Source organism: Rhizobium favelukesii, assembly GCF_000577275.2.
Lineage (GTDB): Bacteria > Pseudomonadota > Alphaproteobacteria > Rhizobiales > Rhizobiaceae > Rhizobium > Rhizobium favelukesii.
Window position 1 is genome coordinate 1,688,165 of the sequence record NZ_HG916852.1, and the last position, 52,023, is coordinate 1,740,187.

A 52,023-nucleotide genomic window follows, 5' to 3' on the forward strand; every position below is an offset into this window, starting at 1 on the left:
CAAATCATGGCCCACGAGCAGACCGTTGATTTGCCGACACCGTGACCAGCGCGGACGCTAAGACGCCGCTCGCCTGCTGCGAGGGCGCGCAGAAAATCTTCCTGCCACGGGAGCGGGTCAGCACCGAGAACGTTCCGCACGAAATCGACCGGCTTATCTTTGTAAGCGTCAATGAAAGCGGCGTAGGCGGCTTTAAACTCCTCAGCCTTTGGAGCCTCGGGCGCGGTAGTCGCGCTGTCAGGCTTGGGCTCGGTGCTGTCTAAATTTTCTATATTTTTTTCGGACAGCGGTCCCTCGGCAGACGGTTCCCCGGAGGGGGTAGGGTTCTCGCTTGGGAACTCATCAAGCTGACTTGTGATTTGCACAAGTGCATCTTGTTTTTTTTGAGCAGACGCTTGTTCACGACGCAAGCGCTCTTCCTCGATTGCGCGTATCTTTGTCAGTTCATCGGTGAGCCTGGCTGTCTCTTTAAAGACTACGCGCTCCTGCTCGCCGAGCTTGGTAGCCGCACGCTTCAATTCCAAGCGGCGTGCTTTTTCCTCGGGCGTGAGCGTCCTGCGCTTGACCGGGCGGCGGGGGGCCTTTTGGGATTTTTCTGCCATAGCGGTAGAGCCTGCTAATATATAGATGTGCTCCCGTGCGGGGGCACGGGCGGGGGGGTCGCGGGCGCGTCGCTGACAGGGCTGACAACGGCGCTTGTCAGCGCTTCAAGGCTGGTTTCGGGCTGTGATTTAACTAACTCTTTAGGCGATGACGCTAGATTATCCAATGGTTCCAATGGGTTATGATCTATCGTTGGTCCAGCCTGTACCGTAAGTGCCCGCAAAGCCTCTAGCTGTGAGGCTGCATTGCTGACTGTCAGATTTATGTTGGTGGTTTGAGCGGCGGGCCTGCCAAGCGTGTTAGCCATAATGAGCTCAATCGCACGCAATCGGGTTTCGGGCTTGTCAGCCGTCTTAGCTATGACAGCCAATTCGCGAACGCCTTCAACAAGCGAGTTCTCTAAGACTTCCCTTGCTCTTGCGATTGACATTGTGCGTTTGGCGCCGCGTGTCACATTCATAGCTTGCTGTTAATCCTCACAAAACTTAGCTGATTGGCAAACTATCAAATCGCTTGAGAAAAAAACAATGCTATCTGTTGACAAGCTGACAATGCCTTGTGTAAAAGACAATTACAGGCGCCGGTTAAGAGCGCTTCGCCCGTCTTAGAAGGAACTAATCACATGACTTCACACGTAAGGCTTTCGGCAGAACAACGCACTGCGTTGCGCCGCGCTATTACCTCACATGCCAATTGGGAAGCGTACCGCCGCGAGAACAACGGCATGACAAGCGCGGACCTGACAAGCACCAAATGCTTAGAGATTGCCGCGCGTTTCGGGATCAACGTCATGGATGTGATTTCGTCCGTTGAAACGCAAATCGACGCTCCTAAAGACATTGCTGACATTCAAGAGGATAAGCCCGTGATTGCTGAAAAGACCGCACCTGTTGCCGCTGGCGACGCTAAGACCGCCGCCGCGCTTGCCGCCCTGCAATCGCTCTTGTCACCATCTGTTGACATGGCGACGGTCGAAAAGATTGTAACGGAAAAGGTTGCGGCCGCTCTTGAAGGCACGGCGCTCTTGCGTATCGAGCTCAAGCGCGCTGACAACACGGAATATAAGAGCGATGGCACGCAACACCCGCTCTTTGGTGACTTGCTGACAACGCTTTCCGTTCGTCAGGCGAACGGTTCTTATAACAACGTCTGGATTGCAGGCCCGACGGGAAGCGGCAAGACGCACGCAGCGAAGGAATGCGCTAAGGCGTTCGGCGTTCCTTTCTACTTCAACGGCGCGCTTGGAATGTCGCATGAGCTAGTTGGTTTTGTTGATGCGGCTGGCAACTATCACACAACGCCTTTCCGTCAGGCTTATGAGAACGGCGGCGTTTACCTCTTTGATGAGGTAGATGCATCTGACAACGCCGCATTGCTGGCATTGAACGCCGCGCTTGCGAATGGCGAGTGCTCTTTCCCTGACAATCCGTTGCCAGTCGCACGGCATACAGATTTCCGTTGCATCGGCGCCGCTAACACATTCGGGCAGGGCGCAACGGCGGAATTTATCGGCCGCGCTAAGATCGATGCGGCTTTCCTCTCCCGCTTCGCTGTCAAGTTTCATTGGACATATGACGTGGCGCTTGAACAAGCCATTTCGGGCAATGTCGAGTTTACCAAGCGCGTACAGGCGGCACGGGCAAGGGCGCAAGCCGCTGGTGTCAAGATTGTGATTGATCCGCGTCATAGCATGGCAGGCGCCGCGTTGATTTCCGCTGGCATGTCGAGCGATCGCGCGGCGGCGCTGACTTATCTTGCGGGCTTGAATAGCGAGCAAACGCGCATTGTGGAGGGCCGCTAACATGGCCCGCCGTAACGTTGTCAATTCACTCAAAAAGGGCGCAACGCGCCCTGACACGGGCGTTTGCTTTGATAGCTTTGGCGAGTTTGTCGAGCATTGCGCAAAGTTTCCGGTTTCCAGCCGGATAAACGATGGCCGCAACTATGACAGTTGGACGGATAACCTTTCGTACAACGGCGCCGTGGAAATGGCCCGCACTGGCGACTTGTCGCGCGTTGCCGCAAGCGAAAAGCTCATGAGCAAGCTTGAAAACTTGCTCGAATTTGACACGGCGCAAATGCAGACTGTTGACGCTATGACCGGCGGCATTCCGAACGTCGCCGCTTATCTTGCCGGTTCCCCCATGAACATGAGGCGCCGCCAACGTGTCATGTCGCCAGCGGCGCCCTTGAACGTAATCGTTGACTTGACTTCCAGCGCGGGCATTTCGTCAGGAGCGCTTGCGCGGCGTGGCGCGACGTTGCTTGCATTCGTGCGGATTATGTCAGCGCAACGCCCGGTCAATCTTTACGTTGCCGTTGCACACTCTCCGCATAGCGCACAAGAGCACGAATGCGTTGGCGTTGCGGTCCGCGTTGACACGTCGCCTTTGGATTTGGCCCGCGCTTCATATGCTCTTAGCGGCGCCGCTTTCCCACGGCAAATGATGTATTCCGCCGCTATCCATGAAACCAAATGCCGCAACACTGATAGCTTGCCGTTTGCCTATGGCGATATCAATTTCTATCGCGCCAACCTGCACGCCTTTTGGTCGCGTTTCGTGTCAGTCGATACCGAAGAAACGGCAGTGATTGGCCCGCTCTATCTCACAGATGACTTTGCGGACCCTGAAAAATGGTTGCGGGAAATGGTCGGCAAATACGCCCAAAAGGCAGACTAAAACAGAAAGGGCGCCGAAAGGCGCCTTTCCTCTATTTGACTCATAGAGACTCACAGGGCGCCGTTGACAGCTTCCGGCTATGTCGGGCTATCCGAGCCCCTGAAAACGCGCCCTTGACTCGCTCTGGCGGTTTCTGGAGTCCTAACCCTTCGACAAGGCGCCATATAGCGCAATCAATGCAGCTTCCGCGCGGTTATGATCCTTTTCTTTGGGCCAATGCTTGTCCGACCGAAAGAGTTTCGTTGCACGGGCCTTTGCCGCGCTCTTGTCAGCAGGAACAAGCAACGCCCGTTTCCACGCGCTAGGGTGAGTTGCCTTGTAATCTTTCCAACCATGCGCCGTTAGCACGGTATCGAGCACGGCGGCAGTCCAGCCAAGGCTAAAAGCTGTTGTGCTTGTTATGCCCGGCGCGCCTGTCAGGCGTTCAACCACTACCCTGTCAATGCCAAGGCCCGGCGCCAGCAAATCGGCAAAGAGCGCGTCAAGCTTTTCAACGTCCAGCCGCTTCGTGTCACGGCGTGACATGTGGATAGTCCTGACAGGCAAATCACCTAGCTGGACCACCTCGGGCGGGACGCCCTTATTATCAGCGCAACAATCAACCACCGCCCACGCACCCGTGACACCGGGATCAATGCCCAAAACCCTCATCGGGAAACCTCCTATAAAGACCGAAACAATTGGTCGATTAGTTTGTGAATTACACAAGTGGTTTCCTGCATAGCACGCGGCTGTCAGCCAAGCACGGCGCTAGGGCGGAATGTGTGTCAGGGAGAAGGGCTAATAGCCTTGTCAGGTAGCGTGAGGTTGCGGCGCTTTTTCGGGGTCGCTACTCGATAACCCATTGAAGAGACAAGCGTTATTTGACAAAAGTAGCAAGTAGCGTGTCTGAGCAGCTAATCTTTTCTCTATATAAGGCTATATACTCTATATCTTCTTTAATAAACTATTCACTAAGAAAGATGCTACCGCTACTACCTTAATGATTATAGAGGAAATTCAATTCGTTGACAGGTAGCGATGTCAGGTAGCGGTAGCGCTGACCGCGAGCCCTCAGTGCAAAAAAGTGGCTGGCTCTTCGTTTTGTCTCTTGTGTTTGACGCTACCAACTTGTATTTTGAACAAATCGAAACACAAGCCCGGACGGGGAATTATGAGCGCTTATTTCGTAGCAGCAGAAACGATCGCGGACGCGGCCTATGCCATCAAGCACGACGTGCCGGGCGGGCTCAAACCTTACGACGCACTGAGCCCGGTATCATTAGGCCAGGTACTTTGGCAGTTGAACGCGCTCGCCGTGTATGAGGCGAACAACGAAGACTTGGGCGCGCTCATGGGCACGATCGCGACCTATAAGCAGGAAAGCAGACCGGACCCATCGCCGGACGAATGGCAGCGCTACAAATCGTTGCAGTGCCTGATCTACCAGTGCGCCGAAGGCACCGTGCCCGACACCGACCTCTATAAAGCGATGGAAGACGCGGAAACGCGGATTGCCGTGCGCCTGACAGGAGTCAGTGACCCGCAGACGGCCAAAAACGCCGCCAACTCACATAGCTACTACGACAACGCGAGTTGGGGCAGGGGATAAAAACTCTGCGTTGTCTCTTGTGAATGTCGCAAGCCTATTGTATATTAAACGCAAGCGCACGCCCTGACAGAGTTGTCAAGCGCTGACAGAAAGGAACGAAACAATGAACAACCATCACATGAACCGTCTTGGACCTGCACGCGGCTTCCTGATTGGCAGCGCTCTCGCTGGCGCCTTTTGGCTCTGCTTCCTCTTCGCCGTCGCCTACATGATGTCGGGGAATTGATATGGCCGAAACAATCGCTCTCGTATGGCACCGGCTATGGGCGCAAGCGCCTGCCGAACGCCGTGCCGTGGCGCCTTGGAAACTGACAGGGCTCGACGGCTCGCCCGTTTACGGCCGCGTGCAAAAGCAAGACGGCTCTTGGCAAGGGCAGGTAATCGTTAACTCGATCCCTGCCGACTGGCGCAAGAGTCACAAGGGCACGAGTTTTCCGAGCGAGTGGCACAGCAAGCGCGACGATGCGTTTGCATCCGTCGAGAAGTTTCTAGGCGCCCACGCTCGTAGCATTTTCGGGGTGGACGACCTGACAATCCTGACCTGGGATGACAGCGACCCCGATGACAAGCCGCCCGAGCCTGTCAGGCTCCTCCGCGAGCCGACACGTGCGCGTGACATCATCATGGACGAAGTGTTTGACACGCCGCTCATGGACAAACTGAAGACCGAAGCACAGCGGGAAATTTCGCGGCACCATCATCAATTGATGGAGCGGATCGCGAGCGACGTGCTCAAGCCATACCAGAAGGACTTTGCGGAATGGGCGAAAAAGCCGCCGCTGTCTTCTGGCGATCTCGACAAGCTCAAAAAATATTGGGGGTGAAAAAAAGACAAAAAAATTTGAAATAGGACTTGTGTTTAAAACAAGTCTGTATATTGTGGAAGACGCAAACAGTTGACGAAAGATCAACTAGGCAACAACGAACTACCCGTTCAATAGAAGGAACCAGACTATGGAAACCAACACAAACAACGTCATCATCATCGAGCCGCAGCTTGGTCAGATCATCACCGCTGATATCCCGACCGATACGGCAGATAGCAGCTTTGCAGGCTTTGCAGGCGCTCGCGGCGAGTTCCTGAAGGGCAACTGCACCGTGTTCACGCTCCCAAGTGGCGACCGCATCATTGCCGGACCACGTGGCGTAGGCAAGCTCGACAGCAACGGTGACGAGTTCTTGGCCGCTGCCACGCAGCAAGGGGCGTTTGCGCTTTTGTCAACTCCGGTTGATCCGACCAACCCGCAGGTAGAGGAAGGCTTCACCGCGCAAGACGGCATGTTCTTGGCCGAAGTGCTCGGCCCTGCAATCCTCGTTGGCCCGAAGCCTGTTGATGGCCCTGACGACTTCACGCCGACCACGCTGCCGCTCGAAGAAATGCGCAAGCGCATCGCCTTCCAGCGCAATGGCCTGTTGGGCCACGGTCTCGGTGGATTGCTCGCCGCGCTCCTCGCCTCCGCTCCTGACAAGGCCGAAGCTGACAGCGCACAGACCGGCGAATGGGATGAAAGCGTGTTCGATCCCGAACTGGCTGAGTACCGCAAGACCCTGACCGCCGCAGAACTGTCAGAGTGCGGATGCCCAGGCTGCGAGCGGGAGCTTGAAGAGCGTGCGGTCAAGGCTGCTGGCGGCTCTGTCGCCCGCAACTAACAGGCTCCGGCCCGTCGGGGGCTTCGGCCCCTGACATCCCCAAAACAGGAATGACTGACATGACAACAATCCGCGTCATAGGCACCAATCACGAGCGGAAACTTAGAGCAGGGCAGGCACGCAAGCGCCGTGACAACCACTATCTCCTGTCGGTGGCCGTGCTCCTGTCAGCCTATTTCTACGTCTTGTATCTTGTGCTTTTCGCATAATGCTTGCCGAAAACACAACAAATCCGAAAGATCGTCAAATGACCGAACAGAAGAAACTCTCGTTTGCGGAAATGCGCGGCAAGATCAACGCCGACGCCAACAACTCGCACCTGTCAAACCTCGCCTATGCGCTTGACGCTGTCAGCCAGCAGCGCCGCGAGCTCGACAAGATCGAGAAGGAAATCACTGACATGGCCGCAGCGGTCGAAGCTGGTGATTTCCCCGACGGCACTGTGCTGCGCGAGCTCTACGACCGCGCCCACGGCCACACCCCCAAAAAGCGCTTCTAGGATCGAACGACCATGAACGTTGAAATCATTCTTGCAGGCGTAGCCGCTTCAGCCGTGCTCGCTGCCTATTTCGCTGACAAGAAGCACCGCAAGGCCAAGGCTGCGGCCAAGCTCGCAACCAAGTCAACGGTTAAGCCCCCGCGTTGGGTTGACAGCGGCCCCATCCATGCGCCGCGCCCTGCCGCCGCTCCGATCGCGTCCGGCTATGTGCCTTCCGCCCCTTCGGCCTCGGCCGTGGCGACGAGCACCCAAATGAACGATGACAACATGCTGACTCAGATGCTTGTCACGGCGATCGTCATTGACAGCATGACGCCGGACACCCCGGCGGCTAGCTCCAGCCATGACAGCGGCTCCTCCTGGTCGTCATCTGACAGTGGCTCGAGCTCATATGACAGCGGCTCGTCAAGCTCCTCTTACGATAGCGGCTCAAGCTCGTCTTATGACAGCGGTGGCGGCGGAGGCTGGTAATCCCATGATGTTCGCAATCATCAACAATCTGCCCGAGCTCGTGCTTGGGATCGCATGGACCGGCCTCGTGTTCCGGTCTGGCATGACCTTCGCCCGCTGGCGGGCCAAGTAATCCCGAACTGACAGCCGGGAAACGCTGTCAGAAACCAAAACCCAACCCGTTTAAAAGGAAATACGACATGTTTGGACTCAAGACACTCAAGAAGGCAATCGGCGCTGGCGCAAAGGAAGTCGCGGCTGAATACGGCGAGAACAAGGATTTCCTTGAAGCCGTGCTCGCTGCCTCCGCGCTGGTTGCCGCCGCTGACGGGGACATTGAAGAGGCCGAGCGCCGCAAGGTGATTTCGGTTGTCACGAACCACGCGCAGCTTGCCAAGCTCTACCCGCAGAACGTGATCGAGAGCACGGCCGAAACCATGTTCAAGCGTGCGAAGGACGCCAGCGGACGCCAGTCGCTTGCCCGCGAGCTCGATGACGTGAAGACCCGCCCGAACGGCTCGCAGATGGCGGAAGACGTGTATCTGATCGCGCTGGATATCGCCAACTCTGACGGCCAGCTTGAAGACGAGGAACAGGTTGTCCTCAGCAAGATCGCATCGCGCCTCAATATCGATGTCAGCAAGTTCGACTTCTAATCACTGACAACCGTCAGGGGCTCTTTGGTGAGCGCTGGATAAGTGCGCTGCCACGCCGAAACCTACCTTGGCAGAGGTTCCCAATCGGCCCGCATGTACGGGTGCAGGTAGGGCCAGCACTCTCCTAAGAGCCCCTGACACCCTGACAGCATGACAGAAAGAAAAAAGTGACCCAACCCGTTTTAGCCAGGAACCGCAAACATGACGCTTTCACCTTGGAAGTGGCGCAAGCCGACACTCCGCATCCCAACCTTTAACGAATTGTGCCGCCGCTCGCACAAGGGCTTCCACACAGCCTACTTCGCAGCGGCAGCAGTCGAGGGGCATGGGCTTTACGCCCTGACAGCCGGCTCGCTCCTCGCCCTCGCCATTCTTGATTTCTTCCTGCACTTCGAATGATGGAGGGACCGGCGATGCATCATTTATTTTTGAGCCTCCACCGGCACCGCAAGTTCCAACTCATCATCACAAGTGGAACGGTCGTCGCAGCCATAGTGAGCTTTCTTGCACCTGACCGTGCTGAGCTCGTCATAGCCGCTTCGACCCTGACAAACCTGATCTGGATTTGGGAATAACCCGAGCCAAATTAGTAATAATTTATAGTGGGGTGTGTGCTTAATATATCACACACCCCGAAGTGATCACGTCCTGATCACGAAATCGCGATCGGTTAAATGTGGCAATTTTGTGCCGCCGGCAATATGTAAAGGAAAGTGAATAATTGTTCTTGACACAAGCTCTTGATACTGACACAAGCTATTGCCTAATAACCCAGAACAAAGGCACCCCAAGTGAACAAGACTCCCGCATCATTCGATGACCTGCAAGAGCAAGCCCGAGAACTTGGGTTTGACGAAGTGACGTTGATCCTGTCACAATCGAAAGCCTCCAACAAATTTGTCGTGCGATCCAATATCAACCGCCACGCGCGCATGGCACGGGTCATTGAAGCCGTTGAGCATAGCATCATCGAGAAGATGATTAGGAATTTGGGTGCCGATGCGCCGTTTGCGCGTTACCTGCACCGCCGCCACGCGAAGGGCAAATGTCCCCCCTCAGGAGGGGAGAACATCGGTTGACATGATGCCAATGATTTCTTGCGCGGCTTTTACTGAGAAGTCTTTTCTCATCTCTAGCCGCGTAACACCCGGACGCGGGGACGACATGTTCATAGTTCCCAAGGGGATAGCAGGTGTTTCACCGCCGGGTACAGTAGGTTCTACCTCCACCCCGTGCAGTCCCAAGCCCTTAGCGAGTTCTTCCACGGTGATCCCAAGCATCCGCGCAAGAGAGAGGGCTTTGGAAAGCTGCAAGTCCTGCAATTCCTCGCCAGCGATAAATCGGGAGACTGTCGCTTGCTGTGACGCCCAGGCCACCGCAACGTCTTTCTGGCGATAGCCTCGACGCTGCAAACCTTCTCTAACCCATTCGTTCTTGGCTCGGGACATTGCTGATTAACTCCTCATTCATCATGTTTGGGGTTGTGTCCTATAAACAAGACGTTACACATCAATTGAGGCTGACGCAAGATGCAACCCAACGAAATCATTCGCGTTATACAGGAAAAAGCAAGCCTTTATGGCGACCATGAACTTGCGTTTATAGCGCAAGAGCTTGACATGCACACAATATTGCAGACCGTTAACAATCCAGCGCCGGGGCGTATCCCCGGTTTAGTGTCCGTGTACGACGCCGCCAAGCATCTTTCACTGTCAACTGACTATATCTGGAAGCTCATATATTCGGGCGATCTTAAGTCCCTGAAGATCGGCAAGCGCCGCCTCATAAAGACTACTGAGCTTCACGCCTTCGTTAAACGGCGCAGCGAGGAGGGGACCAGTGGTCACTAGGTCAACCCTCCGCACCATCCGGCAGATTGCCGATGCAGCCGGCGCACAAGACTTCGAGATCGTGCGGGAAAATAAGCACGTCATAGTTGACTATTTATTCCCTACACGGACGCCCCCACGAGTGCGGATCACAATGGCCGCAACCCTTTCCGACAACCAACGGGGTTTACGCAACCAGATTGCGGACCTGAAACGTGCAACGAGGAGTAATTAAATGACACAGCAGCATGTAGGCCACCGCGCGAATGATGAAATCGCGCAGCTAAAGGATGACATCACTTTCCTGACAGCCCGCGCCGAAGTTGCCGAGGAAGATGCGCTCGACGCGTGGCACACGCTTGTCAAGGTCCACGCCGAGTTTGCCAAGCGCGGCGGTGACACGCTCTTCAAGGAAAACCGCACTGAGTATCTGGCGAAGCTGGCAGCAGCCGGCCAGCGCATCGCGGCATTGAGCGGCAAATGAGCCCGAACCTTCCTGAGATTTTCAAAGCCATCATCGCCCACGACAACATGAACCCCGCCAATGAAAACGTGGTCCGCATGTCGAACTTCACGGCGTGGCGGAAGCGCAAGCGGGAATTGGTGGACGCAGCCGCCGGCTACGCGAAGCGCCAGAGGAGCGGGAAATGAAAGACAGTTTTTGGGTTTATGGCGGTGTCCCTCCGTTCTCTCGGTTTTCCCTTGGCTGGCATCAGGCCGAAGTCGAAGCCGGCCGGAAGCATGCGACCGTGCGACTGAAGACGAAACGCAAGGTTGTCAAGCTAAAGCTCCCGCAATGGGACGAGCTTGTAACAAAGGGCGGTGTTAAGCATGTCTAGTGTCTTGCGTTTACCACAACTTCCGTTGTGGAAACATCAAGCGGATGAGGTGCCGCTCATGCTGACAGCCCCTTCGCGGTTGCTGGCATGGGAGCCAGGCACGGGCAAAACCCGCGCTGTGCTTGAGGCGTTCTCCCGCTTGTCACCTCGTCAACGCCGTATGCCTGTCATCGTGCCAGCCAACGTCCGCACGCAGTGGGCGTCGGTCGCGACTGAATACGGCTTCGACGTACAGGAGATCACCAAGACCAATCAGGAAGCCAGCCGTGACAGCGAGATCGTGGTTGTCAGCTACGAGGGCGGTATCATCGCGCCGATCGTCTGGAAGAGCATCATGCGCTACGAGTGGGACGCGCTTACGCTGGACGAACTGCACGTTGCGAAGAACCCAAGCGCCAAGCGCACGAAGGCAATCTTCGGCGCCCGTAAGAACACACCGGCCGCTCTCATCAAACGGGCTGAGCATATTTGGGGTCTGTCAGGCACGCCCATGACGAAAGACCCGAGCGACCTTTGGGTGGCTGTCAGCCGGCTCTTCCCCTCAATCCTCGAAGAGGAGGGCATCAAAAACCGGCAAGAATGGATCGCCCGCTGGTGCGAAGGCTATGACACGCCCTACGGCTTCAAGATAACGGGAGCGCGCGACCCTGAACGCCTCCATGAACTCCTGACACCTTTCATGAGTCGTGTCAGGAAACGGGATGTTCTGCCAGACTACCAAGAACCGATCTATGACAGGTTCCGCCTGCCACCACGTAAGATCGAGATCACCGACGCGGTTGACTCGGAGCTTCGCGAGTTCTTGCAGGCTCTCGAAAACCTGTCAAACCCCGACGACAATGACGCGGTTGTCGAGATCGCCGAGGGAATGGACCCTCAAGTCTCGACGCTCCGCCGGGCCATTGGCATGTCAAAGGCCGATGAGATCGCTGACAACATCGCCGACGAACTCAGCCAGACAGGCGAAAAGGCGCTCGTGTTCTTCCTACACACCGACGTAGGGCACGCAATCGCCAAGCGCCTGTCAGAAGCCGGGCTCGAACCCGTGATCTACGATGGCAAGATGACACGCGCGCAGCGTGACAGGAACAAGGATCGCTTCATCCGCGACCCCGAGTGCAAGGTATTCGTCGGGCAAATCCAGTCCGCAGGCACCGGCACCGATGGCCTTCAGATCGCGAGCCGCGTCTTCATCGCCGAGGAGCCGTGGACCCCCGGCTTGCTCGACCAAGTGATTTCCCGCGCTGACAGGGGAGGGCAGGAAGCCCAAGTCTACGCCACGTCTTTTGTCGTGGCAGGCAGTTATGACGAAGCTGTCAGCAAAGCCCTCGAAACTCGCGGAAGGATCGTAAAAGCGATCACCGACGGCGAAGCTTTTATTTGACCTGAAGCTTGTGTTTTACACAACTTCCAACTTGACAGAAAGACAAGTCACCATGTTTGACCTCCGTGCACACCTCGCCCGCCAGCGGAAATTTTCACGCAAGACATTCGGCCCCGGCCCACGCACGGCCGGCGTCCTCGACCACATGCGTAAGGAACTGCTGGAAATCGAGGCGAACCCCGACGATCTTGAAGAGTGGGTGGACGAAATGCTCCTCACCTTCGACGGCGCCCTTCGCCGTGGCTTCTCTCCTGACCAGATCGTGGCCGCGATCGAGGCCAAGCAGACGAAGAACGAAGGCCGCGTATGGCCTAACTGGCGCGCCGCCGACCCTGACAAGGCGATTGAGCACGTGCGGGGGGTCAACGATTAATGGCCCATCGTCACACAAAGCTCTTCGGCTCTACGAGCTATAGGACGCTTGGTTGCCCCGCGCATTTGCAGCGCGGCGCGACCGTCCCCGAGCCGCCGTCATCGCCGGCCGCGATCGAAGGAACGATGCTGCACGAGTTCTCCGAACAAGTGCTCAACGCGCCTGACAAGCAGCCGGCAGATTTCCCGCAGTGGCAGGAGTTTGACGACGACCAGCGCAACATCGTGGAAACCTATGTCGGGCTCATCCGCGAGATCGCGGAGGAGGGCGGCAATCTCTATATCGAGCAGCGCACCGAAAGCCCGCACCTGCATTCCGAGTGGTTTGGCACGGCCGACGCCGTGATTGTCAAGCCGCCGCGCCTGACGATCGGCGACCTGAAATGCGGCCGTGTCCCTGTCAACGTGTTCGAATACGGCAGCGACACCGAGCCAAATCCGCAGGTCGGAAGCTACGCGATTTCGGTTCTCGAAAACCTCAAGCCCGAGGTTGCCGCGACCATTCAGGAAGTCGAGCTCATCATCGTCCAGCCACGTGAAGGCGGCGTCAAGCGTGCTGTCTTCACCCGCCGGCAGCTTGACAACCTGAAGGCTCGTTTGCTGGCAGCGGCCGAGGAAGCCGAGAGCGAAAACCCATCAGCCGAGATCGGCCCGTGGTGTCATTTCTGCAAGGTCAAGCCGGTCTGCCCAACGCAGGAGGCTTTCATCTACGAGGAAGCCAAGCTCGACTTCGCTTTGCAGGGCGGGGAGGCGACCGACCTGGAGCCTGTCGAGCTTCTGTCAGTGCTCAATGTCGCCGACGCGGCGATCGAGTGGGGCAAGGCTGTCAAGACTCACGCCGAACAGCGCCTCAATGACAACGAGGAAATCGAAGGTTGGCAGTTGGTCCCGAAGCGCGCCAAGCGCGACTGGTCTGACAAGCGGGCTGTCGAAGCCCTCCTGCTCAATGCAGGGCTGGAGCTCGAAGACATCGTTGAGGAAGCCCTGAAATCCCCCGCACAGATCGACGCCCTTTTGAAGAAAAAGGGGCTTCGGATCGAGGAGCTTGCCGACCTGACAGAGAGTGTCAGCACCGGCCTGAAAATCGCAAAAATTCGCAAAGGATACGACAATGCAGATGACGAAGATCACGGGTGGGATTGAGCAGCAAAGCGCCCATTACGCCGCAGTGCGCAATAGGCTTAGGCATACCCCGCCTGTCAAAAACCGCTTGAAGGAAGTCCTCGCCGCAGCCGAGCAGCGTGCCGCCAATCTGGCGGCGCAAGCTGACAAGCTGCGTGAGGAACGCGATCGGCTGCGCGCCGAGGCTAAGAGGATCGACCGCAAGGCGCATAGCCCCTACGTCATCGAAGCACATCGGCGCCAGCGCGTGCAGGTCGAAAAGGGCCGCATGAAGTTCCTTGCCAAGCACAAGGAGGAGGCCAAGGATTTCACGAACAAGCTGAAATATTGCCCCTTCACCCTGGAGAAGAGTCCGAGCCTCCTGTCAGCGGTGACAGTCATTCTCGACACCTTCCGCGTGACCTGGCTCGAACTCGTTGGCTCTGGCCGTGCGCCTCACGTCGTGACAGCCCGTGCCACGCTCTACAACCTCTTATCCGAGGTTGGCTTCACTTGGTACGGTATCGCCAAAATCACCGGACATAGCACCGTCAGCTATCCCCTCGCAGCACGCAATCTCGCGGAGAAATTTAAAGAATTATGCCACAACAGCTATTGTTTCTCAAACGCATTAACTTGTGTAAAAGACAACGTTGAAGCAGAATTAGCAGCGTTGGGAGTGAGGAAACACCTCACTTCGTCAGAAACCGAAAAGACCGAAAGCAAGTAAAAATGGCACAAAAATCCACCCCCACGAAGTTCATCATCGGCCCCGGCAAGCTGTCCTTCCCGAAAATCTTTGTCCCGAATGACAAGGAATTTGGCGGCAAGTACGCGAACACCCTTCTCCTGCCGCCCGACTATGACTTCGGCCCGTTGAAGAAGGCTATGCTCGACGTGGCAATTGCCAAGTTCGGCGCTGACAAGTCCAAGTGGCCGCGCAACATGCGTGGGCCGAAGGAAGTCATCCGCCCGTGCGAGGAAAAGGGCCACCTGACCGGCTATCTGCCGGGCTGGCACTTCATCACCGCATCGAGCGCTGATCAGCCGGGCATTGTTGACAGCCTGCTCCAGAAGATCACGGACCCGCGCGAAGCCTACCCCGGCCGTTGGTCGATGATGTCTGTCAACGTCTACGCCTATTCGAACGTGACGCACGGCGTTTCGCTCGGACTCCAGAACATCCAGCTTCGCAAGCATGATGATCCGTTCTCTTCGCGCCAGCGTGCAGAAGACGAGTTCGAAGAAATGATGGATGACGTTGGCGAGTTCGACAAGTCCAGCGTCGAAGGCGACTTCAAGCAGGGCTCTTCGACAAGCGACGAAGATGCGGGAGGTTGGGATGACTAACACCGCAACCGATAAGCCTGCCGAGGCTGACAAGCCGACCACCCTCTACAACGTCACGATCGAGGACAACCTGACGGTCCCCGTAGGGGCTCACAGCCTGACAACCACGGCTGAAGGTTTCCTCTTCTTCTACGTTGCCGGCGAGCTCAGCGATATCTTCGCTCCCGGCCACTGGTCGCGGGTAAAGCGCGCGGTGACGGCATGACAAGCGTCGGCTGGATCATCTGGAACCCCCTGACACGGGAGAAAGTCAAGACCGGCGGCTACGGCAAGCACAACGCCAAGGTCTACGGCTCTGAAGCCAAAGCCAAGGCTTATTGCATTGGCGACGAAGTGCCCAGGGAAGTCTTCATCAGCAACGAAGACCAGCTTCCTCTCCCCCTCTAGGCGCTGCTCTTCTTTAGCGCCTGACAGCGCCGCCCGCGTGTTTTCCTCCTTTCCGCGCGGGCGGCGTCTTGTTTTAAACACAAAATATTAGATGAGAAAAACACAAATGGACGTAACGAACGATCCGGCATGGCGTGTCAACATCGACGTGGAAACCAAGTCTGAAGTTGACCTCCGCAAGACCTCCGCGAAGGTCTACGCCCGCCACCCTTCCACCGATATCATCCTCGTGCGGTACTGCCTTGAGAGCCAGCCTGACAAGGTTGGCGAATGGCTTTGCTACCGTGACCCGATCCCTGCCGATCTGGTCGCCTACATGGAAGATGAGAGCTTCACCCTCGTTGCCCATAACGCCGGCTTCGAAATCGCGATCCTCAATTCCCCGCATCTGCGTGCTCGGTATCGCATCCCTGCCACGGCTATCCAGCGGTGGGATGACACGGCCGCTCGCGCGGCCCGTATGGCAATCCCGCGTTCGCTCGACGGTTCTGCCAAGGCCCTCGAACTTCCTGTCAAGAAGGACTTGGAAGGCTCTCGGATCATGATGCAGCTCTGCAAGCCGCGTGCTTGGACCGAAGACGACGTTGCAGTTTGGTGGACGCCCGAAGACAGCCCTGACAAGTATGAAAAGCTCTCTGACTACTGCGCGACCGACGTGAAGGTTGGCGCACTGCTGTCAGCCACGACCCGGCCGTTGCCATCTTCCGAGCTCGCCATCTGGCGCATGACAGAAGAGATCAACGAGACCGGGCTTTTCGTTGACTGGCGCTTCGCCGAAGCCGCTGCCCGCGTCGCCAAGATTTATCGCAACCTACTCGACAGCCAAATGGCGATCGTGACAGGGGGCCAGGTGCAGGGCGCCGGCAAAGTCACCCAATTGAAACAGTGGTGCGCCGCTCGCGGCTACGTTGTGCAGGACGCCGTTGATGACGAGAAGATCGTGCTCGACAAGGGCGCAATCGCTGCGCTCCTCACCCGCGACGATCTGCCTGAAGACGTTCGCACCGCCCTGACAATTCGCCGCGATGCGGCGAAGTCGTCTGTCGCCAAATACGAAGCCATACTCAACCGCGTCGATCGCGAGACCAGCCGCGTCCGTGACACGATCGTTTATCATGGCGCCAGCACTGGCCGTTGGGCTGGTGCGGGCATCCAGCCGCAGAACTTCCCGCGCAACACTGTCAAGGATTGGGAAGCGACCGCCGAGGACGTTTACAAGCTCGACGCCGGCACGATGGACTTCGAAGAGTTCGAAGCCAAGCACGGTCCCGTCATGGACGTGCTGTCAAAGATGCTCCGTGGCACGATCACCGCACCCGAGGGCTCGGAACTCCTCTTCCCCGACTACGCGGCTATCGAAGCTCGCGGCGTTGCGTGGCTGGCGGGCGCTGACAAGCTGACAGCGCTATTTGCGTCTGGCGGCAAGGTCTACGAAGAGTTCGCGGCCGAGAACCTGTCACCGCCCGGCACCAAGCCGTCGCAAATCCTGAAGGACAGCAAAGAGCGCTTCCTCGGCAAGACCGTTATTCTTGGCGCCGGATATGGCATGGGCTCGAAAAAGTTCGTGTCAACCTGCTCGGCGCAGGGTGCGGATGTCACCGAGGAAGACGGCGTGAAGGCGATCGGCGCCTACCGCTCCGCGTACCCCGAAATTCCTGCCTTGTGGAAGGGGCTGGAGAACGCAGCGATCAACGCTGTCATGAACCCTGGCACCGAGTTCACCTATCAGGGCAACCCGGACGCGCCGAAGGTCACGTATCTCGCCAAGAAGGGTTGGCTCCTCTGCAAGCTGCCTAGCGGCCGGCTGCTCTTTTATAAGAAGCCGCGCGTTGTGCAGATCGCAAGTCCTTTCGGCCCACGCATGGCGCTGGAGTATTCGGCAGTCAACTCGCTCACTAAGAAGTGGGAGCGCGAAACGACATGGGGCGGCAAGCTGACAGAGAACGTCGTGCAGGCCGTTTGCCGCGACCTGATCGCCCTTGCCATGCTCCGCCTTCGCGACGCTGGCTATAAGCTCGTGGGCACCGTCCACGACGAAGTTGTCATCGAAGTCATCGGCACTGGCGAGCAGCACAAAGTCAAAGTCCTCAAAATCATCTGCATGGTGCCGGAATGGGCGAGGGGTTTCCCGATCTCCGCCGAAGCTGGCAGCGGCAAGCGTTACGGGAAGTAGTCACATGGCAGGTAGTAGGCAGCTCAGCTACGAATTTAAGAACAACCATGACAACTCAGGAGCCGTCGAAATGATCGAGCGCGCAGAACAGCAGACACCCCGCAAGAACGCCAAGACCGTAGTGTCTGGCCCTGTAAACCCGGACATTGCGATCATCAATCTCCCCACGACCAAGGAGACGAACCCGAAGGACGCGGTAGGCGTTCGCAAAGTCCCGTTCCATGTCGTGCCGCACCGTGTCATTGCCAATGTCGGCCTCGCGCTTCTGGAGGGCGCTCGCAAATACGGTTCCTATAACTGGCGTGCGGCGGGCGTCCGCGCCTCTGTCTATTTCGACGCTGCCAACCGCCACCTGGCTGATTGGTGGGAAGGCGTAGACATTGATCCTGACAGCGGCCTCTCGCACGTTGACAAGGCAATTGCCTCGCTGACCGTGCTCCGCGACTCCATGATGCAAGGCAATTGGGTAGATGACCGCCCGATCCGCGCTGAACAGGGATGGGTGGAAGCGGCCAACGCGAAGGCGTCGGAAATCATCGAACGCTATCCCGACCCGAAGGCTCCGTTTACGCAAAAGAACGCTTGACGCACGAGCAACGACTTGTGTAAAACACAATCACCGTCTTAGGAGAATGACAAAATGAACGAGAAAACAGAACCGAAAATCTTCCTTGATATGGATGGCGTATTGGCCGACTTTGACAAGGGCGCCGGCCACCTGCTCGGGACCGACGATATCCACAAGTGGGAGTTCGTACACGGCCCCAAGGCATTTTGGGAAAAGCTCGACAGCTACCCGAATTTCTTTGGCTCCCTGCCGCCGATGCCCGACGCCTATCATCTTTGGGGCGAAGTCTATCAGCGGGAGCCTATCATCCTGACCGCGCTGCCGAGGGTAGGGGCCACCGACGTTGACGCGCAGAAGCGCGCTTGGGTGAAGCACCACCTGCCATCCAGTTTCGAAGTCGATGTCATCACGTGCCAGACGCCCGAAAAGCCGGGATACGCCAACGTCGGCGACGTGCTGGTAGACGACCGTGCTGTCAACCGCGCAGCTTGGGAAGCACGGGGCGGGAAGTTCATTCTGCACACGTCGGCCGAAACCACCCTGACCCAACTCAAAGCAATGGGGTATCTCTAATGCCTGACAAGCTGACAGAAATTGAGGACGCGGGCCAGTTCCGCGATCTCGTAGAAGCCCGCCGGCAGGAGGCCAAAATGGGCTTCCGCCCGATCGCCCGCAAGGCTGGTGTAGCGCACGGCACCTATTGGGTGTGGCTGCGGATCGATCCCGGCAAGGTGACGCTGGAAAACGCTCTCGCCTATGCCAAGGCACTCGGGCTCAAGCTCTTCATCGGAAAAGATGACACGGAATAAAAAAAGGCCGGGGTGAAAACCCCGGCTTAATTTCCGTTTTAGAAGAAACCCACACGTGGGTTCTGCCCTTTATTTAGGAAAAGTTACCTATGAAGTCAACACCAAATTTCGGCGCGGTGGTCGCTGATCTGACACGCAGCGGCTTCGCTGCGACCGATCTGTTGCCTCTTATCCCACCCGGCGCCACGCTTTCCGAAAACTCGCACGTTCAACCTTTCCAGATCGGCAAAATCCCCGGCCGCTACTTCGGCGGCAAGTGGTCGGGCCTGACAGGCGCATGGGCTTCGGTCGGTATGAGCGAGCGCGACGTAGACCGTGCGAAGACGTGGCCGACACAAAACGTTGGCCTCCGGGGCGGCTCATATCCTGGCATTGACATTGACACTGACAGCAAAGCCGCCTTCGCTTTGGTGGAAAGGTTGATCGTCGCACGGTTCGGCGACACTGCCCCTGTACGTTACCGTGGCGACGCCCCACGCGCGCTCTATTCCTTCCGTCTCGATCCGTCGAGTGATCCTGTCAGGAAGCATAGGATTGAATGGAAGGACGCCGACGGCCGCGCTCACGCTGTCGAGGTTCTTGGGCTTGGTCAGCAGTACGCCATCGCGGGCATTCACCCCACGGGTGTTGCGTATGAATGGCGCGAGCGGCCGGACGGAAGCGTCGGCGACCTCGCTGCTGTCACGGCTAACGGGCTCCCCAAGCTGTCAGTCGATGACGTGATGGACTTCATGAACGAAGTGAAGGCCGCGATCGAAGCCAGCGGCGGCGAAGTCGGCAAGATCATGGTTCCCCGGTATGGATGGGACGGTGACAGCCGTGCGGTTGATCTCAACAACGCCGAGCCGATCCTTGAGAACGATATCGCGATGGAGGCTTTGAACTCGATCCCGAATACGGTCGAGTCCATGCCTTCGCGTGAGCAGTTCGTCGCCGTGCTGGCAAGTTTCAAGCAGGCTGTCGGCCGCAATGCCGAAGGGCTCCGTGGTGACGCGCTCGTTTGGGCAACCCGCGACGGTTGGGCTGACGAGGAGTATTTTGACAAGGTATGGGAGAGCTTGACAAGTTCCCGCGTGCCCTTCGACCACCTGATTTCGATGGCTCGCAAGTACGGCTGGCGCGGTGACGCGGCACTCGACTTCAAAGACTTGGGGCAGGACAACGGCGAGGTTGAAAAGAAAATCCAGCGGGCCGAGCAGGAAGACCCGCTTTTGAAGCTCGCCACGAAACTCGCCTATGTGGACACCGAGCAGGTTTTCATCGTGAAGGGGAACGGCAATATGTATTCCCCCGAAGCCCTCAACCGTGCGCCGCACCTCGGGGCTCTGATCGAAGCTCCCGGCACCACGGGCAAGCAGTCGCCGGCCAATAGGCTCTGTGCGCCGAACACGACCATGCAGATTGTCAAGGGCGTCGTCTATCTGCCGGGTGAGCAGCAAATCACGCAGTGGGAGCAGAGCGGCCGTTCTGACACCTATTATAATCGCTGGCACGCTCGCGCGTTCCCGCGCTTTGACAACGTGACAGACGCGGATGTCAAGCCGTGGCTCGACCATGTGGCCTACCTCGTGCCTGACAAGAAGGAACGGGAAGAGCTGCTTGATTTCTTTGCCCATCTGCTCCAGAAGCGCGGCACCAAAATTCGTTGGGCTCCGCTGCTGATTGGCAAGCAGGGCACGGGTAAAGACCTGATGATTAAGCCGATCGTCAGCTACCTCGCGCACAACGCCCGTGACATCAAGCCCGAGCAACTGACATCGCGGTTTAACGACTTCCTCGAAAGCGAATTGCTCGTGGTGCAGGAGTTGAAGCGCTCGACCACGCAGGCGAACGGCACCTATAACCGTATCAAGACCCTGATCGCCGGCACGGCCGAAGACGTGAACTACATCGAAAAGAAGTATCAGACGCCCTACGCGGTCCCGAACGTCGTCAACTCGATCTTCTTTTCTAACCACGTCGATGCGATGGAAATCGACGCCGACGACCGGCGTTTCTTCATCATCCTGTCAGAAGCAGAAAAGCGCGACCCGAGCTATTACCAGCGGCTCGCCGTCGATTTCTACCAGAACAATTCTGGTTGGCTGAAGGTCGCAAGCTGGCTCCTCAAGCGTGACATTGAGGATTTCAATGCTTCGCAGCCGCCTATGCAGACAGAAGGCAAGGCGCTCCTGATCGACTCACAGCGCACGCCTGTCGCCCGTGCGATCGAGGAGGCTGTCACGACCGGCGCGTATAAAGACCGCAAGGCCATCCGCGCTGAAGAGATCGTCAACCGCGCAAGCTCCGAATTTAGCTTCATGCCCGGCGTCCAACGGCACGAAGTCCACGGCGCGCAGGTTGTCAACGAGCTACGCAATCTCGGCTGGCGCAACCACGGCAATGTCAAGATCGACGGCAAAGTGCTCCGCTTCTGGACCCGGCCCGGCGCAAACCCTTCAAATGCTGACATCCGCGCTGAGCTTGACACGGCGCAGAGCGAGATTGATTTTTAAACACAAGTGTCTTGCGAACAAGACAAGCCTCTGCTACTTTAATGGAGCAGGGGCTTTTTTAATGCGCCCCGATAGGAGTGACAATCAATGGCTGTATCAGTTTCAGTCTTACAACGCGGCAAAAACTCATACCGTTTGCGTGCGCGTTGGCGCGATCCCGACACTGGAGAAACCCGCGAACACACGCACACCGTTCGGGGAACTAAAGAGTTCGCGGAGGGCCAAAAGCGCGTGCTGCAAGACGCCTTCTCCAATGGCCGTATCGAGAAAGTCTCGAAGGACACAGTGAAGGGCTACCTGCAAAATTGGATCGAAGGCCGGCTTGCTCTCGGCAAAATCCGCATCACGACGGCGGAGACTTATACGAGCACGCTGAAGCAGTTTATCGGCCGCTTTGGGGACGACAACCTCGTAGCCATCAGACATTCCGACCTGTCGGATTGGGTGAAGGATACGATCGGTGTCAAGGGCATCGCCTACACGGCCTATGTCTGCACGGTTCTGAAAAAGGCGTGGCGCGACGCCATCAAGGAAGGGCTGACACCGTTCAACCCCTTCGATCGTGTCGATCTCCCAACCTATGAGTCCGAAGCGAAAGAGCGCACCATCGGCCCGAACGCCATGAAGACCCTTTGGGATGTCGCTGACAACCTCGACGGCGATGACGGCCTTTTGGCCCGTGTGGCCTTGGAAACCGGGATGCGGCGGGGGGAATTGGCCGGGCTACGTTGGTGCGACGTGTCAGCGGCCGGCGTCATCAACATCCGGCAAAACGCCGTCATCATGAAGACAGGCAAGGTGGTAATCCACAAGCCGAAGACGAAGCGCGGCGCGCGTTCGATCGCGATTGGCAAAGCACTGCTGGCGGAGCTAGAGGCGGCGAGGGGAGCGCCGGAACATTACGTCTTTGGTGAGGGTGAAACTCCTCGGCGCCCGCCGGCTATTGCCCGTGCGCTTGTCCGCGCGCTCAAGGCTGCGGGGCTGACAGGCTTCACGGCGCACGACTTCCGCCACGCTCATGCGACGCATTTGCTGCGCTCGGGAAAGATACCGATTACCGCAGTCAGCAAGCGCCTCGGGCACGCTAAGATTACTACCACAATGAGCATCTACGCTCATGCGCTGGAGGAAGACGAAGAGGCGATCGTTGGTGAAATCGACAACATTTTGAGGGGGGCGTGACATGGCCCGTAGAAAGAAAACCGAGACCGTAGAGAAGACCGGCAACGAGACCGAGTTCGACAAGATCATGGCGCTCGATGCGTGGGGACTGCTCGAATACGTGCTCGCAAATCCCGAGTTCCTGACTGATCCCTACTACCGTAGTTTCGGGGACGTAGTTGACGCACGCTACAAGCAGTTGATGTCAGAACAACCGCTCTCACAATGGCTTTGAGCCGTTCGGGGTTCAACCTGCACCCGAACGAGTCAAGATACCCCCAAAGATTTCAACCACTTAGATTGCTATTAACGTTAACAAATGGTTTACGTTGCGCGCTCCGGGTTAAGAAGTCAGGTTGCAGGGCAGTCCAAAATGCTTGGTGTCTGGAACCATGGGAACCAAAATCGCGAGAGCCGCGTTTCTTGTTGCCGCGATCATGTTTTTCGCTGTGCTTGCGCTGGATATTGCTGTGCCCGCGCTGGTTCTAGGTTCCATGGCATTGTCGATATGGCTGGTTTCGTTCGAGGGACCGTCCATTCGCAGAGAACGAGAGACGACCGCATGAAGTGGTTTCTGATCTTCTGGGCCGGTCCCATCGTCTTCCTGGCGGGATGGTATTGGCTTTCTTACTACGACATGAATTTCGGCATCTTCATGCTGAGCCGGCAGGTTCACGACCTCACGTTTGAGATCTACGGAAAGATCCTTGGCATTCCGCCGGAAACCATTCCGCCGCTGGTCGCCCGTGCGATCGTTGTCGACAGCCTTGTCGTGTTCGCCATCATCGCCTTCCGCCGGCGCAAGGCGATCGGTGCTTGGTGGCGTGCTCGTCAGGCGTCCAAGTCGTCCGATGCCGCTCTGGCGAGCAAGGACAGTCTGTCCAGCGCTCCCTGAAGAATGAAGCTTGCCGCAGCCGAGTCGATGCGCTCGGCACGCTTGCTGCGCGATACGTCCATCTCCAGCAGTGCCCGCTCGGCGGCGACCGTCGACAGCCGTTCGTCCCAATAGACGAAGGGCAAATCGGTCTTCTGCTCCATGTTGCGCACGAAGGCGCGCGTTGCCTGGACACGCGGCCCGGCCGATCCATCCATGTTCATCGGCAGGCCGATGACGAAGGCCGCAACCTTCTCCTTTGCAACAAACTTCAGAAGCGTTACCGCATCGATCGTGAATTTTTCGCGCTTGATGACGGGCCTCGGCGTGGCAAACCGTCGGCCAAGATCGGACATCGAAAGCCCGATCGTTTTCGTGCCGAGATCAAGCCCCGCAATCGCCTGTCCCGGCTGCAGCACAGTTGCCAGTTCCTCGATCGTCAGCACTGTCATCGTGGTTTCATCCCGTCAAAAGAAATTGAAGCGGTAACGCTTTTCTTTGCGACCGCATCGGATATGTCCATAACGAGCAAAGCAGGCTTTTGCATCCGATAATAGAAGGAGAAATTTCATGAAGATCACTTGGCTTGGTCATTCCGCATTCCGCATCGAGATCGGAAAGGCTAAAATCCTGCTGGATCCGTTCCTCACCCACAATCCGTCCTTTGCCGGGCAGGATGCAAAGGACGTCGCAAACGGCATCACACATATCCTGCTCACGCATGGTCACGGAGATCATGTCGGCGATACGGTTGCGCTTGCCAAGGCCTCAGGTGCGGTCGTTCTCGCCAACGCCGATCTCGCCGCTTGGCTGGGCTCGAAAGGCTTGTCGAGGATCGAGGCGGGCAATACCGGCGGCACGATTTCGTTCGACGGTTTTTCAGCGACCTTCACCAACGCGCTGCATTCCTCGGCGCAGATCACCGAAGACGGCGTCTCCCATGCGCTCGGCAATGCCAACGGTTTGATGCTGCACTTCGATGAGGAAGCCTCGATTCTCGCCATGGGCGATACCGACATCTTCTCCGACATGGCGCTGATCAACGAGTTGCACCAGCCTGAGATCGCTCTCGTGCCGGTCGGCGATCGCTTCACCATGGGCGGCGCCGTGGCGGCGCTTGCCTGCCAGCGCTACTTCAACTTCAAGACCGCCATGCCCTGCCACTATGGTACCTTCCCGATCATTGACCAGACGCCGGAGAAGTTCGTCTCCGGCATGGAAGGATCGAAGACGGCGGTGAATGCGCCGAGGCCGGGCGAGAGCCTTTCCTTCTAGTCGAGGTCTACTGAAATCGCGTCGATTTCAGAGAGGGAATTCTATGCACTCAAAAGAGCATGCCCGTTGCGCACAGCGGGCATGCTCTTTATAGCGGGTAGGAAAATCCTATCCGGAGAATACCATGTCCGTCGACTTTGCCACCGTTAAGCGCGTAGCGCGCCTTGCCCGTATTGCGGTCTCCGAAGAAGAGGCAAACCGCATGGTGGGCGAGTTGAATGGTATCCTCGGCTTCGTCGAGCAGCTCTCCGAGGTCGACGTCGAAGGCGTCGAGCCGATGACGTCGGTCACGCCGATGGAGATGAAGAAGCGCACGGATGATGTGACTGACGGCAACAAGGCGGCCGACATCGTTTCCAACGCGCCTGTCACCGATCAGAATTTCTTCCTGGTGCCCAAAGTCGTCGAATAAGGCGTCATGCCGCTTTCCGACTCCGTTGCCAATCCAGATTTGAAGCGAAACACCATGAGCGAACTCACCAGCCTGACCATTGCCGAAGCCCGTACGAAGCTGCGCGCCAAGGAGATCAAAGCGACTGAACTGACCGAGGCCTACATCTCGGCAATCGAAGCGGCCAACGACAAGCTCAATGCCTATATTAAGGTCACGCCCGAGAAGGCGTTGCAGATGGCGGAAGCCTCTGACGCACGTCTCGCCGGCGGCAAGGGTGGCGCGCTCGAAGGCATCCCGCTCGGCATCAAGGATCTGTTCGCCACCGAAGGCATTCATACGCAGGCCTGCAGCCACATCCTCGACGGTTTCAAGCCGCACTACGAGTCGACCGTCACCCAGAACCTGTGGGGCGACGGCGCCGTGATGCTCGGCAAGCTCAACATGGACGAGTTCGCGATGGGCTCTTCCAACGAAACCTCCTACTACGGCGCGGTCATCAACCCCTGGCGTTCGGCTGGCTCCAACCAGCAGCTGGTACCGGGAGGCTCCTCCGGCGGCTCCGCAGCGGCTGTTGCGGCCCACCTCTGCGCCGGTGCGACGGCAACCGATACGGGCGGCTCGATCCGCCAGCCGGCCGCCTTCACCGGTACGGTCGGCATCAAGCCGACGTATGGCCGCTGCTCGCGCTGGGGCACGGTGGCTTTCGCCTCGTCGCTTGACCAGGCTGGTCCCATTGCCCGCGACGTGCGCGACGCCGCAATCCTGCTGAGGTCGATGGCGTCAGTCGATTCCAAGGACACGACCTCCGTCGACCTGCCGGTTCCGGACTATGAAGCCGCGCTTGGCCAGTCGCTGAAGGGCATGAAGATCGGCATTCCAAACGAATATCGCGTCGACGGCATGCCGGAGGAGATCGAAACCTTGTGGCAGCAGGGCATTGCCTGGCTGAAGGACGCAGGCGCCGAGATCGTCAACATCTCGCTGCCGCACACCAAGTATGCGCTGCCGGCCTATTATATCGTTGCTCCCGCTGAAGCTTCGTCGAACCTCGCCCGCTATGACGGCGTCCGTTACGGCCTGCGCGTCGACGGCAAGGATATTGTCGACATGTATGAGAAGACGCGCGCCGCCGGTTTCGGCAAGGAAGTCAAGCGCCGCATCATGATCGGCACCTATGTTCTCTCGGCTGGTTACTACGACGCTTACTACATCAAGGCCCAGAAGGTTCGCACACTGATCAAGCGCGACTTCGAACTGGCCTTCAATGCCGGTGTCGATGCGATCCTGACGCCCGCGACACCGTCGTCTGCCTTCGGCGTCGCCGACGAAAACCTCGCCTCCGATCCGGTCAAGATGTACCTGAACGACATCTTCACGGTCACGGTCAACATGGCCGGGCTGCCGGGCATTGCCGTTCCGGCCGGACTTGACCACAAAGGCCTCCCACTCGGCCTGCAGCTGATCGGCAAGCCGTTCGACGAAGAGACATTGTTCAAGACTGCGCATGTGATCGAGCAGGCTGCGGGTAGGTTCACGCCCGCCAAGTGGTGGTAAGTGGACCCGCAATTAGGATGATGGCAGGGGCTGATCATCAAGTGGTCGGCGAGATTGGCTTGCCGCGTGGAAATCCAGCGGTGCAAGGGGAAGCCGGTTTCGACGATCCCGTCGTAATCGAGGCTGCTCAGAAGGATTTCTTCGACTACCGGCAGCGACGAAATGTGACGTCGCGATTGCCGAACTTGGAAGCCCGGCTGGTCGGCTGGGGCGCCCGGGAAAACGAGCCCAATTCCATTTCTGACATCTGGATCGATCCCGCCTGCCAGGGCCGTGGCATCGGTTCGCCTGGTCCGCTATTTCGTTGAAGGCATTGCCGCTGATGGCTTCAAGGTTGCAAAAATCCGCTCCCGCGCTACCAATGGCGGCGCCTTGCGGCTTTACGAGCGGGCCGGCTTCTCGATCGTCTGGCGCGGTGAGAGGTTCGATGCGGAACTCGCCATTCGGCTCGAAAAGGTGCATCTGGAGAAGCGTCTCGGCTAAAGGCGCAATTTCGGGAGGAGGCCTATGTCCAAACAAAATCTTGCGGACATGATCGGAGCATTGGATTGCCTCGCGGCGGCAGGTTTCGCCGTGGGTGCGGAGTGGCAGGCCGTGCATGAAATCTGCCAGGCACATGAGGGCGAGGCGCCTTTCGACTGGGGCCACGCCCTTTGCCATCGTATCGAAGGCGACGACTGGAATGCCGACTACTGGTACCGTCGAGCGGGAAAGCGCCGCGGGAGCGGCACGGTGGCCGAGGAATGGTCGGTGATGAAGGCCGAGCTTGCCGCACATCTTTGAACGATGCCGCGCGCCGAGGCGACGCGCGGCCGAATGTCGGAAAGCTACTTATTGTCCTGTTCCGCTCTCACCAGAATCAATCCCCGTTCGGTGATGCGATAGGGCTTGCCACCTGAGGATTTGATGGCCTTCTTCCGCTTCAGCTTGCGAAAGAGCTCGAGACCGAAGCCGGGATAGACCCAACCGTCGCGCGTGAAGCACTTTGCTGCCTCGATTTTTCTGTTGTCGTCGCGTTCGATTTCAATACGGCCACCCTGAGCCAATAGGTGCAGGATGCGCTGCTCCGTGCGTGAAATATCCATGGAATGTTGATCCGGTCGTAGCGCCTTGAGGAGGCGCGCAAAAACGATCTGGCGTCCGATCGGACGTCAGGGCTTCGTTCTTTCGGGCCCGTGCGCGCAAGGAAAACCTGCGGGCAGGGGCCTCTACCGGGTCTGAGAGGACGAGTTCAACATGAGGCCGTCATATCCTCTGATCGCAGTCTCGTCAAGTTTTGCAACCCATGGGGGGATATTGTCCAGACCCTCGCGCTTGAAACGCAAGGCTTTGATAACGCGGTGATTCGGTGTTTTACTTCGGTGCAAACGCGGGGGTGCTGTTGATCCACATTCGCAATGCCCGCGAGGGCGACGCAAATCTCTTGAGCGAGATCGGAATAAGAGCCTGGCAGAATGCAATGGCGTCCATTGGCGAAGCGGACGCCATGGTGGATGCTGCCCGAAGCGCGTTCTTCAATTTCGTTGCCGGTAGCTGGATCACCGTCACCGTCATCGAATGGAACGGACATGCGGCAGGATGGGCCGCGCGCGAGACGCTCGACGAGAAAATTTCGGATTTCTGGATCGATCCTGCCTTCACCGGTCATGGTCTCGGAACAGCACTCTTGCAGGATATCGAGAAAGACATAGCAGCGCAGGGTTTCGATACGGCCATGATGCAGACGCACTCCGCGAACTCCGAAGCGATCAGCTTCTTCCAGAAGCGTGGATACGCAATTCATTGGCTGTCGATTGCCTACAATCCCAAGCTCGATCGTGATGTGCCGTCAGTCGGTTTGTCAAAGGCTTTGGAGTCCACGGACGACGGCACATACGGCCTTGTCTTAGTCTAGCAGCGGGCCATCCAGCGCGACGTAGCCGAGGGCGCCTGATAAAACAAGCGCGGCCACCATATGAAACATGACGATGGCCCTAAGGATCGATCGGAACGGTTCTTTCTGCGTCTTGTGACGTAGGAGCCTTTGCGCGCAAACCGCGCCCAAGCTGCCACCGACGAATGCGAGCGTCAGCAAGGTTTTCTCGCTGATCCGGCGCCGATGATCGCGAGCAGCCTGCTTGTCGAGGAAATAGATCGAGAACACGAAGGCATTCAGTGCCAGGAAGAGCCCGATGATCTTGAGAATAGCGGTTGCGGTCATCTGCGCCACGCTAGCGACATTGCGTTAACACGCCCCAAACTAGTTGGCTTGCTGCTACAGCACGGCCGAAAGCCTTGCACCGGCAAGCCATTTCCGTTACCTCACCAGTTGAAAAGAACAGCCTCAAAAAGAGCATCTCAATGACCATTGTCGACGTTCGCACGCCCGATCCGAAACGCTTCATTCCCGGCGCCACCGGCGATTGGGAAGTCATCATCGGCATGGAAGTCCATGCACAGGTGCTGTCGAATTCGAAGCTGTTCTCGGGCGCGGCGACGGAGTTCGGCAAGCCGCAGAATTCCAACGTCTCGCTTATCGATGCGGCCATGCCCGGCATGCTGCCCGTCATTAACGAGGAATGCGTCAAGCAAGCTGTCCGCACAGGTCTTGGCCTCAAGGCGCAGATCAACAAGCGCTCGCTCTTCGACCGCAAGAACTATTTCTATCCCGACCTGCCCCAGGGCTATCAGATTTCGCAGTTCAAGGATCCGATCGTCGGCGAGGGCAAGATCACCATCTCGCTCGGACCCGACCGGCAGGGCCAGTTCGAGGATATCGAGATCGGCATCGAGCGCCTGCATCTGGAGCAGGACGCCGGCAAGTCGCTGCACGACCAGCATGCCACCATGTCCTATGTCGATCTCAATCGCTCGGGCGTCGCGCTGATGGAGATTGTCTCCAAGCCTGATATGCGCTCGTCGGATGAAGCCAAGGCTTACATGACGAAGCTGCGTTCGATCGTTCGCTATCTCGGCACCTGCGACGGCAACATGGACGAGGGCTCCATGCGCGCCGACGTCAACGTCTCCGTCCGTCGCCCGGGCGAAGGCTTCGGCACCCGTTGCGAGATCAAGAACGTCAACTCCATCCGCTTCATCGGCCAGGCGATCGAATACGAAGCCCGCCGCCAGATCGCTATTCTGGAGGACGGCGGTACGATCGCACAGGAAACCCGTCTCTTCGACCCGAATAAGGGCGAGACGCGCTCGATGCGCTCCAAGGAAGATGCACACGACTACCGCTACTTCCCGGATCCGGATCTGCTGCCGCTCGAATTCGACGACGCCTTCGTCACGGCGCTCGAAGGTGATCTGCCGGAACTGCCCGACGACAAGAAGGAGCGCTTTGTGCGCGAACTCGGTCTCTCGATCTATGACGCTTCCGTCCTTGTCTCGGAAAAGGCGATCGCCGACTATTTCGAAGCCGTGGCAGAAGGCCGCGACGGCAAGGCAGCCGCCAACTGGGTCATCAACGACCTGCTCGGCGCCTTGAACCGCACAGGCAGAAGCATCGAGGAGACCTCCGTTTCGCCGGCTCAACTTGGTGCGATCATTGACCTCATCAAGGCGGAGACTATTTCCGGAAAGATCGCGAAGGACCTGTTCGAAATCGTGCTGAACGAGGGCGGCGATCCCGCCGAGATCGTCGAAACCCGGGGCATGAAGCAGGTGACCGACACCGGCGCGATCGAACGGGCTGTCGACGAGATTATCGCCGCCAACCCGGATCAGGTTGCAAAGGTCCAGGCCAAGCCGACACTTGCCGGCTGGTTCGTCGGTCAGGTCATGAAGGCGACCGGCGGCAAGGCCAATCCGCAGGCCGTCCAGGCTCTCGTGAAGGCGAAGCTCGGCATTGAGGAGTAAGGCCGTGTATTTCGTGCGCACCGCCAGCGAGGGTGATTTAAGCAAGATGCGCACCTTGCTGGATGAGGGCTTTCGCGCGACCTATGCTGGCCTCTATGGCGAAACGAAGGTCAACGCGCTCATTGCGCATCTGTTTTCGCCAGCGGCGCTGCAGGCGCGGCTGGCGAAAAAGAATGCCGAGTTCCTCGTTGCCGATAACGGCAAGGATATCGGCGGCATCGGTTATGCCGCCATGTCGGATGAGATGACGAAGACCGTCATGCTGCATCTGCTCTATGTCCGCCCGCCGCTGCATCGCCAGGGTATCGGGCGGGAGATCTTTGCCGAGTTGGAAACCTGCTTTCCCGATGCCGAAATCATGCGCCTCGAGGTCGAGCCGCGGAACAAGACGGCGATCGCCTTTTACCATGCCCACGGCTTCGAAGATGTCGGCCGCAATGAAAACGATGGGCCTGGGCAATCCGGAATACCGACGCTGATCCTCGAAAAGCCTCTCGAACAGCGCTAGCCCCAGTATGAGCATGAGCCAAACCATCATTCGCGAGGCGCGCAGCGCCGACGTGGCGGCACTCGTCGCCATCTTTGCTGCCGATGAACTCGGCGGTCACGGGGACACGACTGCGCCCGAGGTCTTCGGTGATTAGTCGATCGTGAAGAACTCGATATCAGACATTGAGCTGCGGTATCGATCGGCTCTGGGACGTGGAGATTAGTGCGGCTACCAGACACAAAAGCTGTCTGAACCATCGCAGCAGGAGGGAGAAGTTGTATCCGGCTGCGGCCAGAACGGCATTGACGGCATCCCCCTGTTCGCCAGCGAGATAATTGCGGTCCATTCTGTGTTCGCTCTTGAGGTGTCCAATGACGGGTTCGACCGCCGATCGTCGTCGCATCTGGCGCTTGATGGCGGGCGTGAGGCGGCGCTTCTGGCCGCTGGTGAAGACCCTCAGCTTGTGACTTTCGGGAGCATTGTGGCCGCGGTATCCAGCGTCGGCCAGAATGCGGGTGACCTCGTTGCCGATCATCTTTTCCATATCCGGAACGACGGTCGCGAGCGTGTGGCCATCGTAGGGATTGCCGGGCAGCGCCGTCGCGTGCAGAGCGAACTGCCCGCCCTTTGAACGGTTCAGTGTTGTGGCCACGGACACCTTCACTCCAAACTCATAGGGCTTGTGCGCCTTGCCTTTACCAATGCACTCGACCTCGTCGGCGTGCAGGCTATAGATCTTGCGGCCACGCTGACGTTGCCGCTGCTCGATGACCGTTTTTGCCTGATAGAGCGACCATTTGAAGATCGCGTCGAGTTGTTCGTCACCGGCGATCTGACGCTCGATGTCGCGAACGATCCGGCCGAGATAGGTCTTCAACTTGCGCAGTGCCTTGCCGGCCCGTTTGAATTGCTTCGCATGAGCGTAGCGTTGGTATTGGATCAGGGCGAATTTACCGACCCGAAGATAGGTCTGGCGCAGATCCAGCCCCATTTTCTTCGCCAGCCGCACCAACCGTTCGCGCGCCCGGTGAATAAGCTTGGCATCCGTCGGGAACATGACGTTCTTCGGTTGAACGGTCGTGTCCACGATCACCTGCCGCGTATCCTGCGGCTTCATCGCGCCTGTCTTGACAGCCACGGCCAGGCTCTCTTGCAAGAGCGCGGCGATCCGCTCCTCGCCCATGCGCTGCCGCCAGCGCGTCATCGAGGAGCGGTCGAACGATAGGTCGTGCCGAAAGAACTCCTCGCCGCACAGGTACTGGAAATAGGGGTTCTCCACCCAGCGCTCGCACAGGGCCTCGTCCGACAGGCTGAACGTGTGCTTAAGAATGGCCAGCCCCGCCATCAGCCGCGTCGGCAATGGCGGCATGCCCGCTCCGTCCGAATACACCGTCCCAAAGCGGGCTTCCAACACAGGCCAGTCGATCGCCTGCGCCAGGCGCACCAGTTCGTGCTTCATGTTGATGATCTGGTCCAGCCGGGATCGGAACAAATCCTGTTCACCCGTTTCGCGCCGTTCGCGTGGTTTACCCATTCCTGGCTCTCCGATTCATCGCGATAACCCAGTGAATCACGCTTCGCCAACCAGGGAAACCTCAAACTGATTTTGCAAGGAAACAGCCTATTCGTCGGCTGTTTCCTGCAATTAGAAGATCTGCAGATTGCTCGATTCTTACGCTAAATCAGCCGCTTGGGAGTTCTTCACGGCCGACTGATTATCTCAGGGCTTTCGAGCGGCTCGCCACATCACGCGACCAGACACTCTACGTGGCGGAGCGCGACGGGAAGGTCGTCGGCACCTTCCAGACGATGATCGTGACGTCGCTGGTCGGTCGCGGCTCGTCATCGATGATCATCGAGGCGGTGCAGACGCGCGGTGACATGCGTGGACAGGGCATCGGTGCCCAGATGATCGAGTTTGCCATAGCGGAGGCAAAGCGTCGCGACCTGCGCCTCGTGCAACTGGCATCGAACGCGAGCCGCACGGATGCGCACCGTTTCTACAAGCGGCTTGGCTTCAAACAGTCGCACCTCGGCTTCAAGATGGCGCTGAAATGAGCCGGTGTGGCGCCGGAATCACTGGACAATGCGTATCGCTGGCGGCATAAGCGAGGGATCAAATTCTGGTCCCGCTCGCCGCTCGGCTAGCTCAAGGAAAAGACATGAAGAATCTCCTCGTGCAAATCTTCACCTGGTGGAACGGTCAGACGATCGGTACGCGCTTTGCGACCTGGCGTTTCGGCAAGCGCGTCGGTGAAGACGAATTGGGCAACGTCTACTACGAAGGCGGCATGTCGTCCTACGGCCTGCCGAAGCGTTGGGTTATCTACAAGGGGTATGCCGAAGCCTCCGCGATTCCGCCGGGCTGGCACGGCTGGATGCATCACCGCACGAACGTTCCCCCGAGCCAGGAAAACTATGTCGCCAAGGAATGGCAGAAGCCACATCGCGCAAACCAGACCGGTTCGCCGCAGGCTTATCGCCCGCCGGGCTCACTGGTCGTTCCTGGCGAACGTCCGCGGGTTACGGGCGACTACGACGCGTGGACACCTGGCAACTGAGCAGGGCAGCCGGCCCCGCTTTTGGCCACAATTGACCATTACCCGCAGAATGGCCGCAGCGATTGCGGCCTTCGATTTTAAGATGCTGTGGAGACGGGTAGATATGAAGCTTTTCACGCGGAAAAATCTCCTGCGTGCCGTCGGTGTCTCCCTGGCACTTGGCTCGTCCTTTCTGCCGCAGGCTGCCGCCGCTGCCCGCATCGAGAACTCCGTCGCCGTATTCTCCGGCCTCGACAAGATCACCGGCCGCATCACGACCTTCGATGTCTATGTCAATGAGACCGTGCAGTTCGGCGCGCTGCAGGTCACGCCGAAGGCCTGCTATTCCCGCGATCAGACCGAAGCGCAGAAGATCGATGGCTTCGTGGAAGTGGACGAGATCACGCTCGACCGCAAGATTCGCCGTATCTTCACTGGCTGGATGTTTGCTGACAGCCCCGGCCTCAATGCCGTTGAGCACCCGATCTACGACGTCTGGCTGAAGGATTGCAAGCAGAACTCGAACGTTCCCGCTCCGGATAAAGCGGCCAAGTAATTCTCAGAATTCAAGATGTGGTGAAGCCATCGCCGCCGCTAGCATGTGGGTATACTCGTCCTTCGGAACATCTATGGCTCCGAAAGTCTTTAGGTGTTCGGTCGTAAACTGTGTGTCGAGCAGGGTAAAACCCTTGGCTCGCAGCCGTTCCACGAGATGAACGAGACAGATCTTCGAAGCGTCTGTCCGGCGTGAGAACATGCTTTCGCCGAAGAACGCCGAGCCCAGCGACACTCCGTATAATCCGCCGACAAGTTCGTCGCCGTCCCACGCCTCGACCGAGTGCGCATGGCCGATGCGATGCAGCGTCGAATAAAGCGTCCTGATCGTCTGATTGATCCAGGTGCTCGGCCTGTCCCCGGTCTCTGCTGCACAGGCTGCGATTACCGCATCGAAATCGTGGTTGAAGCGGATGTCGAACGGCTTGCGTCGGATCGCCTTGGCGAGGCTTTTCGAAACGTGGAATTCGTCGAGCGGCAGGACGCCGCGAAGATCGGGCTCGACCCAGAATATTTCCGGGTCGTCGGCCGACTCGGCCATAGGAAAGAGGCCGATAGAATAGGCGCGCAGGAGGATTTCCGGTGTAATGCCTGGAGACTTCCTGCGCGATCCTGCCATTCGTTGTTACGCCGGTTTCTTGGCCAGATAGTTTTCCAGCCAATGGATGTCGTAATCGCCGTTGGCGATGTCCTGGTTGTCGACCAGATCCTGGAACAACGGCAGCGTCGTCTTGATACCGTCGACGACGAACTCGTCGAGCGCGCGGCGCAGACGCATCATGCATTCGACGCGTGTGCGGCCGAACACGATGAGCTTGCCGATGAGGCTGTCGTAGTATGGCGGGATCTTGTAGCCCTGATAGGCGCCGCTATCGACGCGCACGCCAAGGCCACCCGGCGCATGGAAGTGCGTGATCGTGCCGGGAGAGGGCACGAAGGTACGTGCGTCCTCGGCGTTGATGCGGCACTCGATCGCATGGCCGTGGAAGTTGATCTCTTCCTGCTTGACGGAGAGTCCGCCGCCGGAGGCGACGCGGATCTGCTCGTGAACCAGGTCGATGCCAGTGATCGCCTCGGTGATCGGATGCTCAACCTGCAGGCGGGTGTTCATTTCGATGAAATAGAACTCGCCGTTCTCGTACAGGAACTCGATCGTGCCGGCGCCGCGATACTTCAGCTTGCGCATGGCATCGGCGCAGACTTCGCCGATCTTCATGCGCTGCTCGACATTCAATGCAGGAGAATTGGCTTCTTCCCAGACCTTCTGGTGGCGGCGCTGTAGCGAGCAATCGCGTTCGCCGAGGTGGATCGCATTGCCTTCGCCGTCGCCGAATACCTGGATTTCAATGTGGCGCGGCTTGCCGAGGTACTTTTCCATGTAGACGGCGTCGTTGCCGAAAGCGGCTGCCGCTTCGGTGCGGGCCGTCGACCAGGCTTCGATCAGGTCGACCTCGGACTTGGCAACCTTCATGCCGCGGCCGCCGCCACCGGCGGTTGCCTTGATCAGCACCGGATAGCCGATTTCGGCGGCAGTCCGCAGCGCGTCTTCCTCGGTCTTCACCTCGCCATCGGAGCCCGGAACGACGGGGATGCCGAGTTCCTGGGCGGTCGTCTTGGCGGTGATCTTGTCGCCCATGAGGCGGATGTGTTCCGCCGTCGGGCCGATGAAGGTGATGCCGTGCGCTTCCAGGATTTCCGCAAACTTGGCGTTTTCGGAGAGGAAACCGTAGCCCGGATGCACCGCGTCGGCGCCGGTGATCTCGCAGGCGGCGACGATCTGATGGATGTTCAGATAGCTTTCGCGCGACGGCGGGGGGCCGATGCAGACGCTCTCGTCAGCCAGGCGCACATGCATGGCATCGGCGTCAGCAGTCGAGTGAACCACGACGCAGGGAATGCCGAGCTCCTTGCATGCGCGCAGCACGCGAAGCGCGATTTCTCCGCGATTGGCGATGAGGATTTTCGAGACCATGACGCTCGCCTTATTCGATGACGACGAGGGCTTGGCCGTATTCGACGGGGCTTCCGTCTTCGACCAGGATTTCTGTGATCTTGCCGGACTTCGGCGAAGGGATCTGGTTCATGGTCTTCATCGCTTCGATGATGATCAGCGTCTGGCCTTCCTTGACCGTGGCGCCGAGTTCGATGAAGGGACGCGCGCCCGGAGCCGGAGCCATGTAGGCCGTGCCGACCATCGGGGCGCTGACGGTGTTGGCAGGGTTGCGCGCGGGGGCCGCAGGCGCCGCTGCGGCTGGAGCTGCAGCGACCGGTGCCGCGGCAAATGCGGGCGCAGCGATCGGAGCCTGGACGTACTGGGTGTTGCCGGCGCGCGAAACGCGAATTCGCAGATCGTCCTGCTCGACTTCGATTTCCGTCAGATCCGTATCGTTGAGGATGTTCGCGAGGTCGCGGATCAGCGCCTGATCGATACCGTTTTTCTTCTCAGCCATGAGTGTTTGCCCTGTGTTCTTCTTATGCCGTGAGATTCTTCAGCGCATGCAGCGCCAGAATATAGCTGTGAGGCCCGAAGCCGCAGATGACGCCTTTCACCGCTGGCGCAATCATCGACTTGTGGCGGAATTCTTCTCGTGCGTGGACGTTGGAGATATGAAGCTCTATCACCGGAATGGAAATAGCGCGAATTGCGTCGTGGAGCGCGACCGACGTATGCGTGTAGGCTCCGGCGTTGATCGCCACACCAACGGCCTTGTCGTTCGCTTCATGGAACCAGTCGACGAGCATACCTTCGTGATTGCTCTGGCGAAAATCGATATCGAAGCCGAGTTCCTGCCCTGCTGCCTTGCAATCTGCCTCGATATCCTGAAGCGTCTTGCCGCCATAGATGCCCGGCTCTCTTTTGCCGAGCATATTCAGGTTGGGCCCGTTCAGGACGAATATCGTTTGCGTCATCGAGTGTTCCATCAAGTGCGAGACGGCAACCTATAGACTCCCAACGGACCTAATGAAAGCCCTTTGGAAGAGGCAGCCGGAATCGCGCCACATTTGTCCACATGGCTGAAACGCGTCGATTTTGGCGATTTGATGGGCGCCGTCTCAACAACTCGTCTTGCCGCAGGCGCGCATGTTCTTGACCTTGGCTTCGAGGTCATCGAAACCGACTGCGCCCTGAACCAGTTCGTTGCCAATCACGTAGGACGGCGTGCCTGTAATGCCGAGGCTCTGGGCAAGTTGATAGGTCTCCTTCACGGAGGCGTCGCTGGAGCTCTTGGCCATCTCGTCACGGATTTGCTTTTCGCTGACACCAAGTGAGGCGGCGACTTCAATTGCACTCGCTTCGTCGGCGCGGCCATCACTGCTGAGAAGAGCGACATGGAACGCGCTATACTTCTCCGGCGCCAGCTTGCGGAATGCATCGGAGACCTTGTGCGCGGCAACCGATTCCGGGCCGAGGATGGGAAATTCCTTGAGCACGAAGCGGACGTTCTTGTCCTTTTCGAGCATCGTCTGCATGTCGGAAAGTGCGTGGCGGCAATAGCCGCAATTGTAGTCGAAGAATTCGACGATCGTGATGTCACCCTTCGGATTGCCGATCGTCACGTCGTACTGCGAATCGAAGATCGTCGACTTGTTGTCAGCAATCACCGCGTTGGCTTTGACGAGGCGCGTCTGCTCCTGCTTCTTCTGCAGGGCATCCTGAACATCCAGCATGATCTCCGGGTTTTCGATCAGATACTGCTTGATGAACTCGCCGAACTCCTTCTTCTGCGCCTCATCGAGCGCTGCCGCCGGGTAGGCCGTTGCCACAGAGGCAGTCAGCGCCAGCGCGGTGAAGATTTTCGGAAGTATGGCCATTATATCCTCGTCTTTCGCAGTTCGTATGCATCGTTCTAGGCACCGGATAACACTGCCCGGTTAACGGCGGCACTCCGATGCCGCCAAATTAAGGTGCGTCCGGTCGTCTTCAAACAGGAAATTTCGCATCCGCAGTTCAATCGCGGGATTGTGATGATCCGATTATTGCGGCAATTGTCTGGCCGCAAGCAAAGTTAGAGAGAAGCGATCTTGTTTTCCATTTCCCAACGCAGCGACGTCGAGCCTTTTCATGCCATGGATGTTCTGGCCGAAGCGACGAAGCGGCGAGCGAGCGGTCACCCGGTCATTTCCATGGCTGTCGGGCAGCCCTCGCATCCGGCGCCACGCGCCGCTCTGGAGGCTGCGCAGGCCGCACTCGTCGAGGGCAAGATCGGCTATACGGACGCGCTCGGCACGACGAGGCTGAAGCATGCACTGGCCTGGCACTATCGCGACCGGCATGGGCTGGAAATCGATCCTGCGCGCATCGCGATAACCACCGGTTCTTCCGCCGGTTTCAACCTTGCCTTTCTCTCGCTGTTTGATGCCGGTGACGCGGTCGCCATCGCCCTGCCGGGCTATCCTGCCTATCGCAACATTCTCGGGGCGCTTGGGCTCAGGGTGATCGAGGTGCCGGTCACTGCCGACACGCATTTCACGTTGACGCCCGAGAGCCTTGAGGCTGCACAAGCGGCACACAACGTCAGGCTGAAGGGTGTTCTGCTGGCGAGCCCTGCCAACCCGACAGGCACTGTGACCGGCCGCCAGGGGCTGACAGCGCTGGCCGACTATTGTGCGGCCAATTCGATCGCGTTCATTTCAGACGAAATCTATCACGGGCTGACTTTTGCCGGCGAAGAGACCAGCGCACTGGAATTGACGGACGAGGCGATCGTCATCAACTCCTTCTCCAAATATTATTGCATGACCGGCTGGCGCATCGGCTGGATGGTGCTACCTGAGCGGCTGGTGCGACCCATCGAGCGTGTCGCGCAAAGCCTCTACATCTCGCCGCCCGAACTCTCGCAGATCGCAGCGACGGCAGCGCTCGGCGCGACTGCGGAACTCGATGTCTACAAGGCGAGCTACGCGGCCAACCGTGAGTTTCTGCTGAAGCGTCTGCCGGAAATCGGTCTTTCCATTGCATCGCCGATGGATGGCGCGTTCTACGCCTATGTCGACGTAACGCGCTTCACCAATGACAGCATGGCGTTCGCCAAGCGGATGCTGGCCGAGATCAACGTCGCCGCGACGCCGGGTCTGGATTTCGATCCGCTGGACGGCAACCGGTCGATGCGCATGTCCTACGCCGGCGCCGAGGCCGAGATCGTTGAAGCAGTCGAACGCATCGCAGCGTGGTTGAAATAAGTCTGTTTCATCAGAGCGGCTTGTGGAGACTTCCTAATTCAATTCATGAGCGTTCTCCCGAGAACGCAGCAAGCCGCTCGACCGCTCGCGCAGTCACTTCGCCGGTCGGCAATTCTCCCGGTCAAGCTGCGACACCAACGCCAGGATCGTTTCGGAAACCGGTGTCGGCGTTGCCGTCAGGCGGCCCAATGAAACGACCATTCCCACCAGCGGCGCAATCTCCAGCGACTTCCCTGCCAGAAGGTCTTGCAGCATAGAGGTGCGAACCGGCCCGATCTGCCGGGCCTGTTCCAGTCGCTGCTCGACGGACATCCCGACATTCGCGCCGAGTGCCTCTCCAACGGCCTTTACCTCCTTCATGACCTTCCCGATCTGGTCGGTGATTGCGGCATCCGCCATCAGATCGGACATCAATGATCGCGTCAGCGCGCTGATCGGGTTGAAGGAGGCGTTGCCCATCAGCTTGCTCCAGATATCGTCGCGGATGCGGCTCGAGAGCTTAACGCCGATATCGGCGCGCTGCAGCAGTGACTCGATGTCGCGCAGATCTGCGCTGATCTCGCCGGAGGCCTCCCCGAGAATGAAGTGGCCTTTGTTGCTGAGCCGGACCTCGCCGGGCTTGCTGACTTCGGCGCCCTGGTGGGCGACGCAGCCGATGACGCGCTGCGGGCCGACAAGGCGCCAAAGCTTGCCGCCCTCATCGAGCTCGTCGAATTGCAGCTCCGCATGCCCGCTGTCCTGATCGCGGTGGAAATACCACCACGGAATGCCGTTGAGGATCATCATGACGCGCGTGCTGTCTTTCAGCAGGTGACCTATTCCCTGCGCGGCAGCGCTGAGCTGATGGCCCTTCAGCCCGGTGATCACGAGATCCTGCGGTGGTAGTTCCCTCGGATCGTCGGTGGCTCTCAGTTTGACGATGAGGGGTGCGTCTGCGCCCGCCTCAAGGAGACGCAATCCGTCGCCTCGGATGGCAGCGAGATGAGCGCCGCGCGCAACGACCGAAACCGTTACCTCTGCGCCGAGCGATAAGGCAAACTTCGAGGCGATGGCGCCGCCGAGTGCACCGGCGCCGAAGATGCAGATATTCTTGAGGGGCATGCGATGATCTTTCCGCGATTGGTGGGTCGCGCTGAACTTAGGTCATCCATTCCTCGAGGCGAATGATATTTTGAAGCCGCCCGACGCTTTTAGTGGCCGGTGCCGGGAAGAAGCTCGTTGCGGCGAAGCTCGTCGATGGCTGCCACCGCATCTTCCGCAGACCAGCCCGCGCGAATGGCAGCGCCGATCATCCGGACCTCGGCCTCCTCTTCGATCTTGAGAAAGAGCGGTTCCAAGGCCTCCTGGGCGGTAAGAATATGCTCGTTTGGAGGGGTAACTGACTGGCGGGTGACTGGCGTAGGCATCTGCACGGTGCTCCTCTCTCTGGCAGGGGATGATTCAAAATAAAGCGCGAGGGCAAAAAAGGTTCCGGATAAAGTTTCAAGAAAGCTTCATCTTGTTCTTTCGCCCCGGCTCTGCCTTGTTGCGCGACTAAGCTGATGCTCGATTCGGTTCCCAAAAGAGGCGGAGCCATGACAAAAACGCACGAAGGAGATTGCGATGACGAACGCCAAGAACGGGATTTCCGAAATGCGACCCAGAATTACAGTAATTGGTGTCGGCGGCGGCGGCGGCAATGCGATCAATAACATGATAGCGGAAAATCTCGAAGGCGTCGATTTCATCGCGGCCAATACGGATGCGCAGGTGCTGGCGACCTCCAAGGCATCCCGCCGGATACAGCTCGGCGCGCATGTAACCGAAGGGCTGGGGGCCGGTTCGCTGCCGGAAGTCGGTCGCGCCGCCGCCGAAGAATCGATCGATGAGATCATGGACCATCTGGCTGGCTCGCATATGTGCTTCGTCACCGCAGGTATGGGGGGCGGCACCGGAACGGGGGCAGCACCTGTTATTGCCCAGGCCGCCCGCAACGCCGGCATCCTGACGGTCGGAGTGGTTACTAAGCCCTTCACCTTCGAAGGCAATCGCCGCATGAAGACAGCCGATGTCGGTATCGAGGCGCTCCGCGAAGCGGCTGATACGGTAATCGTCATCCCGAACCAGAACCTTTTCCGCATCGCCGATGCAAAGACCACGTTCGCGGATGCCTTCATGACCGCCGACCGTGTTCTATATGCCGGTGTGGGCTGCATCACCGACCTGATCGTCAAGGAAGGCCTCATCAACCTCGATTTCGCAGACGTGAAATCCGTCATGCGGGGCATGGGACGGGCGATGATGGGCACCGGCGAGGCTTCGGGTGAGGGGCGTGCGATGAAGGCCGCGGAGGCTGCGATCGCCAACCCGCTGCTCGACGACATTTCGATGAAGGGCGCCAGGGGCGTTTTGATCTCGATCTCCGGCGGCACCGACATGACGCTCTTCGAAGTGGACGAAGCGGCAAGCCGCATCCGCGACGAGGTTCAAGATGAGGCCGACATCGTCGTTGGCGCGATCTTCGACCGCAACCTCGATGGCAAGTTCCGCGTCGCGGTTGTGGCGACGGGCCTCGACGGGGCGACGGCTGGAACGCAGGCCCGTCAGGGCGTAGCGCCTGGCCAAGACATGCACACGCGTACGCTGCAGTAAGCTTCTTGTCGTCTGCGCGTCCGATCGGGCGCGCAGACTTTTCCTGATCGATGTCGTTTAGGCGTAGTCGTGCGCTGGAAATATCAGGCGGCGGCCCTAAATCCGCTCTCGCTCCTTTCGCCCATTCAGGCGTTCCCGACAGCATCAGGAAAATCACATGTCTCAGGACAAGTCTCCCGTCTGGCTCATCACCGGCTGCTCCACTGGCTTCGGCCGTGAGCTTGCGAAACTCACCATTGCCCGCGGCTGGCCGACGGTCGTGACCGCGCGCGATAAGGCCCGCGTTGCCGATCTGGCATCCGCCCATGACGCGAACGCGCTGGCGCTGGATCTCGATGTGACCGATCGCGCTCAGGTCAAGGCGGCGGTCGCGGCTGCCGAGCAGCGCTTCGGCCGCGTGGACGTTCTCGTCAACAATGCCGGCTATGGCTACCAGTCAACGGTCGAGGAGGCGGAAGAGCAGGAAATCCGCGATCAGTTCGAGGCGAACGTCTTCGGCCTGTTTTCGATGACCCGTGCCGTCCTGCCTGGTATGCGGCAGCGCCGGCATGGCCACATCATCAACATCACCTCGGTTGCCGGCTTTATCGGCTTTCCCGGCTCAGGTTTCTATGCGGCGAGCAAGCATGCGGTCGAAGGTTTTTCCGATTCACTCTACGCCGAGGGCAGGCCGCTCGGCATCAAGGTGACCTGCGTCGCCCCCGGTCCGTTCCGCACCGATTGGGCCGGCCGCTCGCTTCGGCAAACGAAGAGCAGAATTGCGGACTATGCCGAAACCGCAGCTTCCCGCATGCGCCAGACATCGGATTACAGCGGCAAGCAGGCCGGAGATCCCGTGCGCGCCGGCGAGGCGATGATCCGGATCACGCAAGTGGAGAATCCGCCGCGGCATCTCGTGCTTGGCGAAATCGGCTACAGCAATGTCACCAACAAGCTGCGCGAACGGTTGGCGCAGATCGAGGAATGGCGCGAAACGAGTCTCGGAGCGGATTTTGCGAAGGAGTAGGGTCGTCGCAGCACGGTGTCACCTTTCGCGATGATCTCGGCGTCTGCGATGGGCGCGCGTGGGGCGTTAGGCAAGCGGTTTGGTGGAGGAATATTGAATGGCGAGGATTGCCTATATTGTCGCCGGCCTGCTCATCCTTATCGGGCTGGTTTGGATGGGGCAGGGCAGTGGCTATTTTCCGTATCCGGCGGAAAGCTTCATGATCGACCAGACACAATGGATCTATTGGGGCGCACTTGCTGCGGTGGTCGGAATTGCCGTGATTGTGGTGACGGGAAACGCGCGGCATCGGTCGAGATAAACATGTCCGATGGCTGGGCATCGCACACACTGTCGATGACGTGCCACAGACAGCTAGGCATGTTTTGCGCGCCGGCCACATGGGGTCGCCTACCGGTGACATCGATTTAAGTGATCGCACGTGGCCCAGCATTGGATTGCGCGGTCGCCCTTAAAACAAGCTCGCCGGCGAAGGAAGCCTGTGTAAGCGTCCGTCGCCGGCGAAGATTGGAATATGTAAACGGCGTGAATTACGCTCGGCGCGAACGAGCATCCATCATATCGGGCCGCGTGCCATCAGGAGCGCGAAGTCCGTAGTGCTTGCTTGCGAACACCCATTCCACATTGCCGGGCTCAAACGGGCGACGCGGATTTCTCAGCGCCATCCGGCGCTCGGAGAGGCTGCGCGGCAGGCTGTCGATCATATCATTGACGAAGGTTTCAACGCTGTCTTTCCAGCGGGGCGAGATCGAAACATCGACGCCGCCATAACGATGGAAGTCGGGATGTTTGCGGGAATAGCATGCGCCGAGCATCCACGCATGCTGCTGCTTGAGAAAACGTTCTTTAATGGTCATTCCTAGTCTTTTTCCTTGGCGTCATCGACGACATCGGCCTCGGGGCGGTCGCCTCCGTTCGACCGTTCCGTTGTCCAGCTGCCGTCTGCACGCTGATATGTAATGTCCGCTCCCTGGCCACCGAGCTGTTGTCGCTCCGCGGCTCGTTTTGCCGCTGCCAGTGCTTCTTCGTGAGTTGGGAAAGTTTCCGACCAGACATCGTCCAGGCGGTAGGCCCAGGCGCCATCATGTTCGGCGACGTGGTAGGTAATCGACATCGATCTTTCCTTCAAGAACTTTTCGCAGGAATTTGCATGGAGGCTCCACCCAGATTGAAAAGCTGGAACGCGCTCGCCCCATGCTTGTTCCCCCCGTGCCTGGCCTGTGTGAGGCTGGATTCAGCGCGACGTGTGATCTTGCGCGAGCGCGTAACGCTTCATAGGCTTGGGGCGTTGATAGATTCGTTCAACGTCTTTCAATAGGAACCCCATGCGCGCTCAGTCGAAGCCGTTCATCGTCGAAATCAAATCCTCCCGCCGCACGGAGCGTCGCCAGTCAGCGTCAATCTGGGGGAACCTCGATCTCGCAACCGTTGCCGAAGAGATTGCGGAAGAACTGCCGCAGCCGGTCGCCGTGCCTGAAGAAGCCGCCGGCGCGCAGTAACCTGCCCGAACCCTACGCCGACACAAACCGGTAGGAAGCATCCTTGCGTTCTGCATAGCCAACGCCCGGGTAGCTCCAGTGATAGCCGAGCATCTTGAGCTTGTCGGTCGCCGCGCGATCGAGCAGCATTTGGCGGGTCTTCAACGCGATCTCAGGTTCCGTGTCGAAGCCGAAATGCCAGGCGGGATTTTCGAAGAAGATCACGTCGTTGGTGCAGGCGTCGCCCGTGATCAGCAGGCCGCCGTCTCCAGCCAGTTCGATCGAGCCATGGCCAGGTGTATGTCCGCGGGTTTGCTGGATCCGCATCCCGGGAATGATCTCGTCATCCGGTCGCAGGAGCGTTAGCCTGTCCTTGACGGCAAACAGGTCCCGCTGCGCACCGCGCGCAAAGTCATGAAGCGCGGATGGCATATGCGTCGCGCAGTCCCTGTCGGTCCAGAAAGCCCATTCTGCTTCGCTGACGAAATACTGCGCGTTCGGATAAAGAACCTTGCCGTCAATCGTCGTCGTTGCGCCGGAGTGATCCGGATGCGCATGGGTGAAAACAACCTTGGTGATCGCCTCCGGCGCGATGCCGAGCGATTGCAGGTTCGCCGCCAGTTTGCCGGCGCTTGCCTGGAAATGGCTGCCGGATCCGGTATCGATGAGGATCAGGTCTTCGCCATGGCGGATCAGAGGGATGTTGGCCTGAACGGGAGCGGTCGCCGCGTTGCCGCCCAGCCGTGGCATGATCGCCTGGCGCTCCTCGGGCGTGATCTCCGCCGGAAGCGTCAGGAACCCGTCGCTGACGACGGTAATGTCGAACGTGCCGTGCTGGAAGCGGTGGAAATCGGCTGCAATCGCGTTGCGTGAAGCCAGCATCACCACCGCTGCTGTGGCAGTCAGCTTCAGCAGGTCGCGTCGGGACAACCCGCTCGGAATGGTATCTCGTGTGGTCACGAGCGTCTCGTTTGATGAGCAAATGTCGGCATGCGGCAGGCGGGCACCCCAGGGACCCGCCTGCGAATGTTCGAACGGTCTTCATCCGTCATACGATTGCCGGGCCGTAGAGGGCCCGGCGGATGATCCGCCACCTCAGTCCAGGAAGAACTCCAGCAGATCGGCGTTGATGACATCAGGATGCGTGGTGCACATGCCGTGCGGGAAGCCGGCATAGGTCTTCAGCGTGCCGTGCTTCAGGAGTTTTACCGAAAGCGGTGCGGAATCGGCATAGGGAACGATTTGATCGTCGTCGCCGTGCATGACCAGCGTCGGCACTGTGATCCGCTGCAGATCCTCGGTGAAATCCGTTTCGGAAAACGCTTTGATGCAATCGTAATGAGCCTTGGCAGCGCCCATCATCCCCTGCCGCCACCAGTTCTCGATGACGCCCTGACTGACCTTGGCGCCGGGGCGGTTGAAGCCGTAGAAGGGGCCTGTCGGCACATCGAGGAAGAACTGAGCACGGTTGGCGACAAGCGCCGCGCGGAAGCCGTCGAAAACCTCGAGTGGCAGGCCGCCGGGGTTCTTGTCCGATTTGACCATGATCGGCGGCACGGCGCCGATCAGCACTGCCTTGGCGACACGGCCGGGCTTGGCGCGCGCGACGTAGTGGGCAACCTCGCCGCCGCCGGTCGAATGGCCGACATGGATCGCATTCTTGAGATTGAGAGCATCGGTAAGCGTCGCAACGTCGGCCGCATAGGTGTCCATCTCATTGCCCTGCCACGTCTGGCTGGAGCGGCCGTGGCCGCGTCGGTCGTGGGCAATCACGCGATAGCCCTTGTCCAGAAAGAACATCATCTGCGCATCCCAGTCGTCGGCGCTGAGCGGCCAGCCGTGATGGAAAACAACGGGCTGGGCATCGAGCGGGCCCCAATCCTTGTAGAAGATTTCGGTTCCGTCCGTGGTCTTGATGAATGGCATGATCAGCTTCCCTCTGTCTGGATGTGATGGCTTTCATGGCGGTAAAGGCACGCGAGCATCCTTCCGGCGCCCATGTCATGGGGCATCCGGGCAGAGCTGACCCGCCCATCTACACTCTACGTCATCACCATGACGCGGCTTTGGTGGCGTTGCGAGCCAAACGCTAATCTGATGCAAATATCGCAGAATGGAAGATGCCGTTTTGAAGAATGGCGGCGGCAGGAGAGAGGGAGGAGAGATGTGCTCTTTCCGATCGGCTGCAGGAGACTGCAGGTCGTCACGTTACATCACGGGATTGGCGGCGCCCAGGAACATCGACGCCAGCGTCGCGACGCCGCTTCGCCCTTGCTCGGCGTTGCCTGGATAGACCACTCAGTCCCTCAACTAACGTTCCAGCCGCCAGCCTATCACGTCGTTCGCATCGAAATGTATTCTTTGAGAACATTCATTGTGTACGCAAAGTACACAATTTATTGACATCGTTTTAGATGCATGCGATGATCCGGGCCTGACGCAGTAACGGCACGGAGAGTGACCCATGGCGAAGACCGTGAAGAGCAACCTGTACGAAGATTTGAAACGTCAAATTCTAACGATGGAGCTCGACCCCGACGCCGATCTCGACGAAGCCAGCCTGAGTGAGCGCTACGGCCTCTCCCGAACACCAGTCCGCGACATCTTTCGTCGCTTGGCGGGCGAGGGTTATGTCGACATTCGCGAAAACCGCGGCGCGCGCGTCATCCCGATGAACCATTCGACGCTGCGTAATTTCTTCCTGGTGGCGCCGATGATCTATGCGGCAATCGGTCGTTTGGCGGTCCAGAATTTCAAAGCAGCACAACTCGTGGACTTGAAGCAGACGCAGGAGCGTTTCCGCGCGGCCAGCGAGAAGGGGGGCGCGCTGGACATGGTCCTCGAGAACAACCGCTTCCACGAGATCTTCGGCGAGATGTCCGCAAACGTCTATCTGCAACCAAGTCTCGGCCGGCTCCTCATCGACCACGCCCGGATCGGTCACACGTTCTTCCGGCCGAGAAACGAGGACATGAAGCGGCGCCTGCAGTTGGCCGTCGAGCATCATGACTGCTTCATCGAAGCGCTGGCGGCGCACGATGAGGACGCGGTCGTCGATCTCGTCTTTGAACATTGGGAATTGTCCCGCGAGAACATGGAGATGTTCATCGCTCCGCAGGGACTAAAAGCGGACGTCCTCATCGGCGGTCCGGCTGCAAAAACACTGGAGAAATCACCGTGAAATTCGAGGGGATCTATACCCCGGCCGTTACTCCGCTCGATGAGAGTGGACAGATCGACCGGAAGGCTTTCGCGGCTGTGCTGGAGTCGCTGATCGAGGCGGGGGTCCACGGCATCATCGTCGGCGGATCGACCGGCGAGTACTATTCTCAGACCAGCCAGGAGCGTTTTGACCTCGCGTCCTACGCCAAGCAGGTAATCGGGAGCCGCTTGCCACTCGTCGTCGGAACGGGCGCAACACGGACCGAGGATTCGGTGGAATACGCGAAGGCCGCCAAGGAGATCGGCGCGGACGCGATCCTGGTTTCGACGCCTCCCTATGCGCTTCCGACCGAGCGGGAAAATGCCGTTCACGCGCTCACAGTCGACCGTGCGGCCAATCTGCCGATCATGCTCTACAACTATCCGGCCCGCATGGGCGTGATGATGGGTAAGGACTATTTTTCACGAGTCGGCAAGTCAAAGAACGTCGTCGCCATTAAGGAAAGTTCCGGCGACATGGGCAACTTGCATCTTCTTGCCAGGACGTTCCCACACATCTCGCTCTCCTGTGGATGGGACGACCAGGCGCTCGAGTTCTTCGCATGGGGCGCGAGAAGCTGGGTGTGCGCCGGATCGAATTTCCTGCCGCGGGAGCACGTCGCTCTCTACGAGGCCTGTGTTCGCGAGAAGAACTTCGACAAGGGCCGCGCGATCATGACCGCGATGTTGCCGCTGATGGATTTCCTCGAATGCGGCAAGTTTGTCCAGTCGATCAAGCACGGCTGCGAAATCATCGGGCTCAAAACCGGATCGGTGCGTGCGCCGCTGCGGTCTCTCAACTCCGAAGAAAAGCGAACACTCCAGACTGTCGTCTCCACATTGAAGCGAACGGTCGGTCAGATCACCTCGGGAGCCAATCGTCATGCATGAACCGTTGACCGCCGCCGAATACAAGGCGATCGCCGCCGAACTGCAGTTTCCGACAAACGCGTTCATCGATGGTGCATTCCGTCCGGCGAATTCCGGCAAGATTTTCAAGTCCAAGAACCCCGCGACGGGAGAGACGCTTGCCAAAATTGCCGCCTGCGACAGCACGGATGTCGACTATGCCGTGCTCAAGGCGAGGGAGGCGTTCGATGACGGTCGCTGGCGGCTGAGGTCCCCCTCCGAGCGCAAGGAGGTTCTCCTGAAGCTCGCCAGACTAATCGAGTGCAATCGCCATGAGCTTGCCGTCATGGAAAGCCTCGATAGTGGCAAGCCGATCCGCGAGTGCCAGACGGTTGACGTCCCCGATACCATCCATACGCTGCGCTGGCATGCCGAGTTGATCGACAAGCTCTATGACAACACGGCGCCGGTCGGACCGAATGCGCTGACGATGATCGTGCGCGAGCCCGTTGGCGTCGTCGGCTGCGTTCTGCCGTGGAACTTCCCGCTGCTCATGCTCGCTTGGAAGATAGGCCCGGCACTTGCCGCGGGATGCTCCGTCGTCGTGAAGCCCGCCGACGACACGACGCTGACGACGCTTCGCGTCGCCGAACTGGCTCATGAGGCAGGCGTCCCTGCCGGCGTCTTCAACGTCGTAACTGGCAGCGGCAAGGAGGTCGGCGAGCCGCTTGGCATGCACATGGACGTCGACATGGTCGCCTTTACGGGCTCGACTCCAACGGGGCGTTGCTTCCTGCGCTATGCGGCGGACTCGAATCTGAAGCGCGTGGTGCTCGAGTGCGGTGGCAAGAACCCGGCGGTGGTTCTCGACGACGCGGAAGACCTCGACCTTGTCGCCGAGCAGGTCGTCAATGGTGCGTTCTGGAACATGGGCGAGAACTGCTCGGCCACGTCGAGGCTCATCGTGCATGCCAAAGTCAAGGACGAGCTGCTAAAGCGGATCGGGGCCTACATGCGCGAATGGAAGACGGGCGACCCGCTCGATCCGGAAAACCGCATCGGCGCACTCGTCAATAAGGCGCATTTCGAGAAGGTTACGTCCTTCCTCGATGACGCCAAGAAAGAGAAGCTTTCGGTCGCTCATGGCGGCGACACGCGCGACGGCATCTTCGTCGAGCCAACGGTTGTCGATGGCGTCACGCCATCGAGCAGGCTGTTCCAGGAGGAGATTTTCGGGCCGGTTCTGTCGGTCACGACCTTCAAGTCCCTAGCCGAGGCGGTAGGCCTTGCCAACGACACGAACTATGGCCTGACGGCGTCCGTCTACACCGGAAGTCTCCGCAACGCGATCAAGCTCTCGCGCGAGATCCGGGCGGGCGTCGTGACGGTCAACTGCTTCGGAGAAGGGGACGCGACTACGCCGTTCGGCGGCTACAAGGAGTCCGGTTTCGGCGGACGCGACAAGTCGATCTTCGCGCACGACAACTATTGCGAACTGAAGACGATTTGGATCGACGTGTCAGATCGTTCAGTAGACGAGACGATCCGATGACACGGCACGTCATCAAGCGCCTGCCAGTCGATACCGGCGTCTCGGGCTGGGAAGCGATCAGCGAACGCGGATTTCCCGTCACGGCGCTTGATGGGGATATCACCGCGGACTGGCTGATCATCGGTGGTGGTTTCGCCGGATTGTCCGCGGCTCGCCGTCTCTCGCAGCATCGCCCGCAGGACAAGATCGTGATCCTGGATGCGCGGGAGTTGGCGAAGGGGCCGGCGGGTCGAAACTCGGGGTTCATGATCGACGTTCCGCATAATCTATCGTCGGGCGAATACTCCGTCGCTGACGAGGGATCTGCGAAGACCGAGATCAGGCATAATCGCCTGGCAATCTCTTTCGCGGCAGGCGTCGCAGCCGAGTTTGGACTTTCCGGAGAGACGTTCGATCCTTCTGGAAAGGTGAACGCAGCGGCCTCCGACAGGGGGTTGGCGCTCAACGACAACTATAGGCGCTCGCTGGAAAAAATCGGAGAAGCGCATCGCGTCCTCGACGCCGGCGAGATGCGGCGCATGACGGGCTCGACATACTATCGCGGCGGGCTGTTCACGCCCGGCGCCGTCATGATCCAGCCTGCCGACTATATCCGCGGCCTAGCCCGTGGACTCCGGGGGAAGGTTTCGATCTACGAGCATTCGCCGGTCCTCGAGCTCTCGCGGGAAGGCCGGAACTGGAAGGCCCGGTCGAACCGCGGCTCGGTATCAGCGCCGAAGGTCATTCTGGGGGTGAACGGCCACATTGAAAGCTTCGGCCATTTCCGCGGCAGGTTGATGCACATCTTCACGTACGCGTCGATGACGGCCGCCTATTCGCACAACGAGTTCGGCGGCGACGTGACGGGCGCAGACCGATGGGCGCTGCTGCCTGCGGATCCGATGGGCGCGACTGTCCGCAAGATCACGTCGAACGGCCGCTCCCGCATCGTCATCAGGACGCGGTTCACCTACAACCCAAGTCTAAAGGTATCCGAGCGGCGTGTCTCTGGCATTGCCGCCGAGCAGCGTCGGTCCTTCGACGCGCGGTTCCCGGGGATGGAAAGCCTGCCACTGGAATATAGCTGGGCAGGCGCGCTCTGCCTTAGCCGCAACCACGTTCCCGCCTTCGGCGAAGTCGAGGAGGGGCTGTTTTCCGCGTGCTGCGAGAACGGTCTTGGGACCGTCAAGAGCACGCTTGCGGGCATGATGGCTGCAGATCTCGCGGCCGGTGTCGGGAGCCCGGAGCTCGATCAGTACAGGAACCAGCCAGAGCCGAGCAGGCTGCCCCCAGAGCCATTTGCATGGTTGGGGGTCAACTCGGTCATTCGATTTCAGGAATTGCGTGCTGGCCGTGAGGGATGAGCCCTCGCCGCGCAATGGTGAAGACTGAGCCTACCGCAAGTCTTCAACGACAATGGGAACGAGAACTAGGAGTAAGAACAATGAAGACTTTGTGGAAAGCGCTCTGTGCCGCTGCGATGGTCGGCATCAGCATGCTTCCGGCCCGCGCGGAGGAGAAGACCATCAACATGGGCACGCTGTCCTGGGAAGACCTGACGCCCATCACCGGCATCACGAAGAAGGTGCTTGAGGATGCTGGTTATACCGTCAAGGTGACGGAATTCTCCGAGTGGGGTATTGCCTACGCGGCTCTGGCCAAGGGGGACATCCAGGTTCTGGCTTCGCAGACCGATTACGTCGCGCAGGACTACTGGGACAAGAACAAGAACCGTCTCGAGAAGATCTCTCCGGTTTCTCACGGCCTCTACCAGGGCATCGCCGTTCCGAAGTACGTTCCGATCGACTCCCTCGAGCAGCTCAACGAAAATAGCGACAAGTTCGGCGGCAAGATTATCGGCATCGAGCCAGGCTCCGGTCTGATGCGTGACTCCTCCAACGCCGTCAAGGACTACGATATAAAGCTGCAGCTCGTCGAAGGTAGCACTGCGGCGATGACGGCCGCCCTCAAATCGGCATACGATCGCAAGGAGTGGATCGCCGTCACGATCTGGGAACCGTCG

At 58.8% G+C, this 52,023-nt stretch carries 72 protein-coding genes (2 of these 72 only partly in view); 54 read left to right on the forward strand and 18 right to left on the reverse strand.

Annotated features, from left to right (window positions below; all coding sequences use genetic code 11):
• Nucleotides 1-602, reverse strand: the 5' portion of a protein-coding gene (locus tag LPU83_RS46805; RefSeq protein ID WP_037069452.1) for a terminase large subunit domain-containing protein. The gene continues 1,189 nt to the left of window position 1, outside the view; the window shows 602 of its 1,791 coding nt (coding positions 1-602); the start codon lies at nt 600-602; the stop codon falls past the left edge of the window.
• A gap of 623 nt (nt 603-1,225) precedes the next feature.
• Between LPU83_RS46805 and LPU83_RS46810 the strand changes: the two genes are divergently transcribed.
• Both LPU83_RS46810 and LPU83_RS46815 read left to right on the forward strand, forming a co-directional pair.
• Nucleotides 1,226-2,404, forward strand: a complete 1,179-nt coding sequence (locus tag LPU83_RS46810) for an AAA family ATPase (protein WP_082321184.1) — start codon at nt 1,226-1,228, stop codon at nt 2,402-2,404.
• A gap of 1 nt (nt 2,405) precedes the next feature.
• Nucleotides 2,406-3,284: a DUF7192 family protein gene (locus LPU83_RS46815; protein ID WP_037069454.1), complete on the forward strand. Its 879-nt coding sequence runs from the start codon at nt 2,406-2,408 to the stop codon at nt 3,282-3,284.
• Nucleotides 3,285-3,425: 141 nt separating this feature from the next.
• Here the strand turns inward: LPU83_RS46815 and LPU83_RS46820 are convergent, their stop codons facing one another.
• Nucleotides 3,426-3,935, reverse strand: coding sequence for a RuvC family protein (locus LPU83_RS46820; protein WP_037069463.1), 510 nt, complete (start codon nt 3,933-3,935; stop codon nt 3,426-3,428).
• A 502-nt stretch (nt 3,936-4,437) separates the two neighbouring features.
• Between LPU83_RS46820 and LPU83_RS46825 the strand changes: the two genes are divergently transcribed.
• The 10 genes from LPU83_RS46825 to LPU83_RS46865 all read left to right on the forward strand — a co-directional run bounded on the left by LPU83_RS46825 (nt 4,438) and on the right by LPU83_RS46865 (nt 9,209).
• Complete coding sequence (locus LPU83_RS46825) at nt 4,438-4,875, forward strand: hypothetical protein (RefSeq protein ID WP_037069466.1); 438 nt, start codon at nt 4,438-4,440, stop codon at nt 4,873-4,875.
• Nucleotides 4,876-4,978: 103 nt separating this feature from the next.
• The gene (locus LPU83_RS75135) at nt 4,979-5,101 is read left to right on the forward strand and encodes a hypothetical protein (RefSeq protein ID WP_258579442.1); all 123 of its coding nucleotides are present in this window, start codon (nt 4,979-4,981) and stop codon (nt 5,099-5,101) included.
• Between the two features lie 118 nt (nt 5,102-5,219).
• Nucleotides 5,220-5,699, forward strand: a complete 480-nt coding sequence (locus tag LPU83_RS46830) for a hypothetical protein (RefSeq protein ID WP_157997334.1) — start codon at nt 5,220-5,222, stop codon at nt 5,697-5,699.
• A gap of 130 nt (nt 5,700-5,829) precedes the next feature.
• Nucleotides 5,830-6,525, forward strand: a complete 696-nt coding sequence (locus LPU83_RS46835; RefSeq protein WP_037069477.1) for a hypothetical protein — start codon at nt 5,830-5,832, stop codon at nt 6,523-6,525.
• Nucleotides 6,526-6,584: 59 nt separating this feature from the next.
• Nucleotides 6,585-6,734 carry a hypothetical protein gene (locus LPU83_RS46840; protein ID WP_157997335.1) on the forward strand — a complete coding sequence of 50 codons (150 nt, stop codon included), beginning with the start codon at nt 6,585-6,587 and terminating at the stop codon, nt 6,732-6,734.
• Nucleotides 6,735-6,772: 38 nt separating this feature from the next.
• Nucleotides 6,773-7,024: a hypothetical protein gene (locus tag LPU83_RS46845; RefSeq protein ID WP_037069481.1), complete on the forward strand. Its 252-nt coding sequence runs from the start codon at nt 6,773-6,775 to the stop codon at nt 7,022-7,024.
• Between the two features lie 12 nt (nt 7,025-7,036).
• Nucleotides 7,037-7,495, forward strand: coding sequence for a hypothetical protein (locus LPU83_RS73440; RefSeq protein WP_037069483.1), 459 nt, complete (start codon nt 7,037-7,039; stop codon nt 7,493-7,495).
• Between the two features lie 179 nt (nt 7,496-7,674).
• On the forward strand, nt 7,675-8,130 hold the full coding sequence (locus LPU83_RS46855; RefSeq protein ID WP_082321185.1) for a TerB family tellurite resistance protein: 456 nt from the start codon (nt 7,675-7,677) through the stop codon (nt 8,128-8,130).
• A gap of 201 nt (nt 8,131-8,331) precedes the next feature.
• Entirely contained in the window at nt 8,332-8,529 is a 198-nt protein-coding gene (locus tag LPU83_RS46860) for a hypothetical protein (RefSeq protein ID WP_037069486.1), read from the forward strand.
• Nucleotides 8,530-8,921: 392 nt separating this feature from the next.
• Entirely contained in the window at nt 8,922-9,209 is a 288-nt protein-coding gene (locus LPU83_RS46865; RefSeq protein WP_157997336.1) for a hypothetical protein, read from the forward strand.
• On the opposite strand, the gene LPU83_RS46870 is transcribed toward LPU83_RS46865, so the two are convergent.
• The gene (locus tag LPU83_RS46870; RefSeq protein ID WP_037069489.1) at nt 9,186-9,578 is read right to left on the reverse strand and encodes a helix-turn-helix domain-containing protein; all 393 of its coding nucleotides are present in this window, start codon (nt 9,576-9,578) and stop codon (nt 9,186-9,188) included. The two genes, LPU83_RS46865 and LPU83_RS46870, sit on opposite strands and share 24 nt — an antisense overlap.
• 81 nt (nt 9,579-9,659) lie before the next feature.
• Here LPU83_RS46870 and LPU83_RS46875 point away from each other — a divergent pair, with 81 nt between their 5' ends.
• From LPU83_RS46875 to LPU83_RS46965, 19 genes are all read left to right on the forward strand, one after another.
• Nucleotides 9,660-9,980 (forward strand): helix-turn-helix domain-containing protein, encoded by a 321-nt coding sequence (locus tag LPU83_RS46875; RefSeq protein ID WP_037069492.1) that lies wholly within the window; start codon nt 9,660-9,662, stop codon nt 9,978-9,980.
• Between the two features lie 214 nt (nt 9,981-10,194).
• A complete protein-coding gene (locus LPU83_RS46880) occupies nt 10,195-10,443 on the forward strand; it encodes a hypothetical protein (protein ID WP_037069498.1) in 249 nt (82 codons plus the stop codon).
• Entirely contained in the window at nt 10,440-10,610 is a 171-nt protein-coding gene (locus tag LPU83_RS46885; RefSeq protein WP_157997337.1) for a hypothetical protein, read from the forward strand. The genes LPU83_RS46880 and LPU83_RS46885 overlap by 4 nt, the downstream gene beginning before the upstream one ends.
• Nucleotides 10,607-10,798 carry a hypothetical protein gene (locus LPU83_RS46890; protein WP_037069501.1) on the forward strand — a complete coding sequence of 64 codons (192 nt, stop codon included), beginning with the start codon at nt 10,607-10,609 and terminating at the stop codon, nt 10,796-10,798. Before LPU83_RS46885 ends, LPU83_RS46890 begins: the two co-directional genes overlap by 4 nt.
• A 58-nt stretch (nt 10,799-10,856) precedes the next feature.
• On the forward strand, nt 10,857-12,182 hold the full coding sequence (locus tag LPU83_RS46895; RefSeq protein ID WP_157997338.1) for an SNF2-related protein: 1,326 nt from the start codon (nt 10,857-10,859) through the stop codon (nt 12,180-12,182).
• 52 nt (nt 12,183-12,234) lie between these two features.
• Nucleotides 12,235-12,555, forward strand: a complete 321-nt coding sequence (locus tag LPU83_RS46900) for a dATP/dGTP pyrophosphohydrolase domain-containing protein (protein ID WP_037069507.1) — start codon at nt 12,235-12,237, stop codon at nt 12,553-12,555.
• On the forward strand, nt 12,555-13,697 hold the full coding sequence (locus tag LPU83_RS46905; protein ID WP_037069509.1) for a DUF2800 domain-containing protein: 1,143 nt from the start codon (nt 12,555-12,557) through the stop codon (nt 13,695-13,697). The genes LPU83_RS46900 and LPU83_RS46905 overlap by 1 nt, the downstream gene beginning before the upstream one ends.
• Entirely contained in the window at nt 13,666-14,385 is a 720-nt protein-coding gene (locus LPU83_RS46910) for a hypothetical protein (protein ID WP_037069512.1), read from the forward strand. The genes LPU83_RS46905 and LPU83_RS46910 overlap by 32 nt, the downstream gene beginning before the upstream one ends.
• A 2-nt stretch (nt 14,386-14,387) precedes the next feature.
• A complete protein-coding gene (locus LPU83_RS46915) occupies nt 14,388-15,005 on the forward strand; it encodes an ssDNA-binding protein (RefSeq protein ID WP_051509082.1) in 618 nt (205 codons plus the stop codon).
• Complete coding sequence (locus LPU83_RS46920) at nt 14,998-15,210, forward strand: hypothetical protein (RefSeq protein WP_037069515.1); 213 nt, start codon at nt 14,998-15,000, stop codon at nt 15,208-15,210. Before LPU83_RS46915 ends, LPU83_RS46920 begins: the two co-directional genes overlap by 8 nt.
• Nucleotides 15,207-15,392, forward strand: coding sequence for a hypothetical protein (locus LPU83_RS46925; protein WP_037069518.1), 186 nt, complete (start codon nt 15,207-15,209; stop codon nt 15,390-15,392). Before LPU83_RS46920 ends, LPU83_RS46925 begins: the two co-directional genes overlap by 4 nt.
• Before the next feature lie 106 nt (nt 15,393-15,498).
• The gene (locus LPU83_RS46930) at nt 15,499-17,565 is read left to right on the forward strand and encodes a DNA polymerase (protein WP_037069521.1); all 2,067 of its coding nucleotides are present in this window, start codon (nt 15,499-15,501) and stop codon (nt 17,563-17,565) included.
• A 4-nt stretch (nt 17,566-17,569) separates the two neighbouring features.
• Nucleotides 17,570-18,151 carry a dATP/dGTP diphosphohydrolase domain-containing protein gene (locus LPU83_RS46935; RefSeq protein ID WP_197901951.1) on the forward strand — a complete coding sequence of 194 codons (582 nt, stop codon included), beginning with the start codon at nt 17,570-17,572 and terminating at the stop codon, nt 18,149-18,151.
• A gap of 54 nt (nt 18,152-18,205) precedes the next feature.
• Nucleotides 18,206-18,706, forward strand: coding sequence for a 5' nucleotidase, NT5C type (locus tag LPU83_RS46940; protein WP_037069524.1), 501 nt, complete (start codon nt 18,206-18,208; stop codon nt 18,704-18,706).
• Nucleotides 18,706-18,942: a hypothetical protein gene (locus LPU83_RS46945; RefSeq protein ID WP_037069525.1), complete on the forward strand. Its 237-nt coding sequence runs from the start codon at nt 18,706-18,708 to the stop codon at nt 18,940-18,942. The genes LPU83_RS46940 and LPU83_RS46945 overlap by 1 nt, the downstream gene beginning before the upstream one ends.
• An 89-nt stretch (nt 18,943-19,031) precedes the next feature.
• The gene (locus LPU83_RS46950) at nt 19,032-21,437 is read left to right on the forward strand and encodes a DUF5906 domain-containing protein (RefSeq protein ID WP_037069527.1); all 2,406 of its coding nucleotides are present in this window, start codon (nt 19,032-19,034) and stop codon (nt 21,435-21,437) included.
• A 231-nt stretch (nt 21,438-21,668) separates the two neighbouring features.
• Nucleotides 21,669-22,619 (forward strand): tyrosine-type recombinase/integrase, encoded by a 951-nt coding sequence (locus LPU83_RS46955; RefSeq protein WP_037069528.1) that lies wholly within the window; start codon nt 21,669-21,671, stop codon nt 22,617-22,619.
• Between the two features lies 1 nt (nt 22,620).
• On the forward strand, nt 22,621-22,833 hold the full coding sequence (locus LPU83_RS46960; RefSeq protein ID WP_037069529.1) for a hypothetical protein: 213 nt from the start codon (nt 22,621-22,623) through the stop codon (nt 22,831-22,833).
• 327 nt (nt 22,834-23,160) lie between these two features.
• Nucleotides 23,161-23,493: a DUF6105 family protein gene (locus LPU83_RS46965; protein ID WP_024314684.1), complete on the forward strand. Its 333-nt coding sequence runs from the start codon at nt 23,161-23,163 to the stop codon at nt 23,491-23,493.
• Here the strand turns inward: LPU83_RS46965 and ruvX are convergent.
• Entirely contained in the window at nt 23,430-23,924 is a 495-nt protein-coding gene (ruvX, locus tag LPU83_RS46970) for a Holliday junction resolvase RuvX (RefSeq protein ID WP_024314683.1), read from the reverse strand. The two genes, LPU83_RS46965 and ruvX, sit on opposite strands and share 64 nt — an antisense overlap.
• Before the next feature lie 118 nt (nt 23,925-24,042).
• On the opposite strand from ruvX, the gene LPU83_RS46975 reads away from it, so the two are divergent.
• The 6 genes from LPU83_RS46975 to LPU83_RS47000 all read left to right on the forward strand — a co-directional run bounded on the left by LPU83_RS46975 (nt 24,043) and on the right by LPU83_RS47000 (nt 27,478).
• Entirely contained in the window at nt 24,043-24,747 is a 705-nt protein-coding gene (locus LPU83_RS46975) for a metal-dependent hydrolase (protein ID WP_024314682.1), read from the forward strand.
• A 124-nt stretch (nt 24,748-24,871) separates the two neighbouring features.
• On the forward strand, nt 24,872-25,159 hold the full coding sequence (gene gatC, locus LPU83_RS46980; protein ID WP_024314681.1) for an Asp-tRNA(Asn)/Glu-tRNA(Gln) amidotransferase subunit GatC: 288 nt from the start codon (nt 24,872-24,874) through the stop codon (nt 25,157-25,159).
• A 54-nt stretch (nt 25,160-25,213) separates the two neighbouring features.
• Nucleotides 25,214-26,695, forward strand: coding sequence for an Asp-tRNA(Asn)/Glu-tRNA(Gln) amidotransferase subunit GatA (gene gatA, locus LPU83_RS46985; protein WP_024314680.1), 1,482 nt, complete (start codon nt 25,214-25,216; stop codon nt 26,693-26,695).
• 17 nt (nt 26,696-26,712) lie between these two features.
• Nucleotides 26,713-27,003: an N-acetyltransferase gene (locus LPU83_RS46990; protein ID WP_051166654.1), complete on the forward strand. Its 291-nt coding sequence runs from the start codon at nt 26,713-26,715 to the stop codon at nt 27,001-27,003.
• On the forward strand, nt 26,969-27,178 hold the full coding sequence (locus LPU83_RS46995; RefSeq protein WP_051166653.1) for an N-acetyltransferase: 210 nt from the start codon (nt 26,969-26,971) through the stop codon (nt 27,176-27,178). The genes LPU83_RS46990 and LPU83_RS46995 overlap by 35 nt, the downstream gene beginning before the upstream one ends.
• Nucleotides 27,179-27,202: 24 nt before the next feature.
• Nucleotides 27,203-27,478, forward strand: coding sequence for a hypothetical protein (locus LPU83_RS47000; protein WP_024314679.1), 276 nt, complete (start codon nt 27,203-27,205; stop codon nt 27,476-27,478).
• 44 nt (nt 27,479-27,522) lie between these two features.
• On the opposite strand, the gene LPU83_RS47005 is transcribed toward LPU83_RS47000, so the two are convergent.
• On the reverse strand, nt 27,523-27,780 hold the full coding sequence (locus LPU83_RS47005) for a YjhX family toxin (RefSeq protein ID WP_024314678.1): 258 nt from the start codon (nt 27,778-27,780) through the stop codon (nt 27,523-27,525).
• Between the two features lie 296 nt (nt 27,781-28,076).
• Here LPU83_RS47005 and LPU83_RS47010 point away from each other — a divergent pair, with 296 nt between their 5' ends.
• Entirely contained in the window at nt 28,077-28,589 is a 513-nt protein-coding gene (locus LPU83_RS47010; RefSeq protein ID WP_024314677.1) for a GNAT family N-acetyltransferase, read from the forward strand.
• Here LPU83_RS47010 and LPU83_RS47015 read toward each other — a convergent pair.
• Nucleotides 28,581-28,895 (reverse strand): DUF1294 domain-containing protein, encoded by a 315-nt coding sequence (locus tag LPU83_RS47015; RefSeq protein ID WP_024314676.1) that lies wholly within the window; start codon nt 28,893-28,895, stop codon nt 28,581-28,583. The genes LPU83_RS47010 and LPU83_RS47015 overlap by 9 nt on opposite strands.
• A gap of 140 nt (nt 28,896-29,035) precedes the next feature.
• Between LPU83_RS47015 and gatB the strand changes: the two genes are divergently transcribed.
• Genes gatB through LPU83_RS47030 form a run of 3 tightly spaced genes read left to right on the forward strand, consistent with a single transcriptional unit; the run spans nt 29,036 to nt 31,182 of the window.
• Nucleotides 29,036-30,538, forward strand: coding sequence for an Asp-tRNA(Asn)/Glu-tRNA(Gln) amidotransferase subunit GatB (gatB, locus tag LPU83_RS47020; RefSeq protein WP_024314675.1), 1,503 nt, complete (start codon nt 29,036-29,038; stop codon nt 30,536-30,538).
• A gap of 4 nt (nt 30,539-30,542) precedes the next feature.
• A complete protein-coding gene (locus LPU83_RS47025; protein ID WP_024314674.1) occupies nt 30,543-31,046 on the forward strand; it encodes a GNAT family N-acetyltransferase in 504 nt (167 codons plus the stop codon).
• A gap of 13 nt (nt 31,047-31,059) precedes the next feature.
• Nucleotides 31,060-31,182 carry a hypothetical protein gene (locus tag LPU83_RS47030; protein ID WP_374046186.1) on the forward strand — a complete coding sequence of 41 codons (123 nt, stop codon included), beginning with the start codon at nt 31,060-31,062 and terminating at the stop codon, nt 31,180-31,182.
• Nucleotides 31,183-31,203: 21 nt separating this feature from the next.
• Here LPU83_RS47030 and LPU83_RS47035 read toward each other — a convergent pair whose 3' ends face one another.
• On the reverse strand, nt 31,204-32,562 hold the full coding sequence (locus LPU83_RS47035; protein WP_037069531.1) for an IS5 family transposase: 1,359 nt from the start codon (nt 32,560-32,562) through the stop codon (nt 31,204-31,206).
• A gap of 35 nt (nt 32,563-32,597) precedes the next feature.
• Here LPU83_RS47035 and LPU83_RS47040 point away from each other — a divergent pair, with 35 nt between their 5' ends.
• From LPU83_RS47040 to LPU83_RS47050, 3 genes are all read left to right on the forward strand, one after another.
• Nucleotides 32,598-33,086, forward strand: a complete 489-nt coding sequence (locus LPU83_RS47040) for a GNAT family N-acetyltransferase (protein WP_425301947.1) — start codon at nt 32,598-32,600, stop codon at nt 33,084-33,086.
• Between the two features lie 104 nt (nt 33,087-33,190).
• Nucleotides 33,191-33,589 (forward strand): NADH:ubiquinone oxidoreductase subunit NDUFA12, encoded by a 399-nt coding sequence (locus tag LPU83_RS47045; protein WP_024317832.1) that lies wholly within the window; start codon nt 33,191-33,193, stop codon nt 33,587-33,589.
• 103 nt (nt 33,590-33,692) lie between these two features.
• Complete coding sequence (locus LPU83_RS47050; protein WP_024317833.1) at nt 33,693-34,124, forward strand: DUF2155 domain-containing protein; 432 nt, start codon at nt 33,693-33,695, stop codon at nt 34,122-34,124.
• Nucleotides 34,125-34,127: 3 nt separating this feature from the next.
• Here LPU83_RS47050 and aat read toward each other — a convergent pair whose 3' ends face one another.
• The 5 genes from aat to LPU83_RS47075 form a co-directional block, all read right to left on the reverse strand.
• Nucleotides 34,128-34,742, reverse strand: a complete 615-nt coding sequence (gene aat, locus LPU83_RS47055; protein ID WP_024317834.1) for a leucyl/phenylalanyl-tRNA--protein transferase — start codon at nt 34,740-34,742, stop codon at nt 34,128-34,130.
• Nucleotides 34,743-34,748: 6 nt separating this feature from the next.
• Nucleotides 34,749-36,095: an acetyl-CoA carboxylase biotin carboxylase subunit gene (accC, locus tag LPU83_RS47060; RefSeq protein WP_024317835.1), complete on the reverse strand. Its 1,347-nt coding sequence runs from the start codon at nt 36,093-36,095 to the stop codon at nt 34,749-34,751.
• A 10-nt stretch (nt 36,096-36,105) separates the two neighbouring features.
• Nucleotides 36,106-36,573: an acetyl-CoA carboxylase biotin carboxyl carrier protein gene (accB, locus tag LPU83_RS47065; protein ID WP_024317836.1), complete on the reverse strand. Its 468-nt coding sequence runs from the start codon at nt 36,571-36,573 to the stop codon at nt 36,106-36,108.
• Nucleotides 36,574-36,595: 22 nt separating this feature from the next.
• Nucleotides 36,596-37,033, reverse strand: a complete 438-nt coding sequence (gene aroQ, locus LPU83_RS47070; RefSeq protein ID WP_024317837.1) for a type II 3-dehydroquinate dehydratase — start codon at nt 37,031-37,033, stop codon at nt 36,596-36,598.
• 144 nt (nt 37,034-37,177) lie between these two features.
• Nucleotides 37,178-37,936, reverse strand: coding sequence for a DsbA family protein (locus LPU83_RS47075; RefSeq protein ID WP_024317838.1), 759 nt, complete (start codon nt 37,934-37,936; stop codon nt 37,178-37,180).
• Nucleotides 37,937-38,146: 210 nt separating this feature from the next.
• On the opposite strand from LPU83_RS47075, the gene LPU83_RS47080 reads away from it, so the two are divergent.
• Entirely contained in the window at nt 38,147-39,304 is a 1,158-nt protein-coding gene (locus LPU83_RS47080) for a pyridoxal phosphate-dependent aminotransferase (RefSeq protein WP_024317839.1), read from the forward strand.
• A gap of 93 nt (nt 39,305-39,397) precedes the next feature.
• On the opposite strand, the gene LPU83_RS47085 is transcribed toward LPU83_RS47080, so the two are convergent.
• Both LPU83_RS47085 and LPU83_RS47090 read right to left on the reverse strand, forming a co-directional pair.
• Complete coding sequence (locus tag LPU83_RS47085) at nt 39,398-40,405, reverse strand: ketopantoate reductase family protein (RefSeq protein WP_024317840.1); 1,008 nt, start codon at nt 40,403-40,405, stop codon at nt 39,398-39,400.
• An 89-nt stretch (nt 40,406-40,494) separates the two neighbouring features.
• Entirely contained in the window at nt 40,495-40,710 is a 216-nt protein-coding gene (locus LPU83_RS47090; RefSeq protein ID WP_024317841.1) for a hypothetical protein, read from the reverse strand.
• Nucleotides 40,711-40,906: 196 nt separating this feature from the next.
• Here LPU83_RS47090 and ftsZ point away from each other — a divergent pair, with 196 nt between their 5' ends.
• From ftsZ to LPU83_RS47105, 3 genes are all read left to right on the forward strand, one after another.
• Entirely contained in the window at nt 40,907-41,935 is a 1,029-nt protein-coding gene (ftsZ, locus tag LPU83_RS47095; protein WP_024317842.1) for a cell division protein FtsZ, read from the forward strand.
• A gap of 157 nt (nt 41,936-42,092) precedes the next feature.
• Nucleotides 42,093-42,941: an oxidoreductase gene (locus LPU83_RS47100; RefSeq protein ID WP_024317843.1), complete on the forward strand. Its 849-nt coding sequence runs from the start codon at nt 42,093-42,095 to the stop codon at nt 42,939-42,941.
• 97 nt (nt 42,942-43,038) lie between these two features.
• Nucleotides 43,039-43,242, forward strand: a complete 204-nt coding sequence (locus tag LPU83_RS47105; RefSeq protein ID WP_024317844.1) for a hypothetical protein — start codon at nt 43,039-43,041, stop codon at nt 43,240-43,242.
• Between the two features lie 229 nt (nt 43,243-43,471).
• Here LPU83_RS47105 and LPU83_RS47110 read toward each other — a convergent pair whose 3' ends face one another.
• Nucleotides 43,472-43,798: a hypothetical protein gene (locus LPU83_RS47110; RefSeq protein ID WP_024317845.1), complete on the reverse strand. Its 327-nt coding sequence runs from the start codon at nt 43,796-43,798 to the stop codon at nt 43,472-43,474.
• Between the two features lie 2 nt (nt 43,799-43,800).
• A complete protein-coding gene (locus LPU83_RS47115; RefSeq protein WP_024317846.1) occupies nt 43,801-44,055 on the reverse strand; it encodes a DUF2188 domain-containing protein in 255 nt (84 codons plus the stop codon).
• A gap of 211 nt (nt 44,056-44,266) precedes the next feature.
• Between LPU83_RS47115 and LPU83_RS73025 the strand changes: the two genes are divergently transcribed.
• A complete protein-coding gene (locus LPU83_RS73025; RefSeq protein ID WP_167546204.1) occupies nt 44,267-44,440 on the forward strand; it encodes a hypothetical protein in 174 nt (57 codons plus the stop codon).
• Between the two features lie 12 nt (nt 44,441-44,452).
• On the opposite strand, the gene LPU83_RS47120 is transcribed toward LPU83_RS73025, so the two are convergent.
• On the reverse strand, nt 44,453-45,301 hold the full coding sequence (locus LPU83_RS47120) for an MBL fold metallo-hydrolase (protein ID WP_231052303.1): 849 nt from the start codon (nt 45,299-45,301) through the stop codon (nt 44,453-44,455).
• Between the two features lie 213 nt (nt 45,302-45,514).
• Entirely contained in the window at nt 45,515-46,345 is an 831-nt protein-coding gene (locus LPU83_RS47125; RefSeq protein WP_024317848.1) for an alpha/beta fold hydrolase, read from the reverse strand.
• A gap of 538 nt (nt 46,346-46,883) precedes the next feature.
• On the opposite strand from LPU83_RS47125, the gene LPU83_RS47130 reads away from it, so the two are divergent.
• From LPU83_RS47130 to LPU83_RS47150, 5 genes are all read left to right on the forward strand, one after another.
• Nucleotides 46,884-47,600, forward strand: a complete 717-nt coding sequence (locus tag LPU83_RS47130) for a GntR family transcriptional regulator (RefSeq protein ID WP_024317849.1) — start codon at nt 46,884-46,886, stop codon at nt 47,598-47,600.
• Nucleotides 47,597-48,511 (forward strand): dihydrodipicolinate synthase family protein, encoded by a 915-nt coding sequence (locus LPU83_RS47135; RefSeq protein WP_024317850.1) that lies wholly within the window; start codon nt 47,597-47,599, stop codon nt 48,509-48,511. The genes LPU83_RS47130 and LPU83_RS47135 overlap by 4 nt, the downstream gene beginning before the upstream one ends.
• Nucleotides 48,504-50,021: an aldehyde dehydrogenase gene (locus tag LPU83_RS47140; RefSeq protein WP_024317851.1), complete on the forward strand. Its 1,518-nt coding sequence runs from the start codon at nt 48,504-48,506 to the stop codon at nt 50,019-50,021. Before LPU83_RS47135 ends, LPU83_RS47140 begins: the two co-directional genes overlap by 8 nt.
• Nucleotides 50,018-51,364: an NAD(P)/FAD-dependent oxidoreductase gene (locus tag LPU83_RS47145; protein ID WP_024317852.1), complete on the forward strand. Its 1,347-nt coding sequence runs from the start codon at nt 50,018-50,020 to the stop codon at nt 51,362-51,364. Before LPU83_RS47140 ends, LPU83_RS47145 begins: the two co-directional genes overlap by 4 nt.
• An 80-nt stretch (nt 51,365-51,444) precedes the next feature.
• Nucleotides 51,445-52,023, forward strand: partial view of a glycine betaine ABC transporter substrate-binding protein gene (locus tag LPU83_RS47150; protein WP_024317853.1) — the 5' portion only. It continues 273 nt past the right edge of the window; the window shows 579 of its 852 coding nt (coding positions 1-579); its start codon is at nt 51,445-51,447; its stop codon lies off the right edge, out of view.

What these genes read in the sequence shown, in the direction of transcription:
- LPU83_RS47030 (WP_374046186.1), top strand. Translation starts at nt 31,060, where the DNA reads ATGAGCCAAACCATCATTCGCGAGGCGCGCAGCGCCGACGTGGCGGCA.
- LPU83_RS47015 (WP_024314676.1), bottom strand. Translation starts at nt 28,895, where the DNA reads ATGACCGCAACCGCTATTCTCAAGATCATCGGGCTCTTCCTGGCACTG.
- LPU83_RS46905 (WP_037069509.1), top strand. Translation starts at nt 12,555, where the DNA reads ATGGCCCATCGTCACACAAAGCTCTTCGGCTCTACGAGCTATAGGACG.
- gatA (WP_024314680.1), top strand. Translation starts at nt 25,214, where the DNA reads ATGAGCGAACTCACCAGCCTGACCATTGCCGAAGCCCGTACGAAGCTG.
- LPU83_RS47005 (WP_024314678.1), bottom strand. Translation starts at nt 27,780, where the DNA reads ATGGATATTTCACGCACGGAGCAGCGCATCCTGCACCTATTGGCTCAG.
- LPU83_RS46945 (WP_037069525.1), top strand. Translation starts at nt 18,706, where the DNA reads ATGCCTGACAAGCTGACAGAAATTGAGGACGCGGGCCAGTTCCGCGAT.
- LPU83_RS46815 (WP_037069454.1), top strand. Translation starts at nt 2,406, where the DNA reads ATGGCCCGCCGTAACGTTGTCAATTCACTCAAAAAGGGCGCAACGCGC.
- LPU83_RS47140 (WP_024317851.1), top strand. Translation starts at nt 48,504, where the DNA reads ATGCATGAACCGTTGACCGCCGCCGAATACAAGGCGATCGCCGCCGAA.
- LPU83_RS46990 (WP_051166654.1), top strand. Translation starts at nt 26,713, where the DNA reads ATGATGGCAGGGGCTGATCATCAAGTGGTCGGCGAGATTGGCTTGCCG.
- LPU83_RS46900 (WP_037069507.1), top strand. Translation starts at nt 12,235, where the DNA reads ATGTTTGACCTCCGTGCACACCTCGCCCGCCAGCGGAAATTTTCACGC.
- LPU83_RS47050 (WP_024317833.1), top strand. Translation starts at nt 33,693, where the DNA reads ATGAAGCTTTTCACGCGGAAAAATCTCCTGCGTGCCGTCGGTGTCTCC.
- LPU83_RS47125 (WP_024317848.1), bottom strand. Translation starts at nt 46,345, where the DNA reads ATGCCATTCATCAAGACCACGGACGGAACCGAAATCTTCTACAAGGAT.
- LPU83_RS46825 (WP_037069466.1), top strand. Translation starts at nt 4,438, where the DNA reads ATGAGCGCTTATTTCGTAGCAGCAGAAACGATCGCGGACGCGGCCTAT.
- LPU83_RS46890 (WP_037069501.1), top strand. Translation starts at nt 10,607, where the DNA reads ATGAAAGACAGTTTTTGGGTTTATGGCGGTGTCCCTCCGTTCTCTCGG.
- LPU83_RS47145 (WP_024317852.1), top strand. Translation starts at nt 50,018, where the DNA reads ATGACACGGCACGTCATCAAGCGCCTGCCAGTCGATACCGGCGTCTCG.
- accB (WP_024317836.1), bottom strand. Translation starts at nt 36,573, where the DNA reads ATGGCTGAGAAGAAAAACGGTATCGATCAGGCGCTGATCCGCGACCTC.
- LPU83_RS73025 (WP_167546204.1), top strand. Translation starts at nt 44,267, where the DNA reads ATGCGCGCTCAGTCGAAGCCGTTCATCGTCGAAATCAAATCCTCCCGC.
- LPU83_RS47100 (WP_024317843.1), top strand. Translation starts at nt 42,093, where the DNA reads ATGTCTCAGGACAAGTCTCCCGTCTGGCTCATCACCGGCTGCTCCACT.
- LPU83_RS46820 (WP_037069463.1), bottom strand. Translation starts at nt 3,935, where the DNA reads ATGAGGGTTTTGGGCATTGATCCCGGTGTCACGGGTGCGTGGGCGGTG.
- accC (WP_024317835.1), bottom strand. Translation starts at nt 36,095, where the DNA reads ATGGTCTCGAAAATCCTCATCGCCAATCGCGGAGAAATCGCGCTTCGC.
- LPU83_RS46960 (WP_037069529.1), top strand. Translation starts at nt 22,621, where the DNA reads ATGGCCCGTAGAAAGAAAACCGAGACCGTAGAGAAGACCGGCAACGAG.
- LPU83_RS46910 (WP_037069512.1), top strand. Translation starts at nt 13,666, where the DNA reads ATGCAGATGACGAAGATCACGGGTGGGATTGAGCAGCAAAGCGCCCAT.
- LPU83_RS47115 (WP_024317846.1), bottom strand. Translation starts at nt 44,055, where the DNA reads ATGTCGATTACCTACCACGTCGCCGAACATGATGGCGCCTGGGCCTAC.
- LPU83_RS46810 (WP_082321184.1), top strand. Translation starts at nt 1,226, where the DNA reads ATGACTTCACACGTAAGGCTTTCGGCAGAACAACGCACTGCGTTGCGC.
- LPU83_RS46880 (WP_037069498.1), top strand. Translation starts at nt 10,195, where the DNA reads ATGACACAGCAGCATGTAGGCCACCGCGCGAATGATGAAATCGCGCAG.
- LPU83_RS47090 (WP_024317841.1), bottom strand. Translation starts at nt 40,710, where the DNA reads ATGCCTACGCCAGTCACCCGCCAGTCAGTTACCCCTCCAAACGAGCAT.
- LPU83_RS47085 (WP_024317840.1), bottom strand. Translation starts at nt 40,405, where the DNA reads ATGCCCCTCAAGAATATCTGCATCTTCGGCGCCGGTGCACTCGGCGGC.
- LPU83_RS46975 (WP_024314682.1), top strand. Translation starts at nt 24,043, where the DNA reads ATGAAGATCACTTGGCTTGGTCATTCCGCATTCCGCATCGAGATCGGA.
- LPU83_RS46925 (WP_037069518.1), top strand. Translation starts at nt 15,207, where the DNA reads ATGACAAGCGTCGGCTGGATCATCTGGAACCCCCTGACACGGGAGAAA.
- LPU83_RS46875 (WP_037069492.1), top strand. Translation starts at nt 9,660, where the DNA reads ATGCAACCCAACGAAATCATTCGCGTTATACAGGAAAAAGCAAGCCTT.
- LPU83_RS47130 (WP_024317849.1), top strand. Translation starts at nt 46,884, where the DNA reads ATGGCGAAGACCGTGAAGAGCAACCTGTACGAAGATTTGAAACGTCAA.
- ruvX (WP_024314683.1), bottom strand. Translation starts at nt 23,924, where the DNA reads ATGACAGTGCTGACGATCGAGGAACTGGCAACTGTGCTGCAGCCGGGA.
- LPU83_RS46845 (WP_037069481.1), top strand. Translation starts at nt 6,773, where the DNA reads ATGACCGAACAGAAGAAACTCTCGTTTGCGGAAATGCGCGGCAAGATC.
- ftsZ (WP_024317842.1), top strand. Translation starts at nt 40,907, where the DNA reads ATGACGAACGCCAAGAACGGGATTTCCGAAATGCGACCCAGAATTACA.
- gatB (WP_024314675.1), top strand. Translation starts at nt 29,036, where the DNA reads ATGACCATTGTCGACGTTCGCACGCCCGATCCGAAACGCTTCATTCCC.
- LPU83_RS46950 (WP_037069527.1), top strand. Translation starts at nt 19,032, where the DNA reads ATGAAGTCAACACCAAATTTCGGCGCGGTGGTCGCTGATCTGACACGC.
- LPU83_RS46835 (WP_037069477.1), top strand. Translation starts at nt 5,830, where the DNA reads ATGGAAACCAACACAAACAACGTCATCATCATCGAGCCGCAGCTTGGT.
- LPU83_RS46965 (WP_024314684.1), top strand. Translation starts at nt 23,161, where the DNA reads ATGAAGTGGTTTCTGATCTTCTGGGCCGGTCCCATCGTCTTCCTGGCG.
- gatC (WP_024314681.1), top strand. Translation starts at nt 24,872, where the DNA reads ATGTCCGTCGACTTTGCCACCGTTAAGCGCGTAGCGCGCCTTGCCCGT.
- aat (WP_024317834.1), bottom strand. Translation starts at nt 34,742, where the DNA reads ATGGCAGGATCGCGCAGGAAGTCTCCAGGCATTACACCGGAAATCCTC.
- LPU83_RS75135 (WP_258579442.1), top strand. Translation starts at nt 4,979, where the DNA reads ATGAACAACCATCACATGAACCGTCTTGGACCTGCACGCGGCTTCCTG.
- aroQ (WP_024317837.1), bottom strand. Translation starts at nt 37,033, where the DNA reads ATGACGCAAACGATATTCGTCCTGAACGGGCCCAACCTGAATATGCTC.
- LPU83_RS46860 (WP_037069486.1), top strand. Translation starts at nt 8,332, where the DNA reads ATGACGCTTTCACCTTGGAAGTGGCGCAAGCCGACACTCCGCATCCCA.
- LPU83_RS47045 (WP_024317832.1), top strand. Translation starts at nt 33,191, where the DNA reads ATGAAGAATCTCCTCGTGCAAATCTTCACCTGGTGGAACGGTCAGACG.
- LPU83_RS46885 (WP_157997337.1), top strand. Translation starts at nt 10,440, where the DNA reads ATGAGCCCGAACCTTCCTGAGATTTTCAAAGCCATCATCGCCCACGAC.
- LPU83_RS46940 (WP_037069524.1), top strand. Translation starts at nt 18,206, where the DNA reads ATGAACGAGAAAACAGAACCGAAAATCTTCCTTGATATGGATGGCGTA.
- LPU83_RS46870 (WP_037069489.1), bottom strand. Translation starts at nt 9,578, where the DNA reads ATGTCCCGAGCCAAGAACGAATGGGTTAGAGAAGGTTTGCAGCGTCGA.
- LPU83_RS46915 (WP_051509082.1), top strand. Translation starts at nt 14,388, where the DNA reads ATGGCACAAAAATCCACCCCCACGAAGTTCATCATCGGCCCCGGCAAG.
- LPU83_RS47000 (WP_024314679.1), top strand. Translation starts at nt 27,203, where the DNA reads ATGTCCAAACAAAATCTTGCGGACATGATCGGAGCATTGGATTGCCTC.
- LPU83_RS46840 (WP_157997335.1), top strand. Translation starts at nt 6,585, where the DNA reads ATGACAACAATCCGCGTCATAGGCACCAATCACGAGCGGAAACTTAGA.
- LPU83_RS47120 (WP_231052303.1), bottom strand. Translation starts at nt 45,301, where the DNA reads ATGCTGGCTTCACGCAACGCGATTGCAGCCGATTTCCACCGCTTCCAG.
- LPU83_RS47075 (WP_024317838.1), bottom strand. Translation starts at nt 37,936, where the DNA reads ATGGCCATACTTCCGAAAATCTTCACCGCGCTGGCGCTGACTGCCTCT.
- LPU83_RS46935 (WP_197901951.1), top strand. Translation starts at nt 17,570, where the DNA reads ATGGCAGGTAGTAGGCAGCTCAGCTACGAATTTAAGAACAACCATGAC.
- LPU83_RS47105 (WP_024317844.1), top strand. Translation starts at nt 43,039, where the DNA reads ATGGCGAGGATTGCCTATATTGTCGCCGGCCTGCTCATCCTTATCGGG.
- LPU83_RS46920 (WP_037069515.1), top strand. Translation starts at nt 14,998, where the DNA reads ATGACTAACACCGCAACCGATAAGCCTGCCGAGGCTGACAAGCCGACC.
- LPU83_RS47035 (WP_037069531.1), bottom strand. Translation starts at nt 32,562, where the DNA reads ATGGGTAAACCACGCGAACGGCGCGAAACGGGTGAACAGGATTTGTTC.
- LPU83_RS46855 (WP_082321185.1), top strand. Translation starts at nt 7,675, where the DNA reads ATGTTTGGACTCAAGACACTCAAGAAGGCAATCGGCGCTGGCGCAAAG.
- LPU83_RS47110 (WP_024317845.1), bottom strand. Translation starts at nt 43,798, where the DNA reads ATGACCATTAAAGAACGTTTTCTCAAGCAGCAGCATGCGTGGATGCTC.
- LPU83_RS46930 (WP_037069521.1), top strand. Translation starts at nt 15,499, where the DNA reads ATGGACGTAACGAACGATCCGGCATGGCGTGTCAACATCGACGTGGAA.
- LPU83_RS73440 (WP_037069483.1), top strand. Translation starts at nt 7,037, where the DNA reads ATGAACGTTGAAATCATTCTTGCAGGCGTAGCCGCTTCAGCCGTGCTC.
- LPU83_RS46895 (WP_157997338.1), top strand. Translation starts at nt 10,857, where the DNA reads ATGCTGACAGCCCCTTCGCGGTTGCTGGCATGGGAGCCAGGCACGGGC.